Raw genomic sequence first — 57,671 nt, 5'->3', positions numbered from 1 at the left:
ACGGATTGATGCGAAAGAAATTTCTGGAGGAACAGATGAGCGCGGTCTACCTGTCCCTACAGGTGACGGACAGCCTATACAGGCATTGCAGGGAAGTGGAGGCCAGGGCGCAGGATATGAAGGAGCGGCTCAAGAAAGACCTGCGCGAGGTAAGCAAACCGCCGGAGACGGAGGACTTCATGGAGATGGTGGCGTATCAGAATGGGATCGACCACCAGGCGGAGGAAATGGTGCTGAAGGAGATCGTATACAGCAAGGAGATACCGACGATCACCATGACGAAGGAATAGAGCAGAACGGCGCAAAACCGGAGGAAGAAAAATCCTCCGGTTTTTCTATTTCCGGTTCTTTTGAGTACAAGGCAGGCGATGAGGTCTATCTTGAAGATGACAGGGCTTTCAAAGTGCTTGAGGTTGCAGGAGAAAAAGTAACGGTTGGAGACGTAGAAATCCCGTTGCTTGTCCGCATCATGGAACGCCCGGATTTTGAAACTCTTATCGGAAGCAACGAAAAAAACAGAAAGAAGCCGGAAACAAAAATTACGCAAGAGGATATTGATGATGTTTTACGCGGCGGCCCAAAAGCCGGCATTCAGCAATATGATATTTACAGCCATTTTATCCATGAAAAAAATACAAAAAACAATGCAAGGTTCCTAAAGGAAAAGTATGGATGGTCAGGCCAATCATGGGATTTCAGCGACGGATCAAGCGGATTTATTGAGTACAATCCCAAAGGGATTGAAATCCGCAAATATGAGCCGGAAGCTGAAACACTTCTAAAATGGCCTTCCGCCGCAAAACGGATTGTCCAACTCATATCCGAAGGGAACTATTTACCGGAAACGGAAATAGCATTGATTCCCGATTATGAAGAATGGGCGAGGGCGAGTAACTTATACCTCACCTTTGAACATACAATACCGATGACAGAAGAAAAAAGTATTGAGTTTGCGAAAGCACTGAACCGTTATAATCTGTCAACCGGCAGCCTGGTATATATCAATGGAACAGAATTTGAAATATCAGAATTTGGAGCAGAGTGCCATTTGACCGCAGAGGATGAAGATATATTTATTGACCAGGCTGAACTTAAAAGCCGTTTGGCCGAAGATGAGCGTAATGATTACCTGCTTGATCTTAATGATACCCCTGATTTTGAGGCGATGGGAATCAACCCAGAGACGGCAATCTCTTTTCAGAAGTGGCTGGAGATAAAAGGAATAAAGCACACCTACGCAGGTTTATCTCCTGAAAAACTGGATAATATTTTCGATGAATATTCGCCGCTCTTTGTCAGCAAGATTCTGTTTGACGAGAAGTATATGGCAATCCGCGAGGGGGTCAGGGACGCGGAAGCCGCAAGAGAAGAATGTGGGGCGGCGGTAAAACGAATCGCTGCGACTTTGGGCAGTGAAAAAGAATTGCAGCAGGCGTTCAATGAGATGGAAGGCTTTCGGGAACGTCTCGAACAATATGTATTTCAGCAAACATATTCATCTTTTGAGGAACGGCAGCACCAGACAGATATGCGGACAGAACAGACAGAAAAACCGAAAAGCAGGCTGCCAATGGACGCGCCCCATATAAATTACCGTAAGATGCAAAAGCTATTTCCCGCTATTATGGACGGGACTAGCCGGTATATGCAATATGGAGCGGGTGAAGCCTTTGATCCGCTTCATGTTGAGAATTACGGCGATGGCATGATTACGCTGTCACATACCTATGAGCAAAACGGAGATGTGATGTATGATCCGCGCATGGAACTGCGCGTTGACCATAAAGCAAAAACGATAGAAGCGGCGTCGTTCGAGAATAGCGGATTGGGATTGCGGCAAAACGTCTATCCGGAAGAAGGAAAATATATCCCGCGATTGCGTAAGGAACTTAACAGCTTTTTGAAGCAATGGCTTAAAAACATCAGTGACCAGGGATATGAGCCGGTCCGCGCGACAATCGTGCGAGACGGCGAGGATGTTGAGATCACCGAGTTTGAAAATGGGATACCGGTTATCCCTGCCGCGCCGGAGCAAGAGAATAAAATAATAGAACCGGAACCGGAAACCAAGATCGTTAAATTCCCTTTGGTTCTGGCAGAAGGGAAACTGACCGCACCGCCGTATGTCCGTATTGTTTGGAGCGAACACCCTATTTTTGAGGATGGCGAAAAGCTATCCGTAGCCGAAGCAGAGTATCTGTTCCGCGAACTGGATAACCTTGTTATCAAGGCGAGACAAGACGCGGCAGAACGCGGAGAGAGAGTAAACTGGCCGTATTTCAAAACAAGGTTTAGTGTGGTTCTTGAAATAGACGGGCAGGAAGAACCGCTTGAAACGCGGTATAGCTTTGGAGATGGGCAAGGAAGCCTGACAGAAATTTTTCGCTCCGATGCGCAGCAGATGTTGAATGATTCGCATTTGAGGAACAATCTTACATCTGAAGAAATAGAAGCGCAGGAATCCATTCTCAGTCAAATTGTTCCATATTTGGAGCAATTTACAGAACTGGCGGCGCAGGATCAAATGAAACTCAATACACGTCTTGCGGAATATCGGACGGAAGAAGCCGCCCGGAATTTTCTTGGGCTGGACGAGCCAAAGCCGGATGCAGAATACGGGCAGATCAGCGAGGAAGAATTTAAGCAGGCCATAAAGCAACAGCAACAGGAAACGGCAGAAATCAGGCCGGAAAAGAAGTACGAGTTAGGATTTGGCTATCTTGGCAATGGGCTTACTGTCTGGAACCGCCTTGAAGAAGAACACGGGGATTATAAGACAGTCGCGCACATTAGCGATGACGGCAGCGTAAACTTTTATGAAGAACTCCCACAGCCGTTGCAAAATAGGATCAACGATAAAGCAAAGGAGCATAGGGACGCAAAAGAGTTTGAACTATATACGCTTTCCCAAGAGGATATATTGGCATATTATCCATTGCGAGATCAATACCCTGATGCGCTGCTTGGGTTTCAGGTTGGCGCATACTACGCATTTTATGGTGATGATGCTGAAAAGGTTTCGCAAATTCTCAAGACGAAATGTATCGTCCACGGGATTGTTGGAGAAAACTATGGAGAAAATGCTGCGGGCTTTCCTGTGGATCAATGGGTTTTGCAAAGCAAAAAACTGTGGGCGGCGGGAAATGACGTTGTGCTGTATGGATATTATGGCGGTGAAAAGGAACGCAGCCTGACGAAACACCTGAAAGCGGATGAATATATCCCGATAGGTATGAAGCTCAATATCGAGGGCAAAGAATACATTGTAGAATCCGTGGATTTTGCCCAAAACGATGTGGGTTTGGAGGATATATCACACGAATTTAGAAATATATATTCTTCTATTCGGCACGAGAGAATAGAAGTTGTCCGGCAGTATGTAGAAGAACAGCAATGGGATGAGCAAAATCTTACAAATCCAGAACCGCAGCCTGAACAGCCCCAGCCAGATAATCAGCAGGAGCCTATATGGACGCCTATAGAGGGCGGAGAGGTTACGCAGGTGATGATTGACCTGGCATCTTCCGACGAAAAGGAACAAAAGCCGGAAAAGATCAACTACAGGATCACGGATGAACATTATGGCGAAGCCACGGCAAAAATGCGGTTTGAAAAAAACATGGACGCAATCTTTATACTGCGGGAGGTTGAAAACGAAAACCGCCTGGCTACGCCGGAGGAACAGGAAATCCTTGCAGGGTATACCGGATGGGGCGCGATCCCGCAGGCGTTTGACGAAAATAACGAGAGGTGGAGTAAGGAATACGAACGGCTAAGGGACGAGCTATCCCCGGAAGAATACCACAGCGCACGGGCGTCTGTGCTGAACGCCCATTACACGACGCCCGTTGTCATCCGCGCCGTATATAAGGCACTGGAAAATATGGGGCTGGAAGGGGGAAACATATGCGATCCGGCCTGCGGCATCGGAAACTTTTTCGGCGCGGCGCCGGAAAGCATGAATCAAGCGAAGTTTTACGGGATTGAACTGGACAGCATCACGGCGCGGATCGCAAAGCAGCTATACCAAAAGGCAGATATCCGGCAAAGCGGGTTTGAAAAAACAGACTTCGAGGATAATTTTTTCGATGTTTTTGTCGGGAACGTGCCATTTGGAGAATACAAGGTCGCGGATCAACGGTATGCAAAGTACAATTTCCTGATCCACGACTATTTTTTTGCCTGCGCACTGGACAAGGTGCGACCTGGCGGCGTGGTGGCGCTCCTTACATCAAAAGGGACACTGGACAAAGCCAATCCTTCCGTGCGCAAATACCTTGCGGAGCGCGCGGAGCTTCTAGGCGCGATCCGGCTTCCGAACAACGCTTTTAAAGCGAATGCTGGAACAGAGGTCACGATAGATATTCTGTTTTTGCAGAAACGGGAGCGGCGTATCTCCATTGAGCCGGATTGGGTGCATCTCTCAGAAACGGAGGACGGCGTACCTGTCAATTCATATTTTGCCGACCATCCTCAAATGGTGCTTGGCAAAATGGAATTTTGGGCGAATATGTACGGCAAAGAAACAGATACCGCCTGCCTGCCGATACCGGACGCCGATCTTGCAGGGCAGCTTGAACAGGCGATCCAGAACATCGAGGGAGAAATCGTTCCTGCCGAGCCGGTCAAACAGGAAAAAGATACGGCGCAAGACACGATACCCGCCGATCCTGCGGTAAAGAATTTCTGTTATACGGTGTTTGAGGGCAAGATATATTACCGCGAGGATTCGGAAATGCACCGCATGTATTTTTCCGCAAACACAGATGCGCGTGTCAGGAGATTATGCAAAATACGCGAGGTTGTTCGGGAATTGATCGACGCACAGATGAACGGTCATTGCGACGAAAAAATCAAGGAAGGGCAGCAACAACTCAATTACCTTTACGACAGCTTTGTGAAAAAACACGGAAGAATCAACAGCAGGGGAAACAGCCTGGCGTTCCGTGGAGATACGGATTACCCCCTGCTATGTTCTCTTGAGATACTGGACGAGGAAGATCATTTTAAGGAAAAGGCGGCGTTCTTTTCCAAACGTACCATTCGTCCTCCAAAGGAGATCACATCAGTTCAGACAGCGCAGGACGCCCTTGTTGCTAGCATGGCGGAGCGCGGGCGCGTCGATTTTCCATACATGGAAAAGTTGTACGGCAAAGACAGGAAGCAGATCATATCCGAATTGAGCGGCCAGATTTTTAAAGATCCGGCTTCGGAAGATTGGGTATTGAAGGACGAATACCTGTCCGGCAATGTGCGGAAAAAATTGACCGATGCGCAGGAAGCAGTAGCCCATAACCCCGAATTTACGGAGAATATTGAAGCATTATTACAAGTGCAGCCGGAGGATATCCCGGCAGAAGAAATAGACGTGAAGATTGGTAGTATTTGGGTGCCGCCAGAGGACTATAAGCAATTCATTTTGGAAACGCTACAGCTTAAAGGTGTTGATAGAGTGCGGCTGTCGGTAGACTATTCACAACTGACCGGCGGTTGGCGTATACAGAAAAGGCCGCTTGAAACAGTGCTTTCTTCGGAGGTGTTTGGCACAAACCGCAAGAATGCCTATGAAATCATGGAAGCCGCTTTGAATTTGCGGCTGATCGAGGTGCGCGACAGGGTTGAGGAAGAAGAAGGAAAAGTACACTATGTCCTGAACGCCGAAGATACGATAGCGGCACAATCAAAACAATCCGAGCTTCAGGAAAAATTCCGCGAGTGGATTTTTGAGGACACGGAACGGCGGGAACGCCTTGTGCGGAAATACAACGACACCATGAATAATATCGTGCCGCGTCAATACGACGGGAAATATATCCGGTACCACGGGATGAACCCTGAAATCAGTTTGCGCGATTACCAAAGGAATGTGGACGCGCGAATCCTGTATGGCGGCAACACCTTGATCGGTCACGTGGTTGGTTCGGGAAAAACTTACGAGATCATAGCGGCAGTCCAGGAAAAGAAGTATCTTGGGCTGTGCCATAAGGCGATGATATGCGTTCCCAACCACCTGCTGATGCAATGGGCGAGCGACTACCTGCGTCTGTATCCTGCCGCAAACATCATCGTTGTAACCGCGAAAGATTTTGAAAAAGAGCGGCGCCGCAAATTTTGTGCGCGGATCGCAACCGGTGAATACGATGCTGTCATCATCGGGCACTCGCAGCTTGCCAAGATTCCCATGTCAAAGGAATGGGAACAAGAACACATCAACGACCAGATTGACGAGATCATGGAAGGGATCGCGGAAGCAAAGGCCCGGAATGATGAGCATTGGAGTATAAAACGAATGGAGGGGGTGCGCAAAAACCTTGAAGAACGCCTTGAACGGCTCAACGCCATTCCACGGGACAATGTTCTGGATTTTGAAGAACTTGGCGTGGATATGCTCGTTGTCGATGAATCTCAGGAATTCAAAAACCTCATGTTCAACACCAAAATGCGCAACGTAGCCGGAGTGTCGCAAGCGAACTCGAAACGCGCAAGCGACCTGTATATGAAATGCCGTTACCTTGACAAAATCACCGGGAACCGTGGCGTCGTCTTTGCAACAGGAACACCGATCAGCAATACGATAGCGGAGATGTATACGCTCCAAAGATATCTCCAATATGAGGAACTGGAAGAAAGGGGGCTAACCTATTTCGACGCATGGGTTAGTGTGTTCGCGGAGGTCAGGACAACAATGGAACTGGCGCCGTCAGGACGGGGGTTCCGGCTGAAAACCCGGCTTTCAACCTACTACAACATTGAGGAACTCAGCAATATGTTTGCCCTCGTTGCGGATATTAAGACAGCGGAGGATATCCAGATTCCCGTTCCAAAAATACGCGGCGGGGAGCCGGAAAATGTCGTGATTTCGCCGTCTGTCCTTGGTGAAAAGCTGATTGGTTCCTGCGTAGAGCGTACAGAGAGAATACGCAAAAAGCTAGTGCGGCCGGATGAGGATAATATGCTTCTTGTCACAAACGACGGACGGAAGATCGCGCTGGACGTGAGGTGCTATGATCCTTCCCTGCCGGACGAGGACGGAAATAAGGTTAGCGTCTGTGCCGAAAAGGTCTTTGAAATATGGGAAGAATCAACAAGGGACCGCGCGGCGCAGCTTGTTTTCTGCGATCAATCCACCCCGAAAAGTATTGTGATGAAAAAGAATGAACAGGGTGAGTTCGAGAAAGGAGAAATCCCGTTCAGTATCTATGCGGATTTAAAGGAAAAATTGGTTGCGAAAGGGATTCCTGCCCGTGAAATCGCGTTTATCCATGAAGCGAATTCAGACGCAAAAAAAGCAAAGTTGTTTGCCAAAGTGCGAAAGGGTACTGTTCGCGTATTGATCGGCTCAACCTTTATGATGGGAGCCGGGACCAACGTACAGGACAGGCTGGTTGCCCTGCACCACCTTGACGCACCCTGGCGTCCGTCAGACCTTACGCAGCGTGAAGGGCGCATCCTGCGTTGGGGTAATATGTTCCCCGAGGTACGCATTTTGCGGTACTTAACGGAACGCTCATTCGACGCATACATCTATCAGCTTCTCGAAAACAAGCAGAGGTTCACAAACCAGATCATCAGCAACAAGCCCCCGGCGCGAAGGATGGATGACGTTGATGTTGTCAGTGAGATGCTCAAGCAGATCAAGGCGATTGCGACCGGCGATCCGCGTGTAATTCGGAAATCCGAACTGGATACGGAAATCATGCGCGTGCAGGTTTTAAAACGGCAATACAAGGCGAAACGGTTTCGGCTCCAGAGCCGAATATCCGGTCTTGAAAACGATATTGCGAGAAACCGGGAATGGATTCGGCAATATGAACAAGATATAAAAACAATCAAGCCACACCTTACGTCTGGATTCAAAATGACCATTCAAGGAAAGGAATATATCGAAAAAAAGGAAGCAGGAAAAGCACTACATAAAGTCATGCCAAATGTTGCATTTGAGGAAGGGGCGATAACGGTAGGCGCATTCCTTGGGTTGGATATGAAAATGGGGTACAAGCCATACGAGAAAGCATATTTTGTGAGTTTGAACGGCGCTGGTAGCTATGGATGCGAAATTAAGAAAGATGAGGTGAAGGATATTGAGCGGATTTCGGCTTTGGTTGGGAACCTTCCTGCCGGTATAAAAGCCTGTGAGGATGCAATCAAGGAATATAACAGGCAGATCGAGGATGCAAAGGCTGAAATTGAGCGCCCATTTGAAAAGGAGCAGGAGCTTCAGAATATGATGAAGGAGGTCGGGCAGTTAAATATTGAACTCAATCTGGATCAAAAAGATGAGCCGATTGTGGTTGCGGAAGAACCGGACGTTGAAAGCCAGAGCGAGGAACAGGACTATGAACCGGAATACGTGAGATGATAAGGAGAAATTGTATGTTTGGAAAAAAGTTGCAAGAACAGGAAATACAAACTGGATCACAGCAGGATATACCTGCAATCAGGAGATGTAAGCGGGAGATGGAAGGGGCATATCTGGAGCACGCGTGGAAAAAGGGGTATTTGGAGCTTATACTTGACCTCATTACGCAAAAACATGAAATTGGATATATGCGGGATATGCTCGCGCTCACTGCGAGGCTCCAGATCGAGAACGGGATTATTTATCCGGACGAGATCAAGGAATGGGCGTCGGAAGTGTGGGTACAGCTTCCAAAACCGGAATGCGGCACATGGGCGCTTGACCTGAATCCCTTACTTGCCTATGATGCGATTCATTGGATCAGGAACCACGATTCGGAAATAATGTTCTATGAAGCAAAAGGGGCTTTAAAACGAATCAGTGACTTTTATTCGGAACTGGTTGAATTGTTGCAAGAGGAATAAATGAATCGGTAAGGGGCGCGAAGTATGGCGCCCCTTTTTTTGAAGGGAGAGAACAATGGGAAAAATAAATGTATTGAAGATCGAACCGATGAAAACCCCTCATATGATTGAAATCGAAGATAGCCTTGAATCCTTGCAGCATGAAGTTGGGGGATATATAGAAGCGACATATCCCTTTGATGACTATGTTGGGATTATCTGCAATGAAGAAGGAAAAATCAATGGTTTGCCCCTGAATCGAGCGATCTACAACGAAGTTGGAGAAATGGCAGATATTATTGCGGGGGATTTTCTTGTGGTAGGGCTTGGAGATGAAGATTTCATTTCACTGAACAGCGAATATGCAGCTAAATACAGCAAGCTTTTTCAATGCCCTGAACAATTTATAAAAATCGGCGGCAAAATTAGCGTAATAAGAAATGATGCAGTAGCAATTCCCATACCCCGTGAGATGCCGATGGAAGAAAATGAACCTGAATTGTAGGAGATAAATCTATGAATAACAAAAAACGAAAGAAAATACTATTTGCAATTCTTATAGCGGCGGTTATCATACTGATCCTGCTTTTGCATTGCTGTGGACTGCAGGAGCCGGTGAAAGAAATATTAGGCGTCCAAAAGTCGAACGGCGATCTTATCCTGAAGGATTCAAAGACGGTAGAGGAAATGGAACAGATGATGATGAAGATGAGCATTCCGGTGAATATCAACGCTTCACCGCACTGTGCGGCGAGCGGTCAGCCCGTGAACTTGTGCATTGAAAATCCATCCGGCAGCGACAAAAATCTTTTGGTCGAGGTATATTTGCTTGACGAGGATGTGAATATGGACAGCTTCGATGAGGCGCAAGACGTGAAATCGGATAACCTCGTCTATTCTACAGAAACCCTATTGCCGCCTGCTTCGCACATAGAATGTTTAGACGAGGATGGCGAGGTTCTTGATGGGTACGGGTACCTTACAAAAGATATTGGATCAGGCGCACATAAAGCAGTCGCTGTTTTCAAGGGTTATTCATCCGGTGGCGAGCTGCAGTATGTTGGAAAAGGATACGCATTCATCACGCTCACAGTTGGCGATGCCGACTGATAATACGAAGGAGAAAATACATGAAAAGAAAATATAGGATTTTGACAACATTCATATTGGTTGTGGCCTTTTGTATCGCATTTACGGGAACGGCCTTTGCTGCGGATGAAGGAGTGATCGTGCAAGGCGCGGCAGGAGAACAAAAAACGGCTTCAACAGGTGCGACGATTGTAGGGACGGTACAACCCTTGATGATTTCTGCGGTTGTTCCGACAATCGTTGTATTTGAGATTGATCCGAATAAACCTGCGTTCTACGAAACAAATACATCACAGGATGAAAATAAGGCCTTTACAACAGCAGAATTCAGCTTTACAAACGAATGTAATGCCCCGCTTACTTTTTCGGTTTCGTCAATGGCGGCATCCGGTGATGCGCCGGAAATAGTGGAAGCTGACGCTTTTTCTGATGATGAGTGGCAAGACCTTAACCGGACAAAGACTAATGGTAATATTGCCTTTGGTTTTACCTTACCTTCTTATGACGAGTGGCAGGCAGTAGATAACGAGGACGCATGGTTTTCGCCAGCAACCGCTTTACCGCTGGGGGATGCAGTTGGGCATTCGACAGTAAAGGCAAGCCTTAAAGCAAAATATGGGATGTCATGGGGATATCCATCAACATCGACAATTATCTACGAAGTGGCGTATGGAGTTTCCATAGCGGAGTAACAGGATCCAGGGGCGTATTAACGCCCCTTTCGGATGAGAGAGGAAAAAGTGATGAAGATAGCAAGAAAAATCATTGCCGTTATTCTGCTTTTTTGTGCATTGCTTCTGATGTCCGGTATGGCGGCTGAGCCGGAATCAAGTGAAGCACCAATAAGTAAAGAAACGGCGGAAACAACGGTAATGCCGGAACCTGAGCCTACGAATGAACCGATAACGATACTCGAACCTACGCAGGAGACGTTAGAAACGCCGGAACCGACAGAAACGCCAGAATCAACTCAAATTCAAATGCCGGAACCAAAGGATGAGGCAGAATCACCGGAGGTTTTGGAAATAGGAATTATGCCGCTATCTGCTTCCGTCAATGGTCTCCACTATTATCCGCACAATAACCATACGATCAGTGAAACGGGCGGGGTGCAGCGTGGGGCAACATTATGGACGGCAGTTTCAGACGGGGCAACGGTGCAGTGGGCTGTATGGCCTGCTGGCGGATCGCCGAATTGGGTAGAAGCAAATTATGAAGGATATAACGAATATGGGCATATCTACAGCTATAATCTTTATGCTTTTAACTATGGGAACGTATATGGCGATTGGTACGCGGATTGCTATGTAGACGGGAGTTTTGTAGGAGGATTTAAGATATATATCGCATATGGCCCATATTTGGGAAATGAAAAACTGACGCCTACAGCAAAAGCGGGCACGATAGGGCAGGCATTGACGCTTGAGTGGCAGGGACGCACGGCAAGTATTGTTGATTGCGATCCGACATCAACATCCGTCAGGTGGCAAAAGAATATTAACGGAACGTGGATTGACAGAGCATGGGGCGGCTTACCGTGGAACCCGACAGCTACTTTCACGCCGGACGCGAGTGATTTGGGAATCTATCAATGGCGGTGTATTGTAAGCAATAACAACGGATATAATGTATCCAATCCTACGACGGTAACGGTTCGAGCAATTCCACCCACCATAACCAAAAATCCCCAAAATATGAATACCATAAGCGGAAATGCAGTCACATTGTCTGCCACGGCGTCATCCAATCCTGCCTGCACCTACCAGTGGCAGCGATTTAATGGTTCGACGTGGGTAAACATTGCCGGAGCGACGGCGGCAACCTACCGGATCACGGCAGGCAAAGCAGATCATCAGGCGCGGTTCCGTTTGGTAGCGTCAAACGCCAGTTATTACGGAGGCGCGTCAGTTACATCGCAGGAAGCAACATTAAGCGTCAGCGGGATCGGAACGCAGCCGCAGAATCAAACTGCCGACTATGGTGAAAACGCAGTATTTAGCGTTTCGGCATATGGTAGTATATCAGCCTACCAATGGCAAAAATCCAAAAATGGGACAACATGGGAAAATATTTCAGGGGCAACAGGAAATACCTATACCGCAATGGCGGTAAAGGATGCGGACAGCGGAACCAGATACCGCTGCGTCGTATCTACGGCTGCGGGACAGGTCACTTCTGCTGCCGCTACCCTGACGGTGAACCCTCGGATCATATCAGCCCTTGTTCCCGCGCAGGTATCCTTTACATTGAATCCGAACCAGCCTGTCAACTTTACATCCGACACAAGCGGAAATAAGGCTTTTTCAGCCGCGCCGCTTGTATTCAGGAATACGGGGAAATATCCGCTTATGTTTTCCGTTGATTCTATTACTGAAAAAGGCAATGCTCCAGAGGTAGTGGATGAAAGAGAATTTACGGATGATGAATGGAGGAATATGAATTGGCTGGAGACAAAGAAATATATTGCGTTTGGGTTTGAAACGCCGGACACTTCCGCATGGAACAGCCTTGCAAACAGTAGCGGCTGGTATTGCCCATCGCAGCCATACATCATTGGAAGCCTTGATGCAGGAAAGGAGGCATCACAGCTTTTAAAAGCAAAATATGGTACGGCATGGGGCATAGAGGATGAAAAGGAAATTGAATACGGAATCGTCTACGGGGTATCCCTTGTGGACTGAATAGATGGGTTGAAGGAGCGGCGCTCAGTAGATGCGCCGCTTTTCTAATTTACTGGAGGGATGGAAATGATTGACCTTAATAACTTTAACAGGGAGCAGCGAAAAGTCGTTGAAGATGTGATTACGGGCGGCGTACCGCCACAATATGTCCATATCATTGCAAGACCGAAATTATCTGCGGATGAAATGAACAGAATCGTAAGGCTTGTGAACTATGGGGAAGCAAAGGACCTGCCTGTCGGACAGTATGTAAAAATGGGATACAGCGTTGAGAAAATGGAGCTGATGGGAAGGTGGATCGAGGAAACATATAATTTGAATTTGGCGGAGACCTGCGCTGATGAAGCGATAAAATCCGGTAAGCACGATTACCATTCCTGCTGCACCTATCGGTATTTTGTCGAAGGGGTAGACAGCGACCTCATCCATTACACGGTTGGACAATACCTGAAAGGAAAACTCACAAGGGAGCAAATGATCCGGGCCTGCGAGATATGCAGGATTTTTGAAAAACTGGATTTTGAGCAAAGGGCGGCAATGCTTACGGCAGACTCGGAAGCCGTAAGCCCGTGGGTTTTTGAAAAGATTGCCAATCCAAAACTCAAACCGCAGCAGATGAAAGATCTGTTAAATATTGCGGCAGGAATGGATAAAGATACGCATGAACCATTTGTAGCGGTCACATTCCAAATGGAGAAAATGATAAGCCAAAACGAAGCACCGCAAAAAATATCGATCAGGGATAAACTGGATGGTTACAGCAGCGATAAACCACAGAAACAGATCAGGTATATCAAGGACAAAGCGGAAAAAGCGAAAATCCCTAAAACGGTAACATATGCCCCCAAACATAAGAACAATGATGTTGTGGAACGTTAGGGGTGGCAGAAATGTATTTTACGATAAAAGGCGGACGCGAAATCGAGCGGATCGCTGGAGAGATACCGCGCCATTACAGGATAGCCGTATTAACAGAAAAAGAACGTGGATGCCGGATGTGTCGGTTTTATTCTCGGTATAGAAAACAGTGCAAAAGAAAGCACTGTTATTTTTTTGAGGACTGATTGGAGGATATTACGATGGGATATAAAATTTCAAAAGCGAAAAATGGCAGCTACAGGCTTTGGCGCGTGCTGAACGAAGGTGAATATGAACGGTATTATAAAAATGACCGTGCGTATTCCCGCCGAATCTGGAAACGCGAGGACGGGAGCTTTTGGCTATTGTTGCTTTCCCGCCGCACGAAGGAAGAATGCCAAAAGCTTGTATCTGCTTGGCAACGGAACCATCAACCAATACAATAAAGATATTCCGAATATTCAAAGTTAATAATGCGGAGTAGAAACGTAAACGTCAGTTGTGGTATAATCCATGCAAAGGGAGCAATAAGAAATGGCGATTATAGGTGATATACAAAAGAAAATAGCGGAGACCAAAAAGAAACTGGATTCGGTGCGGGAGATCAAAAAGGATTTCCTTGTTTGGGATGCCTTCTATAAAGGGTTTCAATACCGTTTTTGTTGGTCCTCGAACAGCATTGAAGGGAATACGCTTTCCCTTGACGAAACCATAGCGGTTGTGGATTTTGACGAGGTATCGGCAGGACATAAATTCAGCGAATACCAGGACGCCAAAAACCTGTTCAGGGCGATCAAAGAAATGTCACCGAAGGGCGTCAGGATCTCCGAGGAATGGATCAAAAAGATCGACGGTATCATTTGTGGTACATATGGGGAATACAGGCAGGAAAATGTATTTGTCGGCAATCCTGCCCGCGCAGTATATTACCCGCCTAAATATGAAAACGTGCCGGAATTGATGCAGGCGCATATGAAGAAGATCGAAGATTGCCATAGCGGGGATTTTGCGGAAGTGATCGAACGGGTGGCAGAGTACCACATTGAGTTTGAGCGAATTCATCCGTTTATGGACGGAAACGGAAGGACAGGGCGTATCGTCCTGAATCAAATGCTGATGAACAATGAGATCCTTCCGGCAGCGATCAGCCATACGTCAAAATACAGGCAGGCATTTCGAGAGTTTGATACGAAAGGCGATAAAAGCCTGATGATTTACCTGATTTGCGACGCATTGCAGGAATCAGCCGCGAAAGTCAAGGAACTCAGCTTGAAAAAGAAGCGCGACCATGCGGCGGTGAAATCTTCCGTCAAAGGGAAATTGCAGAAAAATAGCGGAGAATCGGGTGGCGGCAGCCATCGGGATCATGAGGATTTAGAGTTGTGATACGGATAAACTAAAGTGGATAGCAACAGGAAGCGTTCAGAGATGGGCGCTTTTTTGTTGCGGAAAAATGAGGTGGAAATGGGGAATCCAAAAACGGAAGCCAAACGCTTTTTCTGGCTAAAGCTGAAAGAAGATTTTTTTGATGAAAAGAGCGTCCGGTATTTACGGAAACTCCCGCAGGGGGACAGCATTGTCATAGTCTACCTGAAAATGCTGCTGAAAAGCCTGCGGGATGAGGGGATGATAAAGTATGAAAAAATCCTGCCGACGGCAACGGAAGAACTCGCCTTATACCTTGACGAACCGGAAGCGGTAGTTGCGCTTTCGATTACGGCGTTCCTCAAAATGGGGCTTGTAGAGCAATGGGACAACGATACCTTTTACATGGCTGCATTGCAGCACATGATCGGATCGGAAAGCGCGTCGGCGGCACGAATGAGAAAACACCGTGAGATACAGGCACAAAAAAGGCTTTTGTCACAAAGTGACGCGCTTGTGACGCAAGGTGACGCAGATGTAACGGTGAGTGACACAGAGATAGAGTTAGAGATAGATCAAGAGAAAGAGAATATTGAAGAAGATGAAGAAGCGCGCGCACGGGAGATTTCCGAATACTATTTACCAAAGCACGTATATGAGCACTTCGCGGATCTCTTTTATAAACCGAATCTTGCGCAGCGCATCCGGCTGAATGGGTTCATTGAAAGCTACGGCTACGATGAGGTGTTTGAAGCAATCGAGGAAACGGCGCGAAGGGACGTACAAAAGCCGCTTGCTTACATGGAGCAGCTTCTAAAGGATTATCGGCTGAAATATGGAGCTGACAAAAAGTGAGCATTTGCACGGCAAACGGACTATTGGCAGGTGTGATGCTTCCATTCATGGGATTGTCCAAGCCGCCCGCGGCAAACGACGGCTCCAGTATGCAATAAGCAGCGGTGGGAGCTGATGCTGTAGCAGGCCGGATGCGGGAAAGTTACCTTTTTCAAGATGGAATTCCCGCGAAGCCCTACCCTCGCATCCCTCGCAAGCATCGCAAAATGCAGGCATTTTGCAGCTTGTTAGGGGCTGCGCCCCTAAAACCCCAAGCGGCTGCGCCGCTTAATTACGTTAAATCAAGGTGGTGAGAAAGTGCTAAAGCGCAGGATAAAAGCAGAAACACGATTAACTACAAATGAATACCTACAGCTTAAAAGAGCCGCGCGAAGGACGGGATTATCTATGGCGGCATATATCCGCAAATGTTGTTTGACGGATGAACGTGTTGTGGTGATCGACAGGAAGGTGATCGGCAGTATCTATGCGGAACTCAATAAAATTGGCTCGAATGTGAACCAGATCGCCCACATTGCAAACTCGGATAAGAAAATACCTGCCCACAGCATCAGGCGCATCGAACAATATTTTGACGAGATCAAGCGGTTGTATGATGAAAAGCTAAGACAGCTATGACAGCAAACAGGTTGATAAGCGCAAGTGTTTCAGGGTATAATAAACACAGGAAGGTGATAAAATGACGAATATCGATATTAAAACTATTATCCCATTCTTTCACCAATATGGAATTAAAAAAGCGGCAGTATTTGGTTCGGTTGCCCGTAATGAAGAAACAAAAAACAGCGACCTTGATTTAGTCGTTTCTTTTGGGAAGCAATATGATTTACTGGATATGGTCGGATTGAAACAGGATATCGAGGACGCCTTGCATATTCCGGTAGATATCATTACCTACGAAAGCCTTAGAAATGATTCTTTTGCAAAGGCGGTATTGGAGGAAGGAAAAATCATATATGAACAGATGTAAGGATATATTGCTTCATATATCAGGCTCTGGATATAGGCGCAATATGGAATGTGGCAAAAAACAGGGTTCCGGAAATCATGGAATTCATCGATGAGTATATAAAAACCGAAGTATAAGAATAGACGTTCGGCATATTGTTTTTAAGGGCGCAATGACAGGCGCTCTTTTTTGTATGCTTTTGAAGGGAGTGACAAGATGGGTGGCATATACAAAAATAATCAATATCAGGAATTTGGGGCATCTGACAGACACGATCAACTATGCAGCGAATGTGACAAAGACGCTTGAGACTTTAACGGAGTATGCAGGCAATGAGGAAAAAACGGTAGATGGAGCGCGTTATGTCAGTGCAATAAATTGCTGCCCCGAAACAGCGGCCAAAGCTATGACGGCAACCAAAAAGAAATTTGGGAAAGAGGACGGGCGCGTTGCCTATCATATCATCCAATCTTTTTTACCCGGCGAGGTCACACCGGAGCTTGCGCATGAGATCGGCAAGCAATATGCGCAGCGTTGGCTTGGCGAATTTGAAGTAGTAATTGGAACACATCTCGATCACAAACATTTGCACAATCACATCATCGTAAATTCTGTATCCTGCGTGACGGGAAAGAAATTCCATATCAGCCGTGGGGATTTCTATCGCAAGCTGCGGGGAATCAGCGACGAGCTTTGCCGCGAGAATGGTTTGTCGGTGATCGAGTATACAGACGGAAAAAATATGACATACGAGGAATACCTGCGGCGGCATTCCGGGGGCCGTACTCTACGCGGGATCGTCATTGACGATATCGAGACTTGCATTGGCAAGTCTTTTTCTTTGGAGGAATTATATATTCGGCTCGAGGATTTGGGATATGAGGTCGATGCGTCGGTCATGCACCCGAAGATCAAGGCACCGGACGCACGAAAGGCTATGCGCCTTGAAACCCTCGGATATTCGACGGATGAACTGAACGCACGAATATACCACCGGGAACGAAAAAGAGCGCCGCAGGCTGCCCGGAAATATTATGTCAGAAAACGGTTCCCGCGAAGGAAACTTACGGGCATTGAAGCACTATATCTGTATTACCTGTATTTACTTGGGAAAATACGTCAGAATCCACGCGAGGCCCGTATTCCTGTCAGCGAATACAGGAAGTTTTATTACTATAAGCGTCAATTTCTTTTTGTTGCGCAAAATAACTTCACAAAAATATCTGAGGTGGTAAGCACGCTGGAACAAGTCAACGCACAGCTAAAGCAGCTACAGGCCGAAAAATACCGCTTGCGGGGCGCACAGAAAAAATTTAAACTCCTTTTTGACGCACACAGTATCTACGAGCGGTACAGTGCGATCCCTGACAAATTGGATGAAGAACGGCGGGTTATGCTGCAAAATGCAAAGGAGGTGATTATGAAAAATGGGTATGAAAACAACCTGAACGCAATCAGGGAAACGCGGATCATAATACTAGGCGCAGTTACCCGAAACAGGGAAGAAATCTCACGGCTCAAACGGGCAAAGCGGAGCCTTGAGGAAGTGGTCAGGTGCGCAAAGGAAATGAAAAGGAATCTTCTGACTGCGGAGCAGCAGAAGCAACAGGATAAAACGGCAGACGGACCGGTACGGTAAATCGGAACGATCAATGCTTTAGGGAGGTTTATATGGACATAGATAATGAAAAAGAGGAATATGATAATCACAAATCAAAAGGTGGTCAGGGTGATATTAACCAGGAAATTGAGAGTTTCGCGCAGCGCATATTTGATTTTTACAATGAAGTTGATCCCTATGAAGTTGCGGCGGAAAAGGAATATGGTGAAACAGAGGATGATCTGATTGCCAAGACAGAGAAAGAGATTAGAAATCCTGTACTACGCAAAAACCTGATCGAAAGTATGGAAGTGCTTCTGTCAGATTTAGACGATATGTATCAGGCAACAGGTTTTTTACTATTACAGGATTTGAAAACGCTGGATTTTAGCATGGATGAGGGCATTCAAACACCTGATGAACCTGAACTTTAGGCTTTAGTAGAAGGGAGAATGACATATGGACATAAACGGATATGCAATGAAGGGCGTAAAAACTTTTAACACACCGGATGGTGGAGGGTATAACGCCAGTATATATTACGAGGGAAAGCGGATATGCGAGGTACATGAGGCCGGAATGGGCGCACCGCCTTATGTGGAGTGGTTCATTTCAAAGAATTTCGATCAATGCTGCGCTACCCGTGATTTTCATGATCCGATATTGAATGAATGGTTCATCGGCGATCTATATGATTTTTATGAGGATGAAAGGCAATTCAAGAAGGACATTAAAAAGTACCCGGACGCATGTTATGTCAAGGTCGAGGTTAAATCTTCTTTGCCGAAAGGATATACATTTTTTAAAGGAAAGAATTATTCGGATGAAGCGCTCAAAAAGGAGATATACAAAGCGATACCAAAGGAACAAGTGGAAAGCATACGCATATACCGGACACTGAATGACTTTAAAATTCAGTACCCGGATATTAATATGTTGTCCGAGAGTGTGACAAAGTTTTATGAGAATTGCCTTTCGGAAGCGGGGATAGCGGATTGTATCAAAAAAGTGGAATTATCCACAATTCACGAAAGTCTGCTGGATCCTGAATTGCGAAAAGGATTGCTTGAAAATATCAGGGAAAATATAGAACTCTTGTCCAAAACAAAAAATTTTCGACTGGTTATTAAGGGAGAAGAAGCGGTACGGCTATTTGTGCAGTTTGAACGAAATCTTGAACGGGGATCGTGCGAACATGAATTAAAAGTGCAGGCAACGGACGGAATTATGGCGCGGCAAGATCAGCAAACCCGGTCAGACGATGAAATAGAATTGTGATTGAAATGCTTGAACTGAACAGAGTATTACAGGGAGACGCATATACGGTACTGAAATCTCTGCCCTCGAATTGCATCAATTCCTGTGTTACTTCCCCGCCATATTACAACCTGCGCGATTACGGGATAAAGGGCCAGATAGGAAAGGAGCGAACGCCGAAAGAATATATCCAAAATCTTGTTAAGGTATTCAGTGAGGTGAAAAGAACACTTCGTGACGATGGTACGCTATGGATTGTCATAGGAGATAGCTATGCGGGAAGTCATCAGGGAAGGAACAAGGATGGAACGCGCAACGAGACTGTCCACAACTACAAGCAAGGTACCAATATGGGTACTGTGATCGGGAATATCGCCCCCACAACCGGCGTCGAAAGCTGTAAACCGAAGGATTTAATTGGTATTCCGTGGATGCTGGCTTTTGCTTTGCGTGACGCTGGCTTTTACTTGCGGCAAGAAATCATATGGTATAAGGTAAATCCGATGCCGGAGAGCGTCAGGGACAGGTGCACTAAAGCCCATGAAACGGTATTCCTGCTATCAAAATCACGAAGATATTACTTTGATGCGGAAGCGATTGCCGAACCTATAGCAAACAGTTCGTATATGCGGTTACGCCAAGACATTGACCGACAAACAGGGAGTATGAGAGTCCCCGGAAAAACCAACGGCAACATGAAGGCATCTGCTCCAAAATATTGTATCCAATCTGAAAGCGGCGAACCAAACATGCTGCGCAATAAGCGTTCCGTGTGGACTATTGCGACTCAACCGTTTGGCGGTGAGCATTTTGCTACCTTCCCGCCTGAACTAGCCAGGCAATGTATATTAGCGTCCTGCCCGGTTGGTGGAACGGTTCTCGATCCATTCTTAGGATCTGGAACAACCGCGTTTGTGGCATTCAATCATGGACGCAATTATTTGGGGATTGAACTGAACCCCCAAAGCGTGAAATTGGCGAATAAGAGGATCAGGGAAGAAACAGAACAAGTATCGTTGTGGAACCAAGGCATTCTTCACAAATAATAGAGATGAGGTGATACAGAAAACTGAAAAGGATTCCACCCAAGGATAACAATAAACATATCCTGCCTGTAAAGCAGGATAAAGAACAATTAGCGGCAGACGAACCGGATCGGTGAACCGGAACAGTCTGCCGCCTTTTTTTTTGGCTTTTTGGAGGTATATATGCTGATCGAAAATACGTTATTTGGGAAAAAAACAAGGTTAAAGAAGCGATCAAAAGGTATCAGGCGTTCGAGCCGGAGGAAGGATACTGGCTCGCGTTTTCGGGCGGGAAGGATTCCTGCGTCATCAAACGTCTTGCGGAGATGGCGAGGGTAAAGCATGAGGTTCATTACAATGTTACATCTGTCGATCCTCCGGAGTTGGTACGATTCATCAAAGCGATACCGGAGGTCAGAATGGATATCCCGCACTATAAGGACGGAAGCGGCCCCATTACCATGTGGAACCTGATACCGAGAAAGATGATACCGCCTACCCGTTTAGTCCGGTATTGCTGCGAGAAATTGAAAGAATCAGGCGGGCAAGGACGGCTTACAGTTACCGGCGTCAGGTGGGATGAAAGCCTGAACCGAAAAAAGGGGCATGGCGTTATCACAGAAATGACGGGCAGCAAGAAGAACCGTGGGCTGGTGCTGAATGATGATAACGACGAAGCACGGCGCATGGTTGAGATGTGCTACCGAACCTCAAAGACGATTTTGAACCCCATCGTCGATTGGACGGACGCCGACGTATGGGAGTTCATTCGTGCAGAGAATATTCCGTATTGTGGACTATACGACGAAGGATATAAGCGGCTCGGCTGTATCGGCTGCCCTATGTCAACCAGGCAGGAACAGGAACTGGAGCAATATCCAAAATACAAAGAACTTTACCTGAAAGCCTTTGAACGTATGCTCAAGGCGAGAAAGCAAAACGGAAAGGATGACTTGACAAAGGAGAATTGGTCGTCACCGGAAGGGGTTTATCTTTGGTGGCTTGGAAAAATTCCGAGAACTCCCCACGGTCAATTATACTTTGACATTTAAAAACGCAATTAAGCCAAGAAAAAATTGCAAAGGAGAATATTATGAAGTTTGAAATAAAAATTGAGGATAAAAATAAATACACCACGCATGAAACTGTAGCTGTTGGTGACAGGCATATCCTGCTTGCAGAATTGCCGGGGAAAGCAGAACCGTTTATGGTATTGGAACGCAGGCACATTTCGGATTTACCGGAATATGGAAATATGGAAAGCTATGCGACATATCTTGAAGCATATCAAAAATTTGCGGATAGAATCAAAGAGAGAATCGCGGATATACTTGCGTTCCGTAAAGAAAATGGTATTGAAGAAGGTTCTCTAAGCGCAGATATATGTATTCCTGAAAGTCAGGATTTGGATTATAAAGGGGAGTATGTACTTTTGAAAGCGGACAGCCTTTTGCCGGAATACCGCGCGGCCCAATATCAGATCATCAAAGCAACAAGCGGCTTTGGATGTTCCCCAAATGCCAGGGGGACGGCAGTATATGGAGAGAACCTACTTGACGGTCAGACAGAACGATTTGAACGGTATGACTTTGAGGGAATCATCGATCCTGAAAAGATGCCGGAGTGGGCGAAAGAAAAGATACAAGAGTTGGAAAATCGCGAAAAAGAGCGGGACATTGAGCCGGAACGCTAAAAGGAGGTTTGAAAATGGAAGGAGAAGCGGCCAGATTTATATTCCAGGGAACGGAAATCGTCATGCAAATGGGGCGCGGCGCGGGAAAGATTATGGTGTTCCTTGCCGCAGCGTTAAAAAAGCGCAAAATATACAGGGGGGAAACATCCCTGAAAAAGATACTGCGTATGGGCGAACCCGTGATGATCGGCAGCATACCAAAGGAACGGATGGAAGAATTTTTGAGCCATATCAAGGAGTATAGCCTTATCTATGCAGCCGTAGATAACCCGGAGCAGAATGCGGTGGATATCATGTTCCCCACAAGGGATTTAGCAAAATTCAACCAGATCGCTAAACGTATCGGCGTCACCGTAGACAGTAATCAAATGGCGGAAGCAACGGTAACGGAGGTGCGCGACAGCACGAAGGAAAAGCTGGAGCGCAATGCGGCAATCCTCGATGCGCCGGAGCCTGCCCCATCAAACTGCAAGATCAGCGATATGGATATCGAGACGATTCAGGAAACCATTGGAGAGATCAACCGAAACAACAGTGATGCGTATACGCCGGACAACTGGAAAGCATATCTTGAGATGCAGGCTGTGTTATACGATTTTTCAAGCAAAAACAAAAACATCATCTACGAAACAAAGCCTGACGCCACGATGGTCATGTCCAAAACCCGTTGGCGGGCGATTGGCCGGGAAATCGTGGAAAATGCGGATGAGATCGTTATCAAGAGACCGGAAAAGAAAAATGGGAAAACGGAATTTGTGGATGCGGTTGTTTACGACGTACAGGACACGTCCGGTAAGGCTGTAGGATTTGGGGCATATTTTGAAAAACTCTCGCCGGAAACGCTTATCGAAGTAAACGAACGGTTCAAGAAAAAATATCCGGTGGAGGTTTCCGAAACACTAGGGCAGGACGCTTTGTTTTCACCGGAATCAAAAAAGATATTGCTGAAAGAAGGGCTTACGCCGGAGCAGGAATTCCAGGCGTTGCAGCGTGAAGCGATCTATGGGCGGTGTTTTAAGGAGCAGGGGGTGAAATACTCGCGGGAAGATAATTCGTTCCGCGCGGACAGCGTTACCTATGCCCTGTCCGTCAAGTATGGCCTTGATACCGCGAACATGGATTTTCCGCAGCTTGATGAAATACCAGTGGAGAAAACGGGCAAGCTGTTCTCAGACAGGTTGAGCGTCCTGAAAGATATTGCGGAGAAGAAAAAAGAACTCAAGGAAATGATTCCGATCACAAAAGAGATGGACGTGATGACACTGTGATGGACAAAAAGACGCTGAAATCGTCGGTCATCATGTGGGGCGTGCTGCTCGGCGGGATGTTGTGGTTCGCCGTGAAGCTCGCTATGAGCTATGAGATAGGGATCACATTTGAACAGTTCAAACAAAATTTCATGGTGAACGCCGCAAATATATTCTACTTCAAAGCCGCCGGGCATACGGCGGCTTTTGTAGTTGTGGTGGTCGTTATATGGCTTGTATTGCTGTCAAACTACCTTTTTCGCGCCGGTCTGTATATGCACGGCAAAGAGCATGGCAGCGCGGGGTTTGCCAATCTCAGGGAATTGCAGCGCAAATATGTTCAGGATGAAAATATCATCCTGTCACAAAACCTTTCTATTGGATTGGATATGTACCGCCACCAACACAATCTCAATATTTTAGTGGTGGGCGGGAGCGGAAACGGGAAAGGACGGGGATTTTGTATACCGGGATTGGTCTCGAGCACCCCCAATTTAAGCTACGTTTGCTCCGATCCGAAGGGGGAAGCGCTGCGGAGTACGGGCCATGCCCTTGAAAAAATGGGATATGAGGTTAGGGTGTTAAACCTCATAGATATGAAAAACTCCATGCGGTACAATCCATTCCGGTACTTACGAAAGGACAGCGACGTTATTTCCCTTATAACGAATTTCATACAGAACACCACACCGAAGGATGCGCACAGTTCTGATCCCTTTTGGGAAAAAGCACAAATCGCGCTGCTTCAAGCCCTTATGTTCTACCTATGGTACGAAGCGCCGAGCAACGAACAGAATTTTGCGATGATGGCTGAAATGCTGCGGTATGCGGAGGTACGTGAAAAGGATGAGAACCATAAAAGCCCGTTGGATATGCTGTTTGAGGAATTGAAGCACAAGAACCCAAACCACATTGCCTGCCGTCAATATGATATGTACAAGCTTGCGGCGGGAAAAACGGCGAAATCGATCCTTGTCATGGCGGGTGTGTCGCTTTCCCTCTTTGGGATCGAGGAAGTTATTGACCTGACTTCGGAGGATGAACTGCATTTCAGTGACCTCGCGGAAAAAAAGATTGCGCTATTCTGCATTACCTCAGACTGCGATCCGTCCTTTGACTGGCTTGCCAGTATGCTCTATACACAGATGTTTCAGGAGCTTGAGTACATTGCGGACAGCAGGCCGGACGGACGGCTTGCCCGCCATGTGCGGTTCATTTTAGATGAGTACGCCAATATCTCGATTTCCTCCGGGCAGTCGAACGACGGCGGACAAAAGGTACTTTCAACGTGCCGCAGCAGGAATTTCAGTATGAATATCGTGATTCAAAACATAGCGCAGCTCAAAGGATTGTTCAAGGACACATGGGAGAACATCACAGGATGTTGTGACGTGATGCTCTACCTTGGAGGAAACGAACAGAGCACCCATAAGTATGTAGCCGAGGAACTATCAAAGGCTACGATCCGCTACGACACATTTGGGAAATCCGCGAACAACCTGAATACCAATATCAATATCACGGGGCGCGAGCTTATGACGCCCGGTGAGATAAGGGAGCTTGACCGCAGAGATTGTATCGTCCTGATCGCAAATGAAAAACCCATAATCGACAGGAAATACGACCTGATGAAGCACCCGAACATCCGCCTTGCACAGCAGGGCGGCGCCCCGCCGTATTATTACAGGCGGGATCGAAACAAAGCTGCCTGATGGCAGTCGCACCTTGAAAACTGAATAGGAGAAAACGGCATGAAAAGAAGAAAAAACTTAAAGATTGTTGTTATGGTGGTCGTTATGCTGACCATCATTTTTTTTGCCCAAACAGCGTTTGCAGTAGATATTCAACAGGGGATGGACCCACTTGAAGCGATGAACAACCTTGTGGATTTCATCCTTTCAATCGTGACCGTCGTGGGCGTCATTGCCCTTATATGGGGCGGTGTGCAGCTCGCGCTTGCGCTGAAATCACAGGACGCTTCACAGCGTACCAATGCGATCCTGTTCCTAGCGGGCGGCGCAATTATGGTCGGAATCAAGTTCGTGCTGCAGGCGATTGGAGTATCGGTATGACCGCGCCAACAAAGAAAGGGGGCGGGGTAATTGGAGTATAGCGTACTTTGGACGATCCAAATGGGACTTACTTTCCTGAACAACTGTTTTGGGGATGTGAAGGACCTGCTTATGATGGCCCCCGCCGATTACGCAGGCGGGGCGATATGGGATGTGGTGGTAAAGATCAATACGGGAATACAGGGAATTGGCTATGGGCTTCTTGTCCTGTTTTTCCTGATGACCTTTTTCAAGACCACAAGCAATTTCAAAGACCTTTCCATCCAACAGGTGATTGGCTGGATCGCGCGCTTTTTGATCGTGAAATTCGTGATCGACTACGGAATACAGGTTTTGAATTTTTCGATCAATGTGTCAATGGGAATCAACGATACCATTTTCCAAAACGCAACAGATTTTGAGTTTGCGAGAATATCCCCGGAGGTAGTCGAAGCGGCGCAGCAGATGATAAACGCGAGTTGGTGGGAACGGTTAGGAGCAATATTCCAAAGTATTCCAATGGGACTGCTTGCGGTTGTAGGCAACGTCATCATGTGGGCAGCGGGTATATGCCTTGTGGTCTGTACCTACCTGCGGTTTTTCCGTTTGTTCATCTATAGCTGCCTTGCCCCGGTTCCGCTCTCGACGCTCGGCAGCCCCGAAACGAGCCAGACCGGAAAGCATTTCCTCAAGGCTTATGCGGCGGTTTGCCTTGAAATCTGTGTGATCGCGCTTGCCATCGTCATATTTACAGCAATGGCGTCAAACAGCGCTTTCATTTTCCCATCATGGGAAGCAGGAAACGTCAACCCAAACTTTACCTATTGGAATACCCTTATCAACTACCTGTTCCAGATCATGCTGCAATCGGTGATGCTGGTGGTTGTTGTCATGTCGGCAAACAGGTTCATCAGGGAAATGCTCGGCGTATGAGGAGGAAAATATGGAAACTACAGTGATTACAGATATATCCGAATATAAGGAAAACATACTTGCGGGGATGAACGGGAGGCAGCTTGCCCTCAGCATCATAGGGATCATTATTATCATTCTGTCCTATACGACAGTGACAAAATACCTGCCTTTGCAGGCCGCAAGCTATTTGGCGATAGGGCTTGGCCTCCCGTGCTTCCTGTTTGCCTTTGCGCGGCCACATAAAATGCGGCTTGAACAATTTCTTATGATCTGGCTGGAGAGCGAACTGCTGTCCTTCAGGAAGCGGTGGTACATCTCGGAGAACAGGTTGTATGAAGCAATCTCGGAAAACGACACTCAAAAGAAGGAGAAGAAAACACATGGCACAGTGGAAACCAAAGCAGAGTAAGCCCGTATATAAAAGACCGAAATCCGTACAAAAAAGTATTCCGATCAAGGCCGTTCATAAGAACGGTATTTTTGAACACAACGGCACTTTTTCGATGACCGGACGGTTTCTGGATGTAAACTACCAGGCGGCGTCACCGGAGGAACAGAAATACATCTTTGCGGGATACCAGGAGCTTCTAAAGTCCTTTGATATCGACGAGCTGATGAAGATAACGCTCGTAAACAAAAAGGTCAATGAGGCGACGCTGCATGGGGATATGTTTTTGCCGCTCAAAAGCGATGGGTTCGATGAATACCGCGAGGAAATAAACAGCATAAACCGGCGGCGCGCGACGGAAGGAACAAACAATATTGTGCAGGAGAAATATATCACGGTCACGACGCAAAGGAAGAAAGCCGAGGATGCGCAGCCGTGGTTCACACGTATGGAAAGCACCCTCAAAGGCGCGCTTTCCAAGGTGGGCAGCAACTTTGAACGCGTGGGTACAGAGGACCGCCTGAAAATCTTTTATGATTTTTTCCGCGCGGGAGAGGAAATGCAATTCCATATAGACCGGGAGTTGATCGAAAAACGGGGACATAATGTGAGGGATTATATTGCGCCGGACGGTATGGAATTTCACAGCAACTATTTTAAAATCGGGAAACGGTACGGACGCGTCCTGTTTTTGGGCGAATACCCCGCGTATTTGCGGGATACGCTTATTACCGAACTCATGAACCTGCCGAAAGAAATGATGCTTTCCATCGATATGATCTCGAAATCCCGGGAGGATTCCTTGCAGCAGGTACAAAGGAAATTGCTTTCCGTGGAAACGGAAATTGGCAGCTCCACGAAAAAAGCGAACGAGCAGGGCAACTACAACGCCACGGTCCCGCCCCGTCTGGAGGAAAAGCGCAACGGGCTTACGGAGATCATCAGGCTGATCCGGGAATACGACCAACGGATCGTATGGGCGCAGGTCAACCTTTTCCATATGGCTGATTCGCTGCGTGAACTGGATAACGACACGGAAGCCCTCATTGCGGTTGGACAGGGATATATGTGCCGGTTCCAGACCGCCATGTACCGACAGGAGCAGGGGCTTAATACGGTTCTTCCCTATGGACTTTGGTATATGGATTCGCTGCGTACCCTTACGACAGAAAATGCGGCAACCCTGATGCCCTTCGTATCGCAGGAAATATGGGACAAAGGCGGAATATGCTACGGGCAGAACATGATGACCAAGCACTTGATTGTTGCGGACAAAAGAAAGAACAATTCGCCCCATTCCGTGTATCTTGGCAGCACGGGGAGCGGAAAATCCATGTGTTACAAGAACGAAGTGATTAACCTGATCCTGAAAACGACAGAGGACGATGTGATTATTTTGGATCCGGAACGTGAAGCGTTTCCGCTTGTGAGACTGCTGAAAGGAGAGTTTATCCACCTCTCGGCAGGTTCAAAAATGCGCATAAACGCACTGGATATGATGCAGTATGTGGAAAAGGGCGATGATCCGGTAGCGATCAAGTGCGAGTTCATTTTGACGCTGATCGAAATGGCGATTGGCAAAGACTACATCAGCCCAAAACAGCAGACGATCATAGACAGGTGTTCGCGCCGATTGCTGACAAACGTAGCAAATGGGCGCAGGAAAAAGCAGGTTACGCTAAAGGACCTGTATGAACTGATTAAAAAGCAGCCGGAGGATGAGGCGCAGGATCTCGCTGCCTGTCTGGAACTGTACGTCTTGGGTTCGCTCAATATGTTTGCGCAGCAGACCAATGTAGATACGAAATCCCGGCTTCTTTGCTACGATATCCGCGACCTTGGGGAAAAGCTGAAACCGCTTGCAATGCTGATCGTACTGGACGCGATCCAAAACCGCGTGGCGCTAAACCGTTCGCTCGGTAAACGTACATGGGTATACATTGACGAATTTTGGTGGATGTACCGCCAGGAATATACAGGAAAAGCGGCGGACGCCCTGTATCGCAGGATGCGAAAATATGGATGCGGTATTTGTTCGATCAGCCAAAATATTTCATCGCTGATCCAATCTGAATATGGCAGGGATATGATTTCCAATTCGGAATTCCTTATGCTGTTCAAGCAAGCCGAATCAGACCGGAACGCCCTTGGCGAATTACTGAACCTGTCCGAACGGCAAATGGACTATCTATCAAACGCGGAAGCAGGCTGCGGGTTGATGCGGTGCGGCTCGGTTGTCGTACCCTTTGACGGCAGGTTTGACAAGGATACGAAGCTCTACCAGGCAATGACAACCAAGATCGAGGAGGTGGATACATTTGCAGGATAAGCAGGAACAGGCAAAACGTATCGTGCGCGGTATCCATGCGAAACATGCGCGGAATATACAGCTTTCCCCAAGTGTCATGAACCGCGAAGAAGAACTACAAAAGATGCGGCCCCAAGGCATGGTAAAGGGCGGCTTGCGTAATACGCAGGCCGCCCTCGGCCTTGTGAAGAAAAAAATGGCGATGGAGCATTACGATTTGGCGCCCGAGCAGGCAGTGGGGAAAGAGCTTTCGGAAGATACAAAAGCAGCGGCAAATACTGTAGGCGGAATGGCGCGGGATATATTGTCCCGGCAAATTGGCAAAGCACATGGCAGCAGTAAAGAAACTGTTGCTGTGTCTCCAAAAACACCTTCCCATACGCCGAACACAGGAAAAACCGCAGCAATCGTTCGTAGGGAGCAGGCAAAAAGGGCTGTCAGGAGGGAAACGCAAAAAGCGGCGGTCAAGACTGCAAAGAACACAGCGAAAAAGACGGCGAAGAAAATTGCGAAAAGCGGTGCGAACACCGTGCGCGGCGGGATATCCTTTGTGGCAAAGATACCCTTTATCGGGTTGCCAATCTTGATCGCCGTACTTTTGGTATTTATCGTTGCGAACATCATGATCGCGGTCTCATCATCTCCACCGGGGATATTTTTCTCGGATAATGAGGAAAATCCGAATAAGGTAAAAAGTATTGTGGAACAGGTAGGGAACGAATGGTTTGGAGAGCTTGCGGCAAAACGGCAGGAATATGAGGCTCAGGGGTATACCGTTGACGTCAGCTATGGCGCGGATATTGGCGATGAAGGGGGCAGGGTAGATAATTGGGTGGATTGCCTTGCGCTCTACGCTGTCATCTCAAATGACAGCAGCAACGCGCCGATTGGGTTCAGCGATGCGGATATTCAGGAGATACGGGACTTGTATTTCAAAATGAACCCAATCACAGTAAATATTTGGACAGAAGAACCGGAAGCTACTGCTACAACAGACGCACAGCGCAGTACCCGTGTTCTTGCTTCCACTTCGCCTACGGTGCAGGCAGGTATGCACGCTGAACTCAATGTGACGAACCTGCGGTATATACAGATGCTTGATGAGTATGACCTGACAGAAGAACAAAAGGAAATGGTCAAATTTCTTGTGAGCAGCGAGAATGCCCCTTTGTGGCGCAAATTGGGAGTGGATTACTTTGGAATGACGGACGCCGAAATTGGGAATATATCTGATATTGTGAAGAACCTCCCAAAAGGAACGCTTGGCGGGGATATTGTGGAAGCCGCGTTTACGAGGATAGGGGATCCTTACAGCATGGAATTGCGCGGACAGGGAAACTATATTGACTGTTCCGGTTTAACGCAATGGGCATATGCGCAAGCTGGGATCGAGCTTCCCGCAACTGCGGCAGACCAGGCAAAATATTGCGTGGATAATGAGAAGGTGATCGACGAGAGCCAGTTACAGGCAGGCGACCTTATTTTCTGGTCTTATCCAAACAGCAGCAGGGTAAAAAAGCGGTTTATGGCGATTGGACACGTCGCTATTTACGTTGGTGACGGAATGATGATAGAAGCCGCACCCTCGGCAGGCGGCGTCGTATACCGAGAAGTATCCGTACAGGGAACGCCGTTTATGTACGGCAGGCCGTATGTGTAAGAAGGAGATAATCAGGAAATGAAAACATTGGTTGTAAATCTTTTCGGCGGTCCTGGCGCGGGAAAAACCGCCGCAGCCTGGGAGATCGCAAAGCTCCTGAAAACAGGCGGTATTCTGACCGAATATATTCCAGAATACGCGAAAGAGCTTGTTTGGGCTGAACGCTTTGACCTCTTGGACGGCAGCTTTGCACATCAACTGCGGATATTGGAAGAACAAAACAGGCGGCTTAAATGCGTTCAGGGGAAGGTGGATGTAGCAGTCACAGATTCGCCGGTGATCCTTGGATTGATTTACCAAAAATATCCGAGCGAGGATTTAAAACGGGAAGCATTCAAGGCGTATAACTCCTATTGCAATTTTAACCTGTTTATTGAGCGCCCAAAGGATAGGCAGTTCGAGCAGGCAGGCAGGATCCACACCGAAAAAGAGAGTCTGGAAAAAGACAGGGAGATCATAAATCTGCTGAAAGGCAATAGGCTATATTACGGAACCTATTCACGGGATTCTGAAAAACTGATCGTGAAAAACATAGTTCAGCATATGCAAAGGATAAACAAAATGGAAAGGCAGGAAAATATGGAAGAAAAGAGTGATTCATTTATATGTGAAACACGAGCATGTATCCAATCATTGCATGGTAAAATGGGAAATGCGAAGCTCATCAGGATAATAGGGGAAAACGACTATTTGGCTGAATACAATGGCGTACAATGTCATGCGAATTTTGATTGGGATATTGGTCAGTATTATATTTCGGATCTGTCCGGCATCATCAAAGAGAAAACATCGGTGAAGGATAAATTAGATAAACTGGAAAGGACTGGCGAACACGCGGATGAGACGATCCAAATAGCAGACGAGTTAGCCAGATGAATTTATTCCAAGCGAGCCGAAGGAAAAGCAGGCAATTAAATTTCAGAATATGGGATCAAGCAAAAAAATTGTTATTTAACGTCAAGAGGGCTGTCCCTTTTTGGACGGCCCTTTTTTATTTTGAAAAGTTAAATATACGGCTGCCTCAAACGCTTGCGAATGTGATTCAGACAGAACCCATTCGCAAATTTTTATAATTTCCACACAGGATTGGTAGTGCAATATGCCCATTTCGCTGTTGCTGTGCTTCTGTACTTTTTTAACGCCGACGCCAACCGTTTTGGCGATAACTTCACTCATCCATTCCATAAGCATCCATGCACCATGTAGGCGCAATCGTGGAGTTTTGATTTTCTCACCACGGCGTGTCTTGCATGGCCTTAGTCCAAGGGAAGAATGGCACTGGATATAGGCTCGAACAAAATCCGCATTATTATCTACACGCGGAATTGCCCTGTCAGTATTCTTTCTGCCGGTATATCCGCTTTCCTCTATTTCCGACTCCAGTGATTTTTTTATTCTCAGGCAATATAATTTTGTTCCGTTGCGACAGTGCGTTAGTGTGTAAATTTTACCACCATTGATTTTTTGTATGAAGTTGGCGAAATAAGGATCTTGATTAGTTAATAAATATTTTTCGCCTGTATTACTGCACGTCGCCCATAAAATTCCGAGAGCATATGATGTAAACACCGCCATAATAGATTGCTCCGTATATCATATCAGTCTATATATTTCTCTGCATATCCTCAATAAAAAAGCTGTACCCAATCATCATTTTTTGATCTTCGGGCGTGTCCACTATTCCAGCATCCCAATTCTCAACTGTACGCAGCTTTTTGAAGTATCTGCGACAAAACTCCGCCCTTCCAAGTTTATGAGTCTCTCGCATTTCTTTGATGGTGCTGTGCGCTAAATTAAATATTGATTTCAGGATGCTTGTTATTTGCTGTACGTTATCCTCTCCATAGTCATCCATCCACTCCTGCCACCCTCTTTCGCCGATATACATATCAACGTCGTCATAAGTGAGTGCTTCCTGATACAGCTTGCTATACAACTGAAATTTCATATCTTCTTCCTTTCACTGGCGAGCACTTTCATTTTCCAAGAAGAATCTTGTCTCCGCACATTTATTCTCATAATCCGCGACTCTCTCCGTTTTGCTTGCTCTATGGGGAATGGGATCGTCATGATAGTCCTGATTACTAAAGGCTTTGGCATCTTCCTTATTGTCAAACCATTGCGTCGATGGGAAATCATTGCCCCATATTCTGTATTCTACGCTATAAAAAGTTTTATAAATTCTTGGCATTTTGCAACTCCTTCTCCCGCCAATTATCTTACGGGCCGATTAGTTGACCTTTTCTTTATCTTGCATCTTAATAATACCACCATTATGGTGGTACGTCAACAACAAATGGGGATATCTGGTCTCAAAATGTAAAAATCCACTAAGCAAATGCCGGTGGATTTTTACATTTCATATTCACTTTTCAAAAAAGGCGTCAAAGAAGGCAGTTCTAAGATCAGATGAGTCATTTATACCTTGAATGGATTTTCTTTGCCACTTCCAGTAAAGACGTTTAAGGCGGCTGTTTTTATTATTACTCAACATAAAATGAACTGCTTCTGCTTCTTGGGAGAGTTTGTCAATTCTATGTTTTTGATCTTCAATAAATTTTTCAGGGAATTCATCTGGCTTCGCTTTAAGAATCGTATTGATCTTTGCGGAATGGATCCGATCCTTTCGGCATTCTATTTCAGATTCTAAATATATCTTCATAAGCGATAAATCTTTCGTTTTTATTATGAAAGGTAAATCAGATAAGCAACCCCATTGTGCGGAATAATCAATCTTAAAATTTAGAAGGAGACCGTCAAAATAATGAATAACAGAATTGCCTTTCAGCAGCTTTCTATATTCGTAAGGGACCATTCTTCGCCGATTATTCCCATCGATATAAATAAGATAGTCTATGTTTTGCAGCATAGCCTTTTGCGGAGCGTCTGAATTCATAGACATAAAGAGACCTGAATATGGGGCCAGTTTCCCCATGAAAGTTTTGAAATCGTCCTGATCGAGCGAACAATACACAAGGGAGCCGATATCATCATTTTTCATATCATCGCGTATATCCGCTACCAAAGACATAAACGTGATATCCGAATCATTGTTCTCAGAAACGCAGAAGCTGCCGACATTCTTTTGATACAGGTATTCTATATCGCAGCGAAGCGCGGCGCGTATGCGTTTGCTGTAATAGGGGAAATCATCCGTTTCACCGCCAAGTTCCCTGAACGAATCAGACCGTACATCTAGAAATCCGCATGATTGTGTTTCTTCCATCATTTTCTCCCTTATTTCGTCCCGATAAAAGTAATACTGTTGACTATCCCGATAAAAATATCCTCATTCATGGGCGGTCCCGTTATCGTAAACACTTTAGCCTGGCCGCCGTATTCCGATTTGAAGATTCCTGTTGATCCGTCCTGATCGATAAAGTATTCAACGTTCTTCCGATCCATTGTTTGCGCGATCCCCTCCGCTCGAGGCTTGCTGTCACTTTCCATATACCCGGTGGGGATATCGTCCTGTTCAAAAAGGAAAATACTTTCGCCATTGTAATCGTAAATGGATTTGTCATAGCCGAAATCAGCAACGCTTTCGCGTCCTTCAAAACGTACATCGGGGGAGGAAATAATATAGCAGGGCAGGTCCCCGCTCTGGATGACTTCCTGCATTTCAGCCACACGCTGCATAACCTGTTCTTCAGCGTTGACTCTTGGAGTTATAAAAACTGAAAAGAGCATCGCCGCGGATACAGCGCAGCAGGCAGCGCCCACCAGCCATTTATTACGGAAACGCTTTTTTTGCCTTGCTTCCTGCTCGAGCAGGGAATCCATTTCCTGTCGTATTTCTTCTGGAAAGAGGTCAGGTGTGATATTTTGTTCTAATCTCTTTTTATCGGCCGGTTTCATCCAAATGCACCCTTAACAATTCGCTTATCTTCCGCTTATCGCGGTACAGCCACTTTTTGACAGTTTCATATTTCAGTCCTAATGCCCTCGATATTTTCGTTGCCCCATACCCGCCAATGATATTGAGATATAACGCCTTTCCACGTTCATTCGGCAATTCCGCAATATATTCACGAAGAATGTCCCTGATAATCATTTTATCCTCGAGATTCCCGTCAACGAGGTCGCCGGTCACATTTCCAAGCTGCTCCGTATTTATGTAATACTGAAAGGCCGCGTTATCCGGCCTGCGGTAATAGTCTGCGGCGCAATTCCGCGCGATCCGTTTCAGCCATTTTCCAAAGGCGGCGATATTATCAAGGGTTTCGTAACTACGCCATGCCTTTTGCATCGTCTCCTGCAAGATATCCTCTGCGTCATCGTCGGAATCCGAAATCGTAAGTATGAACCGTTTGATATATTGCTCATATTTTTGCCAAAGCTCCCAATCCATACAAATTTCCTGGTTATACGTGTCCCCATTTCCATCCTTTCATACGTCTTTATATATAGGGCTGTCAAAAAAAACACTATTATAAAGGAGTATGTTATGAAAAAAAGAGTAATATCGTTCCTAATCGCTTTGATGCTCATTGTTTGCTCGATACCTGCCTATGCTGCGCAGGCTGGAAATGAAGCGCCGTCGGCAGGGCCGGAGATCCAACCGCGATTGCTGACAAACATATCCGTTTCCCTGAGTAAAAGCGGTTCGCAGCTTAAACTTTATACGTCGGTGATCTGTAATAATACTGACGAGCGAATCTACCTAACCGTTTACCTGCAACGATACCGCAACGGATCGTGGCAGAATTATTCTTCTTATACGGCCCAGGGGACAGGGGATTGCCTGATCGCAAAATACGTTTCGCCGCCAAGGGGTTACTCGTACCGGATCTATGCGGTCGTTTCCAATTCGAGCCTGGCTACAAAGTATTCAAGCTCCGTATATTTCTAAAAGAGTAATTCGTCCTTCTATCTGACAACCCTGTTTACCGGTACGAACCGGCGCAGATCAGCAAGAGGTGGGTAACTCATTACGCTGACCGGCACCGTCCGCACCCCAGTTTACTCAGGCGCCCAATGGAGCGCAATTTCATTATATCATCAAATTTGATTATAAAACAATACAATTAATAAACAAACACGTCAATCGCTTGGGGATTATAAAGATTACACTATTTATATGAGTAACAGCGAGGAAAAATTAAGAGAGTTTATTTCCAATAGGGTAAAGGAACTTCTGAAAGCGAAAGGATCGCCAACGCAGAAAACAGTGAGCGGTTTAATTGGACATGGCGAAAATCAGCTTACCCGTCTCCTTACCAAGAAACATACTCCCTCAATCCTTATTGTGTACGATCTCTGCAACTATTTTGGAATCACGTTGTCAGAATTTTTTAAGGAAGATTATAGCGGAGATAAATCAACATCGTCACTCGTGAAGTTGTTAAACGACAAGTATGATGCCGATGTCATAAATAAGTTATATGATCTCCTTGATTCTTTGGATAAAGCGACGGTAAAAGTATTGTTGTCATCTTATGCCGATTACCATCAATCCAAAAATGTAGATAAAAAGTAAGAAGGGGAAACAGATATGAGCGAACCGAATATGCAGGATATTATGGATGTTTTAGTTGGCATGAACCAAAGGTTTGATAGTATTGATAAACGTTTTGATAAAGTAGATGAAAGCCTTAGTAAAGCAGATGAAAGACTGGCTTCATTAGAAAATGACGTTCTTGCCCTGAAGCTGGATAACGAGAATGTGATTAAGCCTGCCATTCAAACAATAGCGGAGAACCAAACGCTCCAGATCAAAAAGCTGGAGGATATGCAAAAAGCCGTAGAAGTGATCCCAGATTTGGAAATGCGGGTGGATAACCTTGAAAAGTCTTATCGTGAGGATCACTCATTCAAGGCTGTAAAATAACGGCAAATCAAAACCGACTGATAGATAGCAAGGCCATTCTTCGGAATGGCCTTTTCATGTTCTCCATAATTTAATATTAAAATTCGTCATTTTTAACGCTATGTAGCAGCTGCGGAATATATAATGTCCAATACACCCTCAAACCAAGAATATCTGGAGAGAAGTAATGGACAGAATTATTTTGCACAGCGATATCAATAGTTTTTATGCAAGCGTGGAGTGCCTGAAAAATCCTGAATTGCGAAATGTCCCAATGGCTGTCGGCGGTTCGACTTCGGAACGTCACGGTATTATCTATGCCAAAAACGACTTGGCAAAAAAGGCCGGTGTATCGACTGGAGAAGCACTATGGCAAGCTCGACAGAAATGTGATGGCCTTGTGATCGTCCCTCCGCATATGGAAGAATATATTGCTATTTCAGAACGTGTGCGGGAAATCTATAATCGGTTTTCCTGCATTATTGAGCCATACGGAATTGACGAGTGTTGGATCGATTGCACCGGAAGTACGAAACTCTTTGGGAGCGGCGTCAATATTGCACAACAAATCATGGATACGGTAAAACGGGAAATAGGGATGACCGTCAGCATCGGCGTCAGCTTCAATAAAATATTCGCTAAGTTTGGCAGCGACTACAAAAAGCCTGCCGCGATCACGGAAATCACGCGCGAAAATTTCAGGGATATCGTATGGCCTTGCCCCATCGAGGATCTCTTTGGTATCGGCAGGCGCCGCAAGAAATCTTTCAACCGGAAGGGGCTTTACAAGATAGGGGATATCGCGAAGTACGGGCGGGAACACCTTGTGTCATGGTTTGGAAAAGTGGGCGGTGAATTATGGGATTCGGCTTGTGGCCTTGATGAAAAGCCGATTTCTCCTTATGGGTATGTGCCTCCCGTTAAATCCGTAAGCAGTGGAATCACTTGTACGTCTGATCTGCTCAATCAGGAAGAAGCCAAAAAGGTAATTTTTGACCGTTCGCTGAACATTTCACACTCTTTACGAAAACACGGACTTGCGGCCTGCGGCGTTGAGATCAGTGTACGGGATATTAACTTGCACTCATGGACGTTTCAAGGTCAAATTCCATACGTCACCCAGGCATGGCACGATATAGCAGAACAGGCGTTTATCCTTTTTTGCAAACGGTATCGGTGGAGCAGCCCTATACGTTCTCTGACGGTTCGTGCAATTAGTTTGGTTCCTTCCGCGCAGCCGGAGCAGCTTTCCTTGCTTCATGACCAGCAAAAGCGTGCCAAAAACGAAATACTTGAAAAGACGATAGAATCAATCAAAAAGCGGTTTGGCAAACGCGCGGTTTTACCGGCCCTGCTGATAAAGGACACTAAAATTCCGGTTGACAGCCCCGGTGAATTGATGAAAATGCCAAATATGATTTATGGATAAGAGAAAATCAGGCCAAGATAAAAGGAGTTTTCTTTTTACTATGGATTCCGCGCGCTCCGGGTTCATGGTCAGACGATGGCGGCAAAAGAACTCCTGACCTCACCGTACACCTTCTATAATTACACTTCCTCTTGTTTTATTTTCTCCCGGAGAACGGTTTCAATCCAATTTGATAACGTGCGATTTTCCTCGGCAGCAGCCTTTTCAACTGCCAACTTAAATTCTGGCGTGACCCGCAGCCGGATCACTGCTGTTTTGGTTGTTTCCTTCATAAATACCTTATTTCACCTTTTTTGCGATGAACCTATAATATTGTTCGTACAATTCTCCGGCTTCATCGTAGACGTTAATTCTCAAATTATTATCATCAATTTCAGCTGTGAAGGAATCCGGACTAATCCATTCAACAATATGATCCATTGCGAAAATGATCGCTTCCTGTTCCGATTCGGCCTCAATGTCATCGTCCATTACTTCGCTAATATCATTATGCGGTTGGTACCCTTTTGCCTGTTCCCTGTTATCTACCAAATATTCTACTCTGTACTTCATTTTTCAATCCTCCGTTTGATTTGTCTTACAATTATATGTTACCACGATGTAGCTACAATATCAATAGGAATATTAAATAAAACGAACATAATTTGTTTTGCACCTCGATACGATTACGAAAAGTTCCAATGGCTGTCGGCGGTTCGACTTCTGAACGTCACGGTATTATCTATGCCAAAAACGACTTAGTAAAAAAGGCTGATGTGAAACAGAACAGGCACTTTGGGAAGCGCATCAAGTTGCGATGGCTTGGTGATCGTTGGAGACGATCAAAAAGCGGTTTGGCAAACGCGCGGTTTTACCAGCCCTGCTGATAAAGGACACTAAAATTCCAGTTGACAGCCCCGGTGAATTTATGAAAATGCCTAATTTGATTTATGGGTAAAAAGAAAATCACATCTTGTTTTTTTTAGTATCTGAAACATAAACATTGCAGACTAAATAAGATTGGCTTATCATAGTTATGAGGGGAGTTTGTAAATATGAAAGATACAAACAAAGCCAAAAAATTTATGGAACTCTTTGAGGAACATGAAGAATATCTGAAACGATTTATATATTCCCACGTTCGTAATACTGAAGATACGAAAGATATCTATCAGGAGTGTCTTCATAATGCTTTTAAATCCTTTAACCAATTACGCGATGAGAAAAAGTTTAAATCTTGGGTTGCCGCGATTGCAATGAATTTGATCCGAAAAAAGTTTCAAAAAAATAAATATACCGAAATTTCATTGGAGGAAGTATATGAAGCGAATCCAAATCAAACTGTTTTCAGGGACGAAGAAAGCAACGTTGAGGAAATAATTTTAAGAAATCAAAATAAAAAAGATGCAAGGGAAAAGATTGGGCAATTATCATATAGAGAAAGGGTATTTGTATATTATTACTATGAATTAGAAAAAAACATTGAAGAAATAGCAGGAATATTAAGTACAAAACCTGGCACCCTTTATTCTCTGCATTCGCGGATAAAGGGAAAATTAAGGAGGAAGGAGGGCGATTATGGAACCCACAGACGAAAGAAAAGCAACAAAGAAAATGCTTGAGGACAGTTTTGAAGAGATGTATCAAGAAGATGTGGAGGCACATAAAGATGAATTTGAACAAATAAAGCAGAATTTTTTGAAGGAAAGCGGACCGAAAAAAAAGAAAAAGCGAAATGGCATCCTATCAAAAATTGGTTTTGTAGCAGCTTTGGTTTGCGTTATATTTGTTGTATCCTTCATAATGTCCGATATACCTGAAATAAAAGCCTTTAGATATGATATCAGCGAAAAAGTAAACTCGTTCTTTACACCAAAGGATAATTATGAATTTCTAGAATTGGATCAGTTAGCCGAAAAAGAAGGAATTGTATTCCCCGCTTTTTCATATTTGCCTGTTGGGTGTGAAATGGGCGATGTTTCATATAAAGATTTTGGAGACACCTATGTTGTCAATTATACGTTGACAAAAGAAGATGAGTATATATCGGTTATGATTGAAACATATAATGGTGATGAAGCGCGGTCAGAGCAATTCTCTTTTAACGATTTTGAGCGAATTGATAAAGAGGATAAAATAATTGCATTATCACAAAGCCCTCCGTATACAGCAGTTGTTTTTATGAAAATGTATGAAATAAGGTTATCCACAAATATTAGTCGTGAAGAAATATTAAAGATCGTTGATGGAATTCAATAAAAAAGTGCAAGGAAATTGAACGTATATGCCTCCTATATTATGAAACCAAAATAATAAGGAGGCATATATTATGCGAAAAGTAGTATCTTTAATTATCTGTATTTTATTAGTTCTCTCAGTATGTGGTATAGCATTTGCAGCGGATGATAGTGGCATCAATCCATCACCAAATCCCAATTATGCGGAAAGCGAAATATTTACCGGACCGACACCCTATTCAGCAGGCTCAATTACATATGCTTATGCAGCAATCTCCAGAGGCAATGGGTATTTGCTTTGTAAAGCCGATACTGATGCGAATGCGCTATGTGATAAACTGGGAGCCTACATGGTGCTTCAAAAGTGGAATGGGAGCAGTTGGACAACATATAAGACTGGATCAGATTATGGTAAGAACTGCGCAGGTTATAATGCTCGCCTTTCATTCTCGGTAGGTTCAGGAACATACCGCCTTGTTGCTTACCATAGATCATACAATGGGAGTTCGATTTTTAATCAGATAACTCGGACTACGACTAGTATAACGGTTTAGCACAATCACATATCCCCCAAAAAGATCAGCAAAAAATTTGCTGATCTTTTTTAATAAAAATTGCAAGGTTTTTGGCTCTTGATGTATCTAATATTTTAAAGGGAAAATTATTGTTTTTTTAATATTCGCAAACAAGTTGCATATATTTCCAAATACAAACCACTTGTAAGACAAGTGACGAAACAGAAGGGAGGGAGTCCAATGGGTAATAAAAAGTCCTTACAAAACTGATGGTTGGCAACCCTATCGCGTAAGCGATAGCCAGCTTCGTAAGGACTATACGACCAAGTATACTCAGGAATCCAATGGATTTCAACATTTTACTCTGTTTATTCATAAACATTTCGTATGTTTGTGAATCAAGGAAGGAGATCAAAATGAAAAAATCAACGAGAATAATCGTAATGGTACTGGTAGTTGTTATGGTTCTTGCTGTAGCTTCGACAGCATTAGCAAGTTCGCAAACTCATTCAAATCGAAAGATATATGGCGGTCCCTCTCAGTCGGTTATGTGGGCAACAAGGGATAGATCTGTCAATATTGAAGCGCGTGTTGATTCATGGGTAAAGCGGAGCCAAAGTAATTGGAGAATGCGTGGATATAGCACAAGTTCTGGCACGGCTTGCACTGTACTTTCTCCAGAAATAGTACGCACCGGAAATTGGCTGGCTGATTTTACATCTTATCCGTCTGGTGTAAATATCAAAATGAGTATTGCTAGTTCCAGTTCGAGTGATTATCTTATTTTCAGTAGCGGAGTAACATATTGCTAATCTATTAGACCGATTTGTTGTTAGCGGCTGAAAAGCCGCTAACAACAAATTAAATAGAAAATAATTAAGAATTTTTTTACTTGCTTTCTATATTTGATAAGGATGAGCGATTATGGGTAAAAAAAACAAATATATTTTTATAATTGTAATTTTGATTGTAAGTTTTACGCTTGTTGTTGCAGCTTGTAGCAATCCAGATATCGTCCCAACAAATAAAATCACTGTAACCGCAGATATGATAGCCTCTGATATAGAAACATATTCTATTACAAAGGTAGAAAAAACAATCTTTACAGATGAACAGATTCTTTCTTATGTAGAAAAATTTACTAATAGCACGGAAATGTATTCTGATTGGGCAACAATAGGTAAGTCGGCAAATGATAGTTCGGATTCACGCCTAATCATATCAAAACTTGAGCCGAATGTTTATCACGATGCTTATATAAGACAAGACGATGGTTCAATAGCACAATGTACGTTTGCGCGTAATCATAATAACTTTGCATATAAAAAAAATATGAATGCAGAAGTGTATCCTCAAAGTTCAATCAATGAAGAAATTTCGGCTTATACTCCTAAATCACCTTTAATTTCAAAAGAGTCAGCATATGAACAGGCTTCTGAATATGCAAATGATATTGGAGCAAATGATTTATCTCTCTTTACCGAAGAACCTTGCACTATCGTCTTGGGAGGGGAGATTGATTCGTTCGGGTGGATGTTCACATTTACTAGGAGTATAGATGGATTGCAGAAAATATATTATCCTGGTTCATATTATTTGAATCCTGACGTTCCTCCAAATTATGGAGCACCTTGGGAACCTGAATTTCTAAAGATTGCCATAAACGAAAACGGCTTATGTTTGCTATGGTATGAGGGTGCGTGCAAAATAAATGATGAAGAAAAAAACCCCGAAAAAATTGAGGGTGTTGATACAATAAAGGATCGGGCTATAGATTCTTTACAAAAAATATTTGCAGCAAGTAGCCCTGACGACGAAGCACTCGAAATCAATATTACGAAATTTGAATTAGGGATTGATTTGCTTTCACCTGATAAACAGGATGACGATGGCGAATATATTCCTACATGGACAGTTTATTTTGATTATGGCTATCCAAATTCAGAATATAAATCACAATCTTCTATTGTTTTAAATGCTATTGATGGAAGCTATGTTGAACCAAGGGTAACTAACCAATATTTAGCTAGTATATAATAAATTTGCGCGTTTAAGAAACCCGAAACAAGTATATGAAAGCGAGATGACCACATGAAAATTACTTTAAAAACAAAACGCCATACGATTTTTGGGATATTCATTCTATGTATCGTTTTTTTAGCAACTGCTTGTCAGGCTACACCAGAGCAAGCAGCAGTTGTTGGAAAGTTGCAGAATACAAATGATAATTCTTCAAATGCAACCCATGAAGATACAGGATCAGATAGTCAATTATTTCAAATACTTGGCGCACCTGATCGTTGGGTATTAGATAAACCAAGTACATCAAATAATTCGCATATGACTCTTAACATCAATGCCGAAGTTGTTTTACCGGAAACTACAGAGATTCCTGTTGTATCTGCTGATTTGAGAAATTTTACGCAAGATGATATTGATGTTGTTAAGAATATATTTTTTGGTGAAAATGCCAAGTATAATGAATATAGTACCGAAACAAAAGAAAATATTGAGGCACATATTCTGTCGATAAAAAAGGAATTGAGCACACTCGATAATTCTCCTGAAAACTCCTCTTATCGTGACCAACTAAATAGTAGAATAAATGAGCTTGAGAGCGAATATATATCTGCGCCAAGCGAAAGCAACTTAAAAGAGGCAGAACCAATTCTCCAGAATGGTTTTGTAGTTCCCGGTTCTGAAGGTGGAGAATGCGAAGGCTTTTCTGTTAGCACAAACAAGGATGGAAAAAGATATATATTCGAGGTCGCAAATGGGTGGCTTGGATACCTTACCTATATGAGTATCAATGATGGAGATTGGGCTTTTACCCCAACATCAGGTGAACCATATAACATTAATACGACTAAAGAAGATGCCGCAAAGCAGGCATCTGAATTGGTTTCAAAAATTACACAGGACTACGAATTATGTTATGTTGGTTGTGCTGCAAGACAAGCAAAGTATTCAACCGATAATTGGGGATGGGCTTGTGTTTTTATGCGTAGTATAAACGGTGTTCCCACGGCTTACGCATCCAACGAAATAGGAGAAGATATGGAAGATACAAATGCTGCTCCTGTCAAATATGAGAAAATAATGGTTGTGGTTAATGATAATGGGATTGTTTCTTTTAAATGGGAAAGTCCAATGACAATAAATTCTATTGAAAATGAATCGGCCAATCTAGTGCCTTTTAATGAAATTGAAAAACTTGCATTAGATGCAATTAACACTGACTATATGACACAAAATGAGATGTATGATGATTTTACAGTGGATGTCACACGAATCGAATTAGGTCTCATGCGAATCAAGCAACCTAATAGCGGAGCGTATTATTATTCCCCAGTTTGGAATATTTTCTCAAAAATTACCGCTGCCGCATTGCCGGGTGAAGGAGTTGAAACCTTTGGTGAACAAAAAGCTTATGACGATGATGGAACCCCTATTCGTCTTAACAGCGGATTCACTGAAGTATGGGGGCCCGTTACACTCAATGCTATTAACGGAAGCCGGATTGATCGAAATGTAGGATATTAAGTATATTATTGCTTATATTAAAAAGGAATAGGATATGCTAATGTGGATACTTTCAAGACAGATTTAAAACGTTCCTTAACATCTTGGGGCTTTATAGTGGGGATTATTGGTATTGCAGTCGCAGCATTTTTGGGGGTTTTCGACCAAATTTTGCCGATATTTCAAGGACAAATGGTAGATGGTCTTGCAGATGGATATTCTATCCAACTTTCAATATCGTCACTTCAAACAGATATGATGCTGTTGGTGTTACCGATCCTCGCTGCTTTGCCTTTTACTACCGCTTTTGTGGACGATCAAAAGAGCCGCTATCTGCGCGAATATCTTCCGCGCGCAGGCAAGCGGCTATATCTTGTTTCGCGGGTGGTGACAACTTTGCTTTCAGGTGGGCTGGTGCTCTTTTTGGGCGTACTTGTAGTTTGCTTTGTATTCGCTCTGCTGTTTACGCCGCTGGAACTCATCCCACAGGGAATTGAAAATGTCGTGGCGACTGATACGGCAGGCGAATTGATTGACGTAGTCGCGCAGCTTACATTTACCGATCTCATGGGCCGTGCGTTTCTGTTCTTTTTGTCAGGGGCATTTTGGTCGCTCGTGGGAGGGCTGTTCGCCACGCTAACGATGAGCAAGTATATGGCATACGCCTCTCCATTCATCTTTTATTATGTCCTCGTGATCCTTTCGCAGCGATACTTCACAGATGCGTATGTGCTGAACCCGCAGGAGTGGCTGAATCCGTCCGAGTTGTGGAATGCAGGAATATGGGGAGCAGCACTGCTTGTGGGGGAACTGGTGATTCTTGTCGGACTTTGCTACGGCTTTTTGATGCAAAGGAGGATACGAGATGCGTAAGATAGGGCAGTCATGGTCCGTTGCAGTATATAATTTCCGGCAATGGAAAAAGAATCCGCGTATCATCGTGACCTTTTCGTTGGCATTCATACTGTGTTTTTTGCTATCTAACAAGGCGGTGCAGTTCGCGCAGGAGCAGGGAACGATATTGCAGCTTGTGGAGGCGTTCGTGTGGACGTTCGGGGACGCGAACAATATCCTCATTTCATCATTGCTGCTCGTGCTTCTGTTTGCAGACATGCCGTTTATCTGCGAGGGGACGCCATTTTACCTGATGCGCACGACGCGCGCGGCGTGGCTTTGTGGGCAGATCATATACATTTGTCTTGCAACACTTCTCTACATCACCTTTATCCTTGTTGCGACCTCTGCGCTGTGCGCGCATCTGTCGTTTATCGGCAACCAATGGAGCGAGACGGCGGCGATGCTAGGGTATTCGGGAGCGGGGCAGGCAATCGCGCTGCCCGCGTTTGTAAAGACGCTTGAAATGAGTACGCCATACGAATGTATGGGCACGATTTTCCTGCTGATGTTGCTGTACACGCTGCTGATGGCATCTATCATGTTGGCAGTCAACATCCGCAAGGGACAGTTTTGGGGCGTGATCGGCGTGTTTTTGTTCAGTCTTGTGGGTATTTTGTTAAATCCGCAGATATTCGGACAGATGTTTCATTTGCCACAAGAATTGATGTACAAGGCGAATGTGGCGGTGGGGTGGCTGTCGCCTTTAAACCAGGCGACGTACCATATGCACAATTTTGGATACGACCTGTTGCCACGATTATGGCAGACATATCTCATTTTTGTTGCGGCGATTGCGGCGTTGTTTGTTACGGCGCTGCGTGGAATGAAGAAATATAACTTTAACTTTACGGGGAGCGACGTATGAAGGATATCTCGATCAGCGTACAGCATGTATATAAGGACTTTAACGGCGAAGAGGTGCTGCGGGATGTGCACCATGATTTTGAGACGGAAAAAATCCACGGTATCATTGGCAACAACGGTTCAGGCAAGACGGTGCTTTTTAAGTGTATTTGCGGTTTTCTATTTCCATCGAAAGGTAAAATATTAGTGGACTATGAGCAAGTGGGGAAGGATATGGATTTCCCGGAGGATATGGGGATCATCATTGAGACGCCGGGCTTTTTGCCTACGCTCACAGGAATGAAGAACTTGCAGCTTTTGGCATCGCTGAAACGCAAGATCGGGGATCGGGAAATCCGCGAAACGATCAAAAAGGTGGGGCTGGATCCAGATTTGAAAAAGCACGTCGCTAAGTATTCGCTGGGGATGCGGCAGCGGCTGGGAATCGCGCAGGCAATTATGGAAGATCCTTCCCTGCTCATTTTGGACGAGCCGTTTAATGGCCTTGACAAGCAGGGTGTGAAGGATATGCGCGAACTGATTAAGGGATTAAGAAATAAGGGAAAAACAATCCTGCTGGCAAGCCATAATGCAACAGATATTGATGAATTGTGCGATACGGTGTGTGAGATGGATGCAGGGATATTGACGGCGGTGCGGTGATATGACAGAACCCATTATTTCGGTAAGGAACCTTGTCAAAATATATAAAACAAAAAAGGTGCGCTTTAAAGCCCTGAACGGTATTGATCTGGATATTTATCCCGGCGAATTTGTGGCGGTGGTTGGTACGTCCGGGAGTGGAAAATCCACACTTTTGAATCTGATCGCCGGGCTGGAAAAGCCTACAGCGGGAAAAATATTCGTCAAGGAGAAACCGATCCACAAGATGAAGGAGGATGATTTGGTGGAATTCAGGCTTAACCATATCGGCTTTATCTTCCAGAGCTTTAACCTGATGGACACACTGACCACGATTGAAAATGCTGCATTCCCATTAATGCTTCGAGGAATATTGCCACAAAAAAGGAACAAAGAGGCGGAGGAACTTCTTTCACGGCTTGGGCTTTCAGGGCATCTTGCACACGATCCTGATGAGCTTTCAGGGGGACAGCAGCAAAGAGTATCCATAGCGCGGGCAATCATCACGAAGCCGGAAATATTATTCGCGGATGAACCAACGGGAAACCTTGACAGTGAGACTGCGGAGCAGATCATGGGAATCTTACAGGATATTGTGAAAGAGAACGGGACCACGCTTCTTATGGTCACGCATGATATGGAGAAAGCGCGGTATGCGGACCGGATCGTGCATATTGCGGACGGGGAGATTGTCGGAATTGAAGAAAAAAACAAATAAGGATCTCATTATATTGGGAATCGCTCTCGGTGCGATGGTGGCATATGTCATTGCTACAGTAGCCAATACGATTTTATTGAAATCAACTTGGAAGTGAGGGAGTAGGAAATGAAAAAGATATTGAGCGGATTACTTGCGGTCATCATCATATTTTCTGTCACGGGAGTCGCATTTGCCGCAGGTGAAAGCCAGGCGTCAGTGGTAGAGGAAAAAAGTACGGACAATACGGTTCTTGTGATTGATAACAGTAATCTGTACCCGGGTATGGATAAGCCCTACAGCAGTGGGTATATGCCATCTATCTCAAACGGAGCAGCATCAATCATTCTTCCCCTTATTTCCTCGCAGGAATTACAGGGAAACAGTATTAATATGACGGTTAATTTAGGAGATGCGGTATCTTCTCCGTTTGTATTCCAGAATTACGATCAGACGATCAAGTTAGCCGAGCATAGTGTCAACAATGGAAAGGATAAGGTATCCGCATATCTCGTTGACCTTTCCCTGCCGCTTACGCAGGGACGCACAAACGGACGGTATCCAATTACTATCAATGTGCAGGGGCAGGTAAAAGGTGGGGCGCAGTTTACGCAGGCGTTTACATTGTATGTGACAGTGACGGACGGTGTTGATCCAAACGCGCCACAGGACACGGGCGGAACGCAAGATACTCCTGTTACGGATGATCCCGCAGGAGGCGATGCGGGCGGAACAGGCGGCGGGGGCGGCGAAGAAGAACCCGCGCCGCAGCCCAAGGCAATGATCGCAAGCTATTCCGTAACTCCCTCCCCGGTTCTCGCCGGACAGGAATTTGATCTGTCTGTTACCATGCAAAACACTAACGACAGTCAGCCCATGCGTAATGTCAAGGTAACGATCTCTGGAGAAACGGCAGATGTGATCCCGATGGGTGAAACCAATTCCTTTTATTACAAAAAGATCGGAACAAAAGATACGGTGACAATCAATACAAAACTAATGGTGCAACAGACAGCAGAGCCAAAGCCGCAGAAGATCATGCTGCATATCGAATACGAGGGAGATAAGGCAACTGCTTTTACCTCGGATGAATCCATTGTAATTCAGGTCAAACAACCCATGCGTATTGAGTACGATGATCCGGAAATACCCAAAGAAGTCAATGCGGGAGATACGATGTCTATTTCCATGAATGTGATGAACATGGGGAAAGGGACTGTATACAACGTGCGCGCAGAATTGGAAGCGCCCGGCCTTGTGCCGGAGGGTAGCGCATTTCTTGGTAATTTAGAGAGTGGAGCATCGAAAAAAAGCGACCTGTATGTATTTGTCGGCACGCTCGATACGGGAGAAAGCGGCAATTCTGACGCAAAGTATGGCCCGACAACAGGTAAAATAGCTCTTTCCTATGAGGATGAGTTCGGTGAGGTATCTACGCAGGAAATTGAATTCAATACCAATATCAACCCGCCTATCATCAACGCCCCGCAGGAGGAAGAAGAAGAAAAGCCGGAGACGCAAAGCCAGTGGTGGATATCCGTTATCATCCTCGGCGCGGTGATTGGCGCAATCTTCGGCATCCGGTACGCCTTGAAACGCAAAAAGCAGAAAGCGAAAGATCATGAGGACGCCTGATTTATTCAAACTGGCATTTATCAATTTAAGCAGGCGTAAATCGCGCACCTTTCTCACCGTGCTTGGCGGGATCGTGGGGACGGCTTGCATTGTTTTGATGCTGTCCATCGGCTATTCCAACTATAAGCAGTTTTCGGATATGCTGACAGACAATGCTCGCCTGACACAGATCCAAATAAACGACTATTCTTCATCGTCAACATCCGGGCGTGGGGGCATCACGGACAGCACGGTGCAGTCCATCGCGGCAATGGAACACGTCACGGCGGCATCACCGACAATACAATTTCCAGTAACAATCAGGACGGGGATATACGAGGCGAATACCCAAGTGATTGGTATCGATCCTGCTGTATTGAGCCTTGAATTTGAGGAAGGCAGTATGTTCCAACCCGGGGGTTCAATGACCGTTCTTGTGATAGGCGGGGATGCGGTGCAGCAGTTTGTCGATCCTCAGAACCCGCCCAATTACGCGGATTATGAGGAATACAGCAAATATGAGCCGGAGATCGATTGGCTGGGGACGGAAATGGAAATGCAGTTCGGCTACGATATGGGGGACATGGGAGATGCGGAAGTCCCGGCGGGCAGTATGTACCGCGCGACGGTATCCGGGCTGACGGAAAAGACACACTCACAGGACAGCAGCAGTATTTACATGGATTTGTCTATTGCCAAACGGATGCTGATGGACAACAGGGAACTTGCGGACTATATGGGAGTGCCGGTCAATTCCTATCAGCAGGTGATCGTGCGGGTGGACGATATGGACAACGTGCAAGCCGTGATGGACGAAATCAAAAAACTTGGTTACGAGACGTACAGCGAGACGGAATACATCTCGCAGATGCAGGAGGAGCAAAGCAGGCAGCAGGGCCAGCTCTTTGCCATCGGGCTGATCTCTTTATTTGTTTCCGCCATCGGCATTGCCAACACAATGTATGCTTCGATCCTCGAGCGGCGGCGGGATATTGGCATTATGAAGGTCGTGGGTATGAAGATCAAGAAGATACGACAGCTTTTTTTGACGGAATCGGCGATCATAGGTCTGCTTGGCGGGTTGATTGGTCTTGCGGTCAGTTATATCGTGGTGCTTGCCATCAATACGGGAACGGAGCAGACAAGCTTTCTCGGGATGTATTTCTCCGAAGGGATGAAGGTGGAGATTCCCGCGTGGGTGGCCCTCGGCGCAATCGGGATTGCGGTATTGGTTGGGATCATATCAGGCATCTACCCCGCGCGTAAAGCCACGAAGATGAGTCCGCTCGAGGCCATGAGGAGCGGAAATTAGGTGTGAATGATGGAAAAGGCAGTACAGCAGGAGAAAAAAAAGAAAAGCGATAAACGGTTTTGGATCGTTTTACTGCTTGTAATTGCTGCTCTCATTTGCCTGCGGGTTTTCGTGCTGGATTGGATATGGATCAGCGGCGAATCCATGCTGCCGACATTACAGGACGGTGAACTTGTACTGACCGAAAAGATCTCCAAAAATACCGGAGGACTATCGCATGGCGATCTTGTGATCGTTATTTATCCGGACGGACTGCAATGTGTGAAGCGTATCATCGGCATGGAAGGCGATACGATTTCGATACATGATAATATGGTTAGTGTCAATGGAGAAACAATAGATGAACCCTATTTGAATGAGAATCGCTTTCCAGACATGGAAACAATAACAGTGCCTGAAAATAACATATTCGTTATGGGAGATAACAGGAATCATTCATCGGACAGCAGGGAGCCGATGATTGGACCGATACCTTATGATAATATTGTGGGACATGCAATATCCGTAATATATCCGTTCGATAGAATAAGAGGTGTGAAATAGATACAATACTGCATTGTTGTATCTTAAATGAAGAACATAGTTTCTTAAAAAAATATATCTAGTAACTTGCACCTTTGCAGCCGTTAACCGCAAAGGTGTTTTTTGTGCGCCTTTTAAAAGGTGCAGATCACCACCATCCCCGTTTTGAAACTTATTTCAAGTCTCGAAACGGAGGTTACCATGAAAAAGATAAATATGAAAAAGTATTATCCACTTTTCCATGAACAGGATATGTGGATTGAAGTTCCTGATGCGGTTGAATGTGTGTTGGATGAATTGTATCGTGCAGAAGCATCCCATTATTCAAGGATACGGTATCACAAAGCGTATTATTCACTTGATCGGGCAGACGGAATTGAGAACGCAGCATTATTCTTATTTCCCTCACCGGAAGATCAGGTTATACAAAGGCTGGACCGCAACCTTTTGTACGCTGCAATTTTAAGGCTGCCGGAAAAACAGGCGCATCGAGTGTATGCGCATTTTTTTCTAGGATTAAGCATAAGCCGGATTGCGGAACAAGAAGGAGTTGACCGGACTACTGTTTCACACTCAATAAGGAGGGCAATTAAAAATCTAAAAAAATTCTTATTGTAGAGCACCATATTCTGTCCTGTTTTTCTTTTGAACGTGAAGGCTTTTATCTCCGGCACCTTGAAAAACAGGCGTCTAAAGAAAGATCTGCCCGTAGGGGAGGCGGCTGGGATATCGGTGATGGTCATGAGCCGTGACCAGTTCAAGTTATTGCCCGTTCGCTATGGGAAGTAGTGTCGAATAATAGCGTTTAAAATACATGGGAGAAGCAGCGGATCGACGAACAAAACGGTTTTCCAACATAAATCCGCTGCTTTTCTATCATAAGAGAAAGTGTGGTGAATAGTCATGGGAAAGGAAAGAATCGATTGAAGCCATAAACCAGAATGTATCAGATTGCTTCCATTTAGCACCGGCGAATTGATGAAAATACCGATTATGATCTATGGACAAATTTTTATTTTGAGACCTATACAAAAACGGGATACAGTGATATACTTTCATTAAGGACAAATGAATTGTAGGTATGGTCATGAACAAGGGGAGTCCAAAGAGTGGGTTGGATTCGCTTCTGAAGCATTATCCGTCCAGAAAAAATTTAGGAAAATCAAAGTTAAACGCAAAGATAAAAGTGCATATGGTGAAAGTTTGCATTTAGGATACCTGACTTAAAGGGTGTCCTTTTTTATTCATAAAAATTCGTTGAGTATCGTAGCGAAAAGTGTGGGGTTGGTGTTATGAAAAAGAATTGGAGAGCTAAATTCTATATCGGTTCAGTCTCGTTGGTCTTTTGTATCGTGACTATACTGCAGCCGTTTGCTGTTGCATATGCCGAATCGGGCGTGGGCCGGGTAGAAAATGTCGCCGAAGGGATTACTGTGCGGCAAAACTGGAACGGCAGCAAAACCCTCACCATGCAGCTCACGGACGAACAGATGGAAGCAATGGAACCGGACGACAGTGATGCGCTTCTGGTCGATCGGGGGGACGCTATCATAAGCACCAGTGAAACCGTAGATGCGGAAATCAACAATGATTTTAAGCAGAACGACGAACTGGTTACCGTTGCAAAGGATGGGACAAGTATTTCGATTGCGCCTATTGTGGACGAATCAAATTTTGAGCAAGAAAATATTCCGAAATCGCCCGATGATTTGGCAGGCAGCGAAGAAGCCGAAAGTGCTGCGCCACAGAATCCAGAAATGCCTGTAAATGAATCGGAAGATCCCGTGCAGCCGGAAACGCAGGAAGCGGGGTTAACGGACATAACAAATGAAGAAGCGGGAAACAGCCTGTCGCCGGAAGCAACCGCCAATGGTGAAATTGAAGCGATTCCCGCGCCGGAAGCGGTTCAAGAAGCTGAAGCAGCGGAAAATCCAACGCCGGAACCAACCGCAGAACAGGCGCCTGCTGCGGCGCCAACCCCGGAAGTATCGGAACCAACAGCCGTCCCGGTCTCGAAAGAAGATAGTAAGCCGGAACTGCGTAAGGAAGGATATTCAGGGAGCGCATTTGAAAGCGTAACATACGAAGGCGTTTTTGATCCCTCGACGGACTTGCGTTTAAAGGCCAGGGAAAATGGGATCAAAGAAGATATCATTATCAATGAATACACGGAAAATAATGTATTTGAATACCGGATAAACCTCGGCGGCCTTGTTCCCCGGCAAGAGGGGCAGGAAATCCTTTTAAGTGACAGCAATGGCGTCAATATTGCACGGATCGCAGCGCCTTTCATGACAGACGCGGCAGGCGCATACAGTGAAGATATTGCCGTATCAATCCGGCAGGATGGGAGTTCATATATCATTCGCTATGAGCTAAGCGATTCATGGCTTACACCGGAACGTGCATATCCTGTGATCGTTGATCCATCGGTATATTATGATTCTGTAGACGCTGCATCTCTTGGGTTAGAAGACAATTATGTCAGCAATACAAGCCCGGATACTGTCAATACCTATAACCGGGAATACTTTCGTGTCGGCAATGATACGATTGCGATCAACCAGGCATATATCCGATGTGTGATACCCGAAGATATTGTAAATAAAAGCAGTAATATCCTGATTCAGCATGCACAGGTCAATATGTATGAAACATCTGGAAAAACGAGCGGAAACACATTCTTGAAGTATAGTCAATAGAGTGGACAGAAAAAAGTGAAGATAATTAGGGGAAACGAGCATCAGCTTCATCGGGAGTCAAATAACCAAGAGAAGAATGGGGACGTTTGGCATTGTAGAAGGCTTCAATATAGGAAAAAATAGCCAACTTTAAATCGTGAAAAGAAGAGTAGCTTCTACGGTTAGCTTCTTCCTTTTTCAGATATTTGAAAAAAGATTCACATACAGCATTGTCAAACGGATATCCTTTCTTGGAAAAAGACTGAACAATATTAAGGGAGTCCAAAAGACTACGGAAAGCAAAAGCGGTATATTGAGTTCCACGGTCAGAGTGAAACATCAGACCCTTGGGAGCGCTGCGGGCGGCATAAGCTTTACGGAAAGCAGTGATCGTAAGGTCCACATCCTGTTTGGAAGACAGGTGCCAAGCAATGACCTTGCGGGAAAAAAGGTCAATGACAACGCAAAGATAATACCATTTTCCGCCAGCCCGCAGATAAGTAATATCACTCACCCAAACAAGATTAGGGGCATTTTGAGTAAAGCTTTGGCGGAGACGGTCGGGACAAAGGCTGTCATCGGAACGACAGAAATAATGTCTGGGGTGAGCAGTAGACATTTTTGGTAAATGCATAGAGCGCATCAGGCGGTACACTCGTCCAACGCTGATGCGGACGCCATAGTCACGCTGGAGGACATGGTGGATTTTATAGGCGCCAAGGCGTTTGTCATAATCAGCATAAATAGTAAGGATAAGGCGTCGAAGATCCTGATTAAGAGAAACACGGGGAGCGGGAGGAGAATAAAAATGCTTGTAGTAAGTGCTTCTATTGACATTCAGGACACGGCAAAGCGTTTGAATACGGTGCTGAAAACGGAGCCTGTGGACAGCGTCTAATCGTTGTTTGAGTGAGGCGTGAATATGGCAATCGCTTTTTTTAGGATAAGGTTTTCTTCTTCGAGCTGTGCATTCCGTTTTTGGAGTTCCTTAACCTGTTTGGCAGTAAGGACTTCACCGTCGTCGACCTGAACGGTAGAATACTGCTTGATCCACTTGCCAAGGGCGGATTGAGAAACGCCGTACTCTTTACAGAGTTGGGTCTGTGTTTTGCCATTTTGGAAAAGAGATACGAGAGACTTTTTAAAATCATCATCGTATTTTTTGAAGTTATTTGCAGCCATGAAAGAACCTCCTTTTTGTGTCTCTTTTATTGTAATAGACTGTTTACTTTTATGTCTACTTTTTTAGTATAGATCCATTCTCGGTCCATCGGGTAGAAAGCAGTTGGAATTCAAGGACAATCACATGGAACAATTCCCCCCATATTTTAGATAAAGCATACGATACGCAATACGTCAACGGAAGCGGATGGTATAGCTGGAACCTGACTGAAATGTTTGGGGAATATTTTAATACGTTCAATCAGGTCGAAAATTGCGGATTTGCCCTTGTATGCGATGCAAATGATTATGGGGATTACCGTGAGTTTGTCTCGGCGGATACGCCTTCCTACCGCATGACATTCTCCATGACATATTTTGAAGGGATTCCGAATACGGGAATACGTGTTACGCCGCATACAAACGGCGTCAATTCCGGGAGCGGTTACTTTGACGTGAACTGGAACAGCGTGGAAGGCGCGGGCGGGTATTATATCGGCATATGGGATGGGAAAGAGTACGAATACCTGAATGTTGGCAATACGACTTCCTTTACAACGAGGGGAAAAGGTATTTGGCCAACCACAGCGGAAATTAACGCGGGTTCATGTAAATTGCATTTGGGCGGCGGCGGAGCAGAGCTGCCCATGATCCCCGCTCATCTATATGCAAAGAACAACCCCGGGAGCAGTTACGCAAACGACCTCAATTATTATTTTAAGGTAGTGCCGCATAACGGTACGGGGCAGGCCCCAAATCCCGGCCTGTTCAGCGAGGCATACGGGAAACTGCCGGATACGATGCCGCCGAATAAACCGTCTGCGGTCACGGTGAATCCGTCAGCATACACAAACGCGGCGAATATAACGGTTTCCTGGTCAGGGCTCACAGACTACAATAACGCGTCCGGCAGCGCACAAACAACGCTCAGCGGCGGGCAGATCGAATACCTGATCGACAGCGACAGTCCGGCAGGCGCGTGGAAAACAACGGGGAAAAATACTGCCAGCGGCAGTTATGTATTCAGTACGGCAGGACTTAAAGATGGCAGGCATTATATTGCCATCAGGGGGAAAGATGCGGCGGGGAATTACGGTGTGCATAACTACGCATATTTCTATCTGGATAAAACCGGGCCAACCGCGCCCGTGCTGTCTGTTACCCCTGCCTCATGGACCAACAACAATACGATTGGCCTTTCATGGAGTGGCATCACCGATTTAAACAACCTCAAGTCGGTGGAATACCGCTTGGATAACGGAAGCTGGGTGTCTGCAGGAAAGACAGATAAAGCATTCAATGGCCTGCCGGTAGATATTACGTCCCTTACAGATGGAGAGCACACGGTCAGCATCCACGCTACGGATGTGGTCGGAAACGTCGGGGCAGCCGGAACGGTAAAGCTGTATAAGGATACCACGGCTCCTACCGTGGAAAGCATTACCGTTGACCCGGATAGCTGGACAATATCAGATACAATCGATGTTGCATGGACTGGATTGAGCGATCCACACAGTGGCCTTGCCCGTGCGGAATATTCCGTTGCGGGTGGGGATTGGTATGATGTCCTCACACCTTATGTTCCACCAGAATCGGATCCCAATGAGCCGGGAGAAGGCGAACATGGAGACGTTTCGAGTGGGGAAGATGACCAAAATGGATTTTCACTTTTAGCAGATCCCTTTCAATTCGTGCAACAACCGATTCCCTTCATAGATATGACGAATCCACAAGGGTTGTTGTCATTATTTGCCGATCCAGACGGTGATCCACCGCCAACTCTTGGTGAAACGGGCAACATAACGGCATACCTTACGGGTTTGCCGGATGGTGAACACGAAATCGCATTTAAGGTGACGGATCAACTTGAAAATCAGCGCACCTACACGAATACGGTTTACCGCGACCTGACAAATCCAGAAATTGAAATTCTTGCACCCGTCGACGGGGATATTGCAAATGGAATGGTCGAAATATGGGGGAGTGTTTCCGACCTGTCCCTCGACGAATGGACGCTGAGCGCGACGGGAGACAGCGGCAAGAGCGTGGAGCTTGCACGCAGTACGGAGGAGCAGAATCAGCAGATCATTGGTGTGCTCAATACGGGTGCGTTCGAGGATCATGAGAAGATTGAGCTAACATTATTTGCCAGGGATCAGGCAGGAAACGAAAGCCTGATCGAAGGGATTGTCCTTGAAGTAGATAAAAGCGCGAAGCCGCTCTTTTCCGACGTAACCATCACTGCCCCTGAAAAGGGAGATAAAATAACCGTGCCGCGAACCAGCGTGGAATATACCGCGGACTACCTTCCGAAAACAGGCGATTCGATAGACAGCGGGGAAACGCCAGATGGATCAGACGAACAAAGTCAGGGAGCGAGCCAGAAAACGGCGCTTTACTATATTGACGGTGTGTTTGTCGAAGAAAAGGATGATGAGACGTCGTTTGATTTTGATGCGATCACTTACCCGGAAGGATCGTCGCACACCTTAACGGTCATTTCCGAAGATACCAACGGACAGCTGCATTACAGCGGAGGGCTTGGAGCGGCAATGCTCTTTGCCGATGCTTTTGATAACGAAGATTTTACCGCAGATAAAACGAATATAGACTATGCGCCGTCCGAAGCAAAACTCACCGATCCGTCGCAGGATGGCGAGATCGTATCTGTCCTTTCCGGTACTGCAAAAGAAATTATGGCGCTGCGCCTGAAGGCGACGGAAGAAACGCCGGACGGAACGTCAATCGAATATTCGTATTCTATTGACGGCGGGCATACATGGGAGCCGATCACAACACAAACCGATATCGCGCTTAAAATACCGACAAAATCAGTGGCAGTAAAAGCCGTATTGCACGGTAACGGCTCACAGTCGCCAGTATTGCGCGCATGGCAGCTTGAAGGTGTGATAGAGATGAGTCCTGTAAGGGTATTCTCTAATTTGCTGCGCGAAGCAAAGCCTTTTCATATTACAGAACCGGAAACGGTAACGCTGCCGGTTAAAGAGATATCTACCGACCTTTCAAGAACGGATTGTGTTAATCAGTGGCTTTATGAGGATGGGAGC

The 57,671-nt window shown here is 45.5% G+C and carries 56 protein-coding genes (2 of these 56 cut by a window edge); 47 read left to right on the top strand and 9 right to left on the bottom strand.

Going from position 1 to position 57,671, the window contains the following annotated elements:
- From BN6471_RS12330 to BN6471_RS12195, 27 genes are all read left to right on the top strand, one after another.
- Positions 1-290, top strand: the 3' portion of a protein-coding gene (locus BN6471_RS12330) for a TnpV protein (RefSeq protein WP_066649613.1). The gene continues 88 nt to the left of window position 1, outside the view; 290 of the gene's 378 nt are visible here — the last part of the coding sequence; its start codon lies off the left edge, out of view; its stop codon occupies positions 288-290.
- A gap of 113 nt (positions 291-403) precedes the next feature.
- Positions 404-8,359: a DUF1249 domain-containing protein gene (locus tag BN6471_RS12325; protein WP_066649611.1), complete on the top strand. Its 7,956-nt coding sequence runs from the start codon at positions 404-406 to the stop codon at positions 8,357-8,359.
- A gap of 14 nt (positions 8,360-8,373) precedes the next feature.
- The gene (locus BN6471_RS12320) at positions 8,374-8,823 is read left to right on the top strand and encodes a hypothetical protein (RefSeq protein WP_066649609.1); all 450 of its coding nucleotides are present in this window, start codon (positions 8,374-8,376) and stop codon (positions 8,821-8,823) included.
- 55 nt (positions 8,824-8,878) lie between these two features.
- On the top strand, positions 8,879-9,307 hold the full coding sequence (locus BN6471_RS12315) for a DUF3846 domain-containing protein (RefSeq protein ID WP_066649607.1): 429 nt from the start codon (positions 8,879-8,881) through the stop codon (positions 9,305-9,307).
- 11 nt (positions 9,308-9,318) lie between these two features.
- Positions 9,319-9,912, top strand: coding sequence for a hypothetical protein (locus tag BN6471_RS12310; RefSeq protein ID WP_066649605.1), 594 nt, complete (start codon positions 9,319-9,321; stop codon positions 9,910-9,912).
- 20 nt (positions 9,913-9,932) lie between these two features.
- Entirely contained in the window at positions 9,933-10,583 is a 651-nt protein-coding gene (locus tag BN6471_RS12305; protein ID WP_066649604.1) for a hypothetical protein, read from the top strand.
- Between the two features lie 51 nt (positions 10,584-10,634).
- A complete protein-coding gene (locus BN6471_RS12300) occupies positions 10,635-12,572 on the top strand; it encodes an immunoglobulin domain-containing protein (protein ID WP_066649603.1) in 1,938 nt (645 codons plus the stop codon).
- Between the two features lie 66 nt (positions 12,573-12,638).
- Positions 12,639-13,451 carry a hypothetical protein gene (locus BN6471_RS12295; protein WP_066649600.1) on the top strand — a complete coding sequence of 271 codons (813 nt, stop codon included), beginning with the start codon at positions 12,639-12,641 and terminating at the stop codon, positions 13,449-13,451.
- A 200-nt stretch (positions 13,452-13,651) separates the two neighbouring features.
- Positions 13,652-13,876, top strand: a complete 225-nt coding sequence (locus BN6471_RS12290) for a hypothetical protein (protein ID WP_066649597.1) — start codon at positions 13,652-13,654, stop codon at positions 13,874-13,876.
- Between the two features lie 88 nt (positions 13,877-13,964).
- Positions 13,965-14,816, top strand: coding sequence for a Fic family protein (locus BN6471_RS12285; protein ID WP_066649594.1), 852 nt, complete (start codon positions 13,965-13,967; stop codon positions 14,814-14,816).
- A 78-nt stretch (positions 14,817-14,894) separates the two neighbouring features.
- Positions 14,895-15,650 (top strand): phage replisome organizer N-terminal domain-containing protein, encoded by a 756-nt coding sequence (locus tag BN6471_RS12280; protein WP_162270211.1) that lies wholly within the window; start codon positions 14,895-14,897, stop codon positions 15,648-15,650.
- A 297-nt stretch (positions 15,651-15,947) separates the two neighbouring features.
- Positions 15,948-16,268 carry a plasmid mobilization protein gene (locus tag BN6471_RS12275; protein ID WP_407919469.1) on the top strand — a complete coding sequence of 107 codons (321 nt, stop codon included), beginning with the start codon at positions 15,948-15,950 and terminating at the stop codon, positions 16,266-16,268.
- Between the two features lie 61 nt (positions 16,269-16,329).
- Complete coding sequence (locus tag BN6471_RS12270) at positions 16,330-16,620, top strand: nucleotidyltransferase family protein (protein WP_066649586.1); 291 nt, start codon at positions 16,330-16,332, stop codon at positions 16,618-16,620.
- A 199-nt stretch (positions 16,621-16,819) separates the two neighbouring features.
- A complete protein-coding gene (locus BN6471_RS12265; RefSeq protein ID WP_162270210.1) occupies positions 16,820-18,238 on the top strand; it encodes a relaxase/mobilization nuclease domain-containing protein in 1,419 nt (472 codons plus the stop codon).
- A gap of 32 nt (positions 18,239-18,270) precedes the next feature.
- Positions 18,271-18,633, top strand: a complete 363-nt coding sequence (locus tag BN6471_RS12260) for a hypothetical protein (protein WP_066649583.1) — start codon at positions 18,271-18,273, stop codon at positions 18,631-18,633.
- Positions 18,634-18,679: 46 nt separating this feature from the next.
- Entirely contained in the window at positions 18,680-19,477 is a 798-nt protein-coding gene (locus tag BN6471_RS12255) for a hypothetical protein (RefSeq protein WP_147554037.1), read from the top strand.
- Between the two features lie 5 nt (positions 19,478-19,482).
- Complete coding sequence (locus BN6471_RS12250; RefSeq protein ID WP_066650151.1) at positions 19,483-20,502, top strand: DNA-methyltransferase; 1,020 nt, start codon at positions 19,483-19,485, stop codon at positions 20,500-20,502.
- Between the two features lie 305 nt (positions 20,503-20,807).
- Complete coding sequence (locus BN6471_RS12240) at positions 20,808-21,533, top strand: phosphoadenosine phosphosulfate reductase family protein (RefSeq protein ID WP_242861863.1); 726 nt, start codon at positions 20,808-20,810, stop codon at positions 21,531-21,533.
- A 41-nt stretch (positions 21,534-21,574) separates the two neighbouring features.
- Entirely contained in the window at positions 21,575-22,174 is a 600-nt protein-coding gene (locus BN6471_RS12235; protein ID WP_066649569.1) for a hypothetical protein, read from the top strand.
- 14 nt (positions 22,175-22,188) lie between these two features.
- Positions 22,189-23,442: a DUF3801 domain-containing protein gene (locus tag BN6471_RS12230; protein ID WP_066649566.1), complete on the top strand. Its 1,254-nt coding sequence runs from the start codon at positions 22,189-22,191 to the stop codon at positions 23,440-23,442.
- The gene (locus tag BN6471_RS12225; protein ID WP_082903480.1) at positions 23,442-25,133 is read left to right on the top strand and encodes a VirD4-like conjugal transfer protein, CD1115 family; all 1,692 of its coding nucleotides are present in this window, start codon (positions 23,442-23,444) and stop codon (positions 25,131-25,133) included. Before BN6471_RS12230 ends, BN6471_RS12225 begins: the two co-directional genes overlap by 1 nt.
- A 39-nt stretch (positions 25,134-25,172) precedes the next feature.
- Positions 25,173-25,493 (top strand): TrbC/VirB2 family protein, encoded by a 321-nt coding sequence (locus BN6471_RS12220; RefSeq protein WP_066649564.1) that lies wholly within the window; start codon positions 25,173-25,175, stop codon positions 25,491-25,493.
- Between the two features lie 30 nt (positions 25,494-25,523).
- On the top strand, positions 25,524-26,405 hold the full coding sequence (locus BN6471_RS12215; RefSeq protein WP_066649563.1) for a hypothetical protein: 882 nt from the start codon (positions 25,524-25,526) through the stop codon (positions 26,403-26,405).
- Between the two features lie 10 nt (positions 26,406-26,415).
- Positions 26,416-26,796, top strand: coding sequence for a PrgI family protein (locus tag BN6471_RS12210; protein WP_066649561.1), 381 nt, complete (start codon positions 26,416-26,418; stop codon positions 26,794-26,796).
- The gene (locus tag BN6471_RS12205) at positions 26,768-29,104 is read left to right on the top strand and encodes a VirB4-like conjugal transfer ATPase, CD1110 family (RefSeq protein ID WP_066649559.1); all 2,337 of its coding nucleotides are present in this window, start codon (positions 26,768-26,770) and stop codon (positions 29,102-29,104) included. The genes BN6471_RS12210 and BN6471_RS12205 overlap by 29 nt, the downstream gene beginning before the upstream one ends.
- Positions 29,094-30,743 (top strand): C40 family peptidase, encoded by a 1,650-nt coding sequence (locus BN6471_RS13250; RefSeq protein WP_066649557.1) that lies wholly within the window; start codon positions 29,094-29,096, stop codon positions 30,741-30,743. Before BN6471_RS12205 ends, BN6471_RS13250 begins: the two co-directional genes overlap by 11 nt.
- Positions 30,744-30,761: 18 nt before the next feature.
- Positions 30,762-31,619 carry an AAA family ATPase gene (locus tag BN6471_RS12195; protein ID WP_066649552.1) on the top strand — a complete coding sequence of 286 codons (858 nt, stop codon included), beginning with the start codon at positions 30,762-30,764 and terminating at the stop codon, positions 31,617-31,619.
- Between the two features lie 81 nt (positions 31,620-31,700).
- Here the strand turns inward: BN6471_RS12195 and BN6471_RS12190 are convergent, their stop codons facing one another.
- The 6 genes from BN6471_RS12190 to BN6471_RS12165 all read right to left on the bottom strand — a co-directional run bounded on the left by BN6471_RS12190 (position 31,701) and on the right by BN6471_RS12165 (position 35,094).
- Positions 31,701-32,318 (bottom strand): hypothetical protein, encoded by a 618-nt coding sequence (locus BN6471_RS12190; RefSeq protein ID WP_066649550.1) that lies wholly within the window; start codon positions 32,316-32,318, stop codon positions 31,701-31,703.
- 28 nt (positions 32,319-32,346) lie between these two features.
- Complete coding sequence (locus BN6471_RS12185) at positions 32,347-32,691, bottom strand: hypothetical protein (RefSeq protein WP_066649548.1); 345 nt, start codon at positions 32,689-32,691, stop codon at positions 32,347-32,349.
- Between the two features lie 12 nt (positions 32,692-32,703).
- The gene (locus tag BN6471_RS12180; protein ID WP_066649546.1) at positions 32,704-32,934 is read right to left on the bottom strand and encodes a hypothetical protein; all 231 of its coding nucleotides are present in this window, start codon (positions 32,932-32,934) and stop codon (positions 32,704-32,706) included.
- A gap of 174 nt (positions 32,935-33,108) precedes the next feature.
- Positions 33,109-33,969 (bottom strand): hypothetical protein, encoded by an 861-nt coding sequence (locus BN6471_RS12175; protein ID WP_066649544.1) that lies wholly within the window; start codon positions 33,967-33,969, stop codon positions 33,109-33,111.
- Positions 33,970-33,980: 11 nt separating this feature from the next.
- The gene (locus BN6471_RS12170; protein WP_066649541.1) at positions 33,981-34,601 is read right to left on the bottom strand and encodes a hypothetical protein; all 621 of its coding nucleotides are present in this window, start codon (positions 34,599-34,601) and stop codon (positions 33,981-33,983) included.
- Positions 34,585-35,094 carry an RNA polymerase sigma factor gene (locus tag BN6471_RS12165; RefSeq protein WP_066649532.1) on the bottom strand — a complete coding sequence of 170 codons (510 nt, stop codon included), beginning with the start codon at positions 35,092-35,094 and terminating at the stop codon, positions 34,585-34,587. Before BN6471_RS12165 ends, BN6471_RS12170 begins: the two co-directional genes overlap by 17 nt.
- A 96-nt stretch (positions 35,095-35,190) precedes the next feature.
- Between BN6471_RS12165 and BN6471_RS12160 the strand changes: the two genes are divergently transcribed.
- The 4 genes from BN6471_RS12160 (at position 35,191) to BN6471_RS12145 (ending at position 37,981) form a co-directional block, all read left to right on the top strand.
- Positions 35,191-35,595, top strand: a complete 405-nt coding sequence (locus tag BN6471_RS12160; RefSeq protein ID WP_066649530.1) for a hypothetical protein — start codon at positions 35,191-35,193, stop codon at positions 35,593-35,595.
- A gap of 228 nt (positions 35,596-35,823) precedes the next feature.
- Positions 35,824-36,222: a helix-turn-helix domain-containing protein gene (locus tag BN6471_RS12155; RefSeq protein WP_066649527.1), complete on the top strand. Its 399-nt coding sequence runs from the start codon at positions 35,824-35,826 to the stop codon at positions 36,220-36,222.
- A gap of 15 nt (positions 36,223-36,237) precedes the next feature.
- Complete coding sequence (locus BN6471_RS12150) at positions 36,238-36,573, top strand: hypothetical protein (RefSeq protein WP_066649524.1); 336 nt, start codon at positions 36,238-36,240, stop codon at positions 36,571-36,573.
- A 166-nt stretch (positions 36,574-36,739) separates the two neighbouring features.
- Positions 36,740-37,981 (top strand): DNA polymerase Y family protein, encoded by a 1,242-nt coding sequence (locus BN6471_RS12145; RefSeq protein WP_066649521.1) that lies wholly within the window; start codon positions 36,740-36,742, stop codon positions 37,979-37,981.
- A 119-nt stretch (positions 37,982-38,100) separates the two neighbouring features.
- Here BN6471_RS12145 and BN6471_RS12980 read toward each other — a convergent pair whose 3' ends face one another.
- Positions 38,101-38,253 carry a hypothetical protein gene (locus BN6471_RS12980; RefSeq protein WP_156511795.1) on the bottom strand — a complete coding sequence of 51 codons (153 nt, stop codon included), beginning with the start codon at positions 38,251-38,253 and terminating at the stop codon, positions 38,101-38,103.
- A 7-nt stretch (positions 38,254-38,260) separates the two neighbouring features.
- A complete protein-coding gene (locus tag BN6471_RS12140) occupies positions 38,261-38,533 on the bottom strand; it encodes a hypothetical protein (protein ID WP_066649518.1) in 273 nt (90 codons plus the stop codon).
- Between the two features lie 482 nt (positions 38,534-39,015).
- Between BN6471_RS12140 and BN6471_RS12135 the strand changes: the two genes are divergently transcribed.
- The 15 genes from BN6471_RS12135 (at position 39,016) to BN6471_RS12070 (ending at position 53,463) form a co-directional block, all read left to right on the top strand.
- On the top strand, positions 39,016-39,582 hold the full coding sequence (locus BN6471_RS12135) for an RNA polymerase sigma factor (protein WP_066649516.1): 567 nt from the start codon (positions 39,016-39,018) through the stop codon (positions 39,580-39,582).
- Positions 39,539-40,219, top strand: coding sequence for a DUF4367 domain-containing protein (locus tag BN6471_RS12130; protein ID WP_066649513.1), 681 nt, complete (start codon positions 39,539-39,541; stop codon positions 40,217-40,219). The genes BN6471_RS12135 and BN6471_RS12130 overlap by 44 nt, the downstream gene beginning before the upstream one ends.
- A 70-nt stretch (positions 40,220-40,289) precedes the next feature.
- Positions 40,290-40,751 carry a hypothetical protein gene (locus tag BN6471_RS12975; RefSeq protein WP_147554033.1) on the top strand — a complete coding sequence of 154 codons (462 nt, stop codon included), beginning with the start codon at positions 40,290-40,292 and terminating at the stop codon, positions 40,749-40,751.
- Positions 40,752-41,128: 377 nt separating this feature from the next.
- Positions 41,129-41,524 carry a hypothetical protein gene (locus BN6471_RS12970; RefSeq protein WP_147554032.1) on the top strand — a complete coding sequence of 132 codons (396 nt, stop codon included), beginning with the start codon at positions 41,129-41,131 and terminating at the stop codon, positions 41,522-41,524.
- A gap of 112 nt (positions 41,525-41,636) precedes the next feature.
- Positions 41,637-42,749: a DUF6034 family protein gene (locus BN6471_RS12120; RefSeq protein WP_066649507.1), complete on the top strand. Its 1,113-nt coding sequence runs from the start codon at positions 41,637-41,639 to the stop codon at positions 42,747-42,749.
- 54 nt (positions 42,750-42,803) lie between these two features.
- Positions 42,804-44,255, top strand: a complete 1,452-nt coding sequence (locus BN6471_RS12115) for a DUF6034 family protein (protein WP_066649504.1) — start codon at positions 42,804-42,806, stop codon at positions 44,253-44,255.
- Between the two features lie 42 nt (positions 44,256-44,297).
- Entirely contained in the window at positions 44,298-45,107 is an 810-nt protein-coding gene (locus BN6471_RS12110) for a hypothetical protein (RefSeq protein WP_066649501.1), read from the top strand.
- On the top strand, positions 45,100-45,996 hold the full coding sequence (locus BN6471_RS12105) for a hypothetical protein (RefSeq protein ID WP_066649498.1): 897 nt from the start codon (positions 45,100-45,102) through the stop codon (positions 45,994-45,996). Before BN6471_RS12110 ends, BN6471_RS12105 begins: the two co-directional genes overlap by 8 nt.
- Positions 45,993-46,637, top strand: a complete 645-nt coding sequence (locus BN6471_RS12100) for an ATP-binding cassette domain-containing protein (RefSeq protein ID WP_066649495.1) — start codon at positions 45,993-45,995, stop codon at positions 46,635-46,637. Before BN6471_RS12105 ends, BN6471_RS12100 begins: the two co-directional genes overlap by 4 nt.
- Position 46,638: 1 nt before the next feature.
- Positions 46,639-47,334: an ABC transporter ATP-binding protein gene (locus tag BN6471_RS12095; protein WP_066649492.1), complete on the top strand. Its 696-nt coding sequence runs from the start codon at positions 46,639-46,641 to the stop codon at positions 47,332-47,334.
- Between the two features lie 108 nt (positions 47,335-47,442).
- The gene (locus BN6471_RS12090) at positions 47,443-48,948 is read left to right on the top strand and encodes a COG1361 S-layer family protein (protein WP_066649489.1); all 1,506 of its coding nucleotides are present in this window, start codon (positions 47,443-47,445) and stop codon (positions 48,946-48,948) included.
- Positions 48,935-50,239, top strand: coding sequence for an ABC transporter permease (locus BN6471_RS12085; protein ID WP_066649484.1), 1,305 nt, complete (start codon positions 48,935-48,937; stop codon positions 50,237-50,239). The genes BN6471_RS12090 and BN6471_RS12085 overlap by 14 nt, the downstream gene beginning before the upstream one ends.
- A gap of 6 nt (positions 50,240-50,245) precedes the next feature.
- On the top strand, positions 50,246-50,782 hold the full coding sequence (gene lepB / locus BN6471_RS12080; protein ID WP_066649481.1) for a signal peptidase I: 537 nt from the start codon (positions 50,246-50,248) through the stop codon (positions 50,780-50,782).
- A gap of 180 nt (positions 50,783-50,962) precedes the next feature.
- Entirely contained in the window at positions 50,963-51,379 is a 417-nt protein-coding gene (locus BN6471_RS12075; RefSeq protein WP_066649478.1) for a sigma-70 family RNA polymerase sigma factor, read from the top strand.
- A 674-nt stretch (positions 51,380-52,053) separates the two neighbouring features.
- Positions 52,054-53,463, top strand: a complete 1,410-nt coding sequence (locus tag BN6471_RS12070) for a hypothetical protein (RefSeq protein ID WP_147554031.1) — start codon at positions 52,054-52,056, stop codon at positions 53,461-53,463.
- 25 nt (positions 53,464-53,488) lie between these two features.
- Here the strand turns inward: BN6471_RS12070 and BN6471_RS12600 are convergent.
- Positions 53,489-54,624, bottom strand: a protein-coding gene (locus BN6471_RS12600) for an IS3 family transposase (RefSeq protein ID WP_147553978.1) whose coding sequence is annotated in 2 segments (ribosomal slippage) — positions 53,489-54,372 and positions 54,372-54,624 — 1,137 coding nt in all. Because the reading frame shifts where the segments join, the coding sequence is not laid out codon by codon here.
- A 212-nt stretch (positions 54,625-54,836) separates the two neighbouring features.
- On the opposite strand from BN6471_RS12600, the gene BN6471_RS12965 reads away from it, so the two are divergent.
- Positions 54,837-57,671, top strand: the beginning of a protein-coding gene (locus BN6471_RS12965) for an RHS repeat-associated core domain-containing protein (protein WP_066649470.1). Its footprint extends 6,939 nt past the window's final position; the window shows 2,835 of its 9,774 coding nt (coding positions 1-2,835); its start codon is at positions 54,837-54,839; its stop codon lies beyond the right edge, outside the window.

It is taken from the genome of Christensenella timonensis, assembly GCF_900087015.1.
Lineage (GTDB): Bacteria > Bacillota > Clostridia > Christensenellales > Christensenellaceae > Christensenella > Christensenella timonensis.
The sequence above is the reverse complement of the archived record's forward strand: the minus strand, read 5'-3'. Positions and strand labels throughout refer to the sequence as shown.

Excerpts from the sequence above, each read along its gene's own strand:
- BN6471_RS12320 (WP_066649609.1), top strand. The coding sequence starts at position 8,374 with ATGTTTGGAAAAAAGTTGCAAGAACAGGAAATACAAACTGGATCACAG.
- BN6471_RS12315 (WP_066649607.1), top strand. The coding sequence starts at position 8,879 with ATGGGAAAAATAAATGTATTGAAGATCGAACCGATGAAAACCCCTCAT.
- BN6471_RS12310 (WP_066649605.1), top strand. The coding sequence starts at position 9,319 with ATGAATAACAAAAAACGAAAGAAAATACTATTTGCAATTCTTATAGCG.
- BN6471_RS12305 (WP_066649604.1), top strand. The coding sequence starts at position 9,933 with ATGAAAAGAAAATATAGGATTTTGACAACATTCATATTGGTTGTGGCC.
- BN6471_RS12300 (WP_066649603.1), top strand. The coding sequence starts at position 10,635 with ATGAAGATAGCAAGAAAAATCATTGCCGTTATTCTGCTTTTTTGTGCA.
- BN6471_RS12295 (WP_066649600.1), top strand. The coding sequence starts at position 12,639 with ATGATTGACCTTAATAACTTTAACAGGGAGCAGCGAAAAGTCGTTGAA.
- BN6471_RS12290 (WP_066649597.1), top strand. The coding sequence starts at position 13,652 with ATGGGATATAAAATTTCAAAAGCGAAAAATGGCAGCTACAGGCTTTGG.
- BN6471_RS12285 (WP_066649594.1), top strand. The coding sequence starts at position 13,965 with ATGGCGATTATAGGTGATATACAAAAGAAAATAGCGGAGACCAAAAAG.
- BN6471_RS12280 (WP_162270211.1), top strand. The coding sequence starts at position 14,895 with ATGGGGAATCCAAAAACGGAAGCCAAACGCTTTTTCTGGCTAAAGCTG.
- BN6471_RS12270 (WP_066649586.1), top strand. The coding sequence starts at position 16,330 with ATGACGAATATCGATATTAAAACTATTATCCCATTCTTTCACCAATAT.
- BN6471_RS12260 (WP_066649583.1), top strand. The coding sequence starts at position 18,271 with ATGGACATAGATAATGAAAAAGAGGAATATGATAATCACAAATCAAAA.
- BN6471_RS12255 (WP_147554037.1), top strand. The coding sequence starts at position 18,680 with ATGAAGGGCGTAAAAACTTTTAACACACCGGATGGTGGAGGGTATAAC.
- BN6471_RS12250 (WP_066650151.1), top strand. The coding sequence starts at position 19,483 with ATGCTTGAACTGAACAGAGTATTACAGGGAGACGCATATACGGTACTG.
- BN6471_RS12240 (WP_242861863.1), top strand. The coding sequence starts at position 20,808 with ATGGCGAGGGTAAAGCATGAGGTTCATTACAATGTTACATCTGTCGAT.
- BN6471_RS12235 (WP_066649569.1), top strand. The coding sequence starts at position 21,575 with ATGAAGTTTGAAATAAAAATTGAGGATAAAAATAAATACACCACGCAT.
- BN6471_RS12230 (WP_066649566.1), top strand. The coding sequence starts at position 22,189 with ATGGAAGGAGAAGCGGCCAGATTTATATTCCAGGGAACGGAAATCGTC.
- BN6471_RS12225 (WP_082903480.1), top strand. The coding sequence starts at position 23,442 with ATGGACAAAAAGACGCTGAAATCGTCGGTCATCATGTGGGGCGTGCTG.
- BN6471_RS12220 (WP_066649564.1), top strand. The coding sequence starts at position 25,173 with ATGAAAAGAAGAAAAAACTTAAAGATTGTTGTTATGGTGGTCGTTATG.
- BN6471_RS12210 (WP_066649561.1), top strand. The coding sequence starts at position 26,416 with ATGGAAACTACAGTGATTACAGATATATCCGAATATAAGGAAAACATA.
- BN6471_RS12205 (WP_066649559.1), top strand. The coding sequence starts at position 26,768 with ATGGCACAGTGGAAACCAAAGCAGAGTAAGCCCGTATATAAAAGACCG.
- BN6471_RS12195 (WP_066649552.1), top strand. The coding sequence starts at position 30,762 with ATGAAAACATTGGTTGTAAATCTTTTCGGCGGTCCTGGCGCGGGAAAA.
- BN6471_RS12190 (WP_066649550.1), bottom strand. The coding sequence starts at position 32,318 with ATGGCGGTGTTTACATCATATGCTCTCGGAATTTTATGGGCGACGTGC.
- BN6471_RS12185 (WP_066649548.1), bottom strand. The coding sequence starts at position 32,691 with ATGAAATTTCAGTTGTATAGCAAGCTGTATCAGGAAGCACTCACTTAT.
- BN6471_RS12180 (WP_066649546.1), bottom strand. The coding sequence starts at position 32,934 with ATGCCAAGAATTTATAAAACTTTTTATAGCGTAGAATACAGAATATGG.
- BN6471_RS12175 (WP_066649544.1), bottom strand. The coding sequence starts at position 33,969 with ATGGAAGAAACACAATCATGCGGATTTCTAGATGTACGGTCTGATTCG.
- BN6471_RS12170 (WP_066649541.1), bottom strand. The coding sequence starts at position 34,601 with ATGAAACCGGCCGATAAAAAGAGATTAGAACAAAATATCACACCTGAC.
- BN6471_RS12165 (WP_066649532.1), bottom strand. The coding sequence starts at position 35,094 with ATGGATTGGGAGCTTTGGCAAAAATATGAGCAATATATCAAACGGTTC.
- BN6471_RS12160 (WP_066649530.1), top strand. The coding sequence starts at position 35,191 with ATGAAAAAAAGAGTAATATCGTTCCTAATCGCTTTGATGCTCATTGTT.
- BN6471_RS12155 (WP_066649527.1), top strand. The coding sequence starts at position 35,824 with ATGAGTAACAGCGAGGAAAAATTAAGAGAGTTTATTTCCAATAGGGTA.
- BN6471_RS12150 (WP_066649524.1), top strand. The coding sequence starts at position 36,238 with ATGAGCGAACCGAATATGCAGGATATTATGGATGTTTTAGTTGGCATG.
- BN6471_RS12145 (WP_066649521.1), top strand. The coding sequence starts at position 36,740 with ATGGACAGAATTATTTTGCACAGCGATATCAATAGTTTTTATGCAAGC.
- BN6471_RS12980 (WP_156511795.1), bottom strand. The coding sequence starts at position 38,253 with ATGAAGGAAACAACCAAAACAGCAGTGATCCGGCTGCGGGTCACGCCA.
- BN6471_RS12140 (WP_066649518.1), bottom strand. The coding sequence starts at position 38,533 with ATGAAGTACAGAGTAGAATATTTGGTAGATAACAGGGAACAGGCAAAA.
- BN6471_RS12135 (WP_066649516.1), top strand. The coding sequence starts at position 39,016 with ATGAAAGATACAAACAAAGCCAAAAAATTTATGGAACTCTTTGAGGAA.
- BN6471_RS12130 (WP_066649513.1), top strand. The coding sequence starts at position 39,539 with ATGGAACCCACAGACGAAAGAAAAGCAACAAAGAAAATGCTTGAGGAC.
- BN6471_RS12975 (WP_147554033.1), top strand. The coding sequence starts at position 40,290 with ATGCGAAAAGTAGTATCTTTAATTATCTGTATTTTATTAGTTCTCTCA.
- BN6471_RS12970 (WP_147554032.1), top strand. The coding sequence starts at position 41,129 with ATGAAAAAATCAACGAGAATAATCGTAATGGTACTGGTAGTTGTTATG.
- BN6471_RS12120 (WP_066649507.1), top strand. The coding sequence starts at position 41,637 with ATGGGTAAAAAAAACAAATATATTTTTATAATTGTAATTTTGATTGTA.
- BN6471_RS12115 (WP_066649504.1), top strand. The coding sequence starts at position 42,804 with ATGAAAATTACTTTAAAAACAAAACGCCATACGATTTTTGGGATATTC.
- BN6471_RS12105 (WP_066649498.1), top strand. The coding sequence starts at position 45,100 with ATGCGTAAGATAGGGCAGTCATGGTCCGTTGCAGTATATAATTTCCGG.
- BN6471_RS12100 (WP_066649495.1), top strand. The coding sequence starts at position 45,993 with ATGAAGGATATCTCGATCAGCGTACAGCATGTATATAAGGACTTTAAC.
- BN6471_RS12095 (WP_066649492.1), top strand. The coding sequence starts at position 46,639 with ATGACAGAACCCATTATTTCGGTAAGGAACCTTGTCAAAATATATAAA.
- BN6471_RS12090 (WP_066649489.1), top strand. The coding sequence starts at position 47,443 with ATGAAAAAGATATTGAGCGGATTACTTGCGGTCATCATCATATTTTCT.
- BN6471_RS12085 (WP_066649484.1), top strand. The coding sequence starts at position 48,935 with ATGAGGACGCCTGATTTATTCAAACTGGCATTTATCAATTTAAGCAGG.
- lepB (WP_066649481.1), top strand. The coding sequence starts at position 50,246 with ATGATGGAAAAGGCAGTACAGCAGGAGAAAAAAAAGAAAAGCGATAAA.
- BN6471_RS12075 (WP_066649478.1), top strand. The coding sequence starts at position 50,963 with ATGAAAAAGATAAATATGAAAAAGTATTATCCACTTTTCCATGAACAG.
- BN6471_RS12070 (WP_147554031.1), top strand. The coding sequence starts at position 52,054 with ATGAAAAAGAATTGGAGAGCTAAATTCTATATCGGTTCAGTCTCGTTG.